This is a genomic window from Novipirellula rosea (assembly GCF_039541335.1).
GTDB classification, from domain to species: Bacteria; Planctomycetota; Planctomycetia; order Pirellulales; family Pirellulaceae; genus Novipirellula; species Novipirellula rosea.
The window spans coordinates 1-57,671 of sequence record NZ_BAABGA010000022.1; the positions used below are offsets into that span (position 1 = coordinate 1).

A 57,671-nucleotide genomic window follows, 5' to 3' on the forward strand; every position below is an offset into this window, starting at 1 on the left:
CGGTAATACACGACAATCAAGCCACAGCGATACCCTTACAGCCCTGGGCTTCCAGCCTGTCATGCAGTCATTAGCAGGCTAGTGCTTTGTCCAATTTGGAAGTTAGGGTTTGACCGTAGCGGAAGTCGTCAAGACTTTCGACAGTTCTCGCTTCCAAACGAAACTCTTGACGAGTTCCGCTACGCTAAGGACAAATCTGGACAAAGCACTGGCAGCCTAATTTACCATTTATGCGAACAGGTCGTGGGCGACGTTGCCAGCGACATCGGTCAGCCGGAAATCACGACCAGCATGACGATAGGTTAGCCGTTTGTGATCGAGTCCTAGCAGATGCAATATCGTGGCATGCAGGTCATGGATGTGTACTTTGTTCTCGGTGGCGTAGTAGCCGTATTCGTCGGTGGCACCGTATTGGATACCGGTTTTGACACCCGCCCCGGCCATCCACATGGTAAAGCCTTCGGGGTTGTGGTCGCGTCCGTCGTTTCCAGCACCTTGACACGTCGGAGTACGACCGAACTCGCCTCCCCACACCAGCAGTGTGTCCTTCAGCAATCCTCGCGACTTCAGATCTTTCAGCAGACCTGCGATCGGCAGGTCCACTTCGGCGGCATTTTGAGAATGTCCTTTGCGAAGATTGCCGTGTTGATCCCATTGGACTTCGGTATTGCTGTGCGTGATCTGCACAAACCGCACGCCACGCTCGACGAATCGTCGTGCCATCAAGCACTGGCGACCAAAATCGGCAGTCGTTTCATTGTCGATCCCGTACAACTTGTGTGTCGCCGCGGTTTCGGCAGCGAGATCCAACGCGTCCGGCATTTCGGTCTGCATACGAAACGCCAACTCGAACGATTTGATGCGGGCTTCGAGGGCCGAATCGGGGCCGGTGGTTTCCAGGAATTCTCGGTTCAGCGACTGAGTCAGATCGAGTTGCATCCGTTGTGCCTCGAGTGACATGCGTGCATTTTTGACGAACTTTACTCTCGCTTGGTCCGAAGGTTGGCTGGCGTTACCGATCGGGGTCCCTGCAACACTTGCGGGCAGAAACGCGGACCCCCAATTCTTGGTGCCACCGTGGGCAAGCGTGGGGCAAATCGTAATAAATCCTGGCAGATTCTCGTTTTCAGTGCCTAGCCCATAGGTGACCCAGGATCCCATGCTCGGACGCACAAAAACATCGCTGCCGGTATGCAGTTTCATGCTGGCGCCACCGTGCGCAGGGTTGGTGCCATGCAGCGAATTGATGATGCACAGGTCGTCGACACACTCGGCGACGTGGGGGAACAGTTCGCTGACGGCGATGCCGCTTTCACCGTAGCGTTTAAACTTCCACGGCGATCCCAACAGGTTGCTAGTCGGTGCAAATTGAACCCGCGGTTTTTCGAACGGCAACGGTTTGCCGTCGTCTTTTTGCAGTTGCGGTTTGTAGTCGAACGTATCCATGTGCGACGGGCCGCCTTTCATAAACAAAAAGATGACTCGTTTGGCTCGCGGCGGAAAATGGGGCAGTTGCAGATCGGATTGGCGAGGCGTGGCGTTGGACGCACGCGTTTCGTCGGCCAACAGAGATGCCAACGCGAGCGAACCGAATCCCGCCGCGGTCGTCTGCAAAAGGCGTCGTCGTGATAGGTGTGACATGGGGGATAGACTTCTAGCCTGTCATTCGAGTACGTAGCACAGGCTTCTAGCCTGTGAGCTAAAGTTTCGTCTGTCTTATGAGCCGACGGCGCTAGCCGCGGGCATTAATGTAGTGGAGCTTGCTAAAGCTCCCTGTTTCTTGGGCGTGGGGGGAACTTTAGCAAGATCCACTACCCAAAATCAAAGTTCATGACAGGCTGGAAGCCTATCCCACATTTAACGTAGGTAAACAAATTCGCTTGAGGAAACGATTGCTTGGCAGAGGGCTTGCCATGCGAGTCGCTCGGGATCGGTGTCGCTATCGGATTCTTGTTGGAAGGCCCGGAATTGGGTGAGGAAGTTTGTTGCATCGGACGATTCGGCGGCAGATGCGGTGCGGCCATACGTCTCGAGATATAAACGATCGATTCGCTGCTCGGTGTCGGGTTCATTTTCCAGCAAACGGTCTGCCAGCGCTAACGCAAGCTCGGCCACCAATTCCGAGTTCATCAAAAACAGGGCTTGCGGCGCGATCGTGCTGGTGTTGCGGTCGCCGGTGAGCACGCTTGCATCGTTGTAATCAAACAACTGGAACATGTCGTACAGATGATTGCGGATCACCGGCACGTAAATCGACCGTCGCGACGAGTCGTATTTCGATTTGTCTTCGGACGTATGGTTGAAAACGTACTCGCGATTTTTGTATTGCATGATGTTGCCACCGGTGGTGCGGTCCAGCGTTCCGCTGACCGCCAGCAGCCCGTCGCGAATCGCCTCGGCTTCGAGCCGGCGAAGGTTGTATCGCCAATACCACTGGTTGCCAGGATCCGCTTCGGCGTTTTCAGGAACAAAATCGCTGCTTCGTTGGTAGGTTTCGGACAGCATGATCAGCCGGTGCATCTCCTTGATCGACCAGCCCCGTTCGACAAATCGCACCGCAAGCCAATCGAGCAGTTCAGGATGCGTTGGCGGGCTGCCTTTGAGACCAAAGTTGTCTACGGTGCTGACCAAGCCTTTGCCAAAATGGCCTCGCCACAGACGATTGACCATCACACGGGCGGTCAGCGGATGCGTTCCGCTTGTTAACCAACGAGCAAATTCGAGCCGGCCACTATGATCCGTCGGAATCGCGGGTGGGGCATCGATCGCGAGGACTTCAGGGACACGGCGTGGCACCACGTCACCGAGTGTCAGGTGGCTGCCGCGAAGATGCACCGAGGTATCGGCGATTTTGCCTTCGGTTACTCCCATCGCGGTTGGTAATTCCGGAACCGCATCTTTGAGCTTTTTCAGTTCGTCGCGAAGCTGTTTGATCAATGCCTGGGTTTCGGCGGGAAATTGTTTCTCAATTTCTTCGGGTTTCGTTTCTGCAGCCGGCGGCGGATCAAGTTTCGCCGTGGCCTCGGCGACTCGCTCGGCGATCAACTTCTCTTGCGATGCGATTTGCTGTTGGTGTCGTTCGAGTTCAGCCGCTTGTTCAGGAGTTTCGATCGTGTTTTCGTGCCACTTCGCGACGGTCTTGTAGCTGTCCATCGTCTGCGTGCTTTTGAAAATTCCTGCCAACCCGTAGTAATCATGGTGGCTGATTGGATCAAATTTGTGCGTGTGACAACGGGCGCATCCAAGAGTCAGCCCCATGATGCTACGACCAACGGTATCCAGCTGCTCATCGATGATATCCATTTCCATTTTGGTCTGGTCTTGCTCTGCCAAAACTTTGGGACCCAACACCAGGAATCCGGTTGCGAGCAAACGTTCGTTGCGGAGTTTGAAGTCGTCTCCGGAATCGAGTAAGTCGCCTGCAAGTTGTTCGACGAGGAAATCGTCGTAGGGTTTGTCGTTGTTGAGCGAACGAACGACGTAGTCGCGGTAACGCCAAGCGTTGCCGTGAACCACGTTTTCATCGAGTCCATTGGAATCGGCATAGCGAGCGATGTCCAACCAATGTCGGCCCCATCGCTCGCCGTAATGCGGCGATGCAAGCAGCCGGTCGACGACATGAGCAAACGCATTGGCGGATTCGTCCGCCAGAAACGCGTCGATCTCTTCGGGCGTCGGTGGCAAACCAATCAAATCATAGGTCGCGCGGCGAAGCAGCGTTCGTTTGTCCGCGGGTGGATTGGGACGGAGTCCTTTGTCGTGCAGTTTCGCAACAATGAACGCGTCGATCGGATTGGGGGCGTCGTGGCGGAGTGGATCTTCGGAAGCTGCGACCGAAGTGTGCGGGATCGTAGGCGGGGTGGCTTTGACGGGCGGCTGAAACGCCCAATGCTTGCGGCCTTGTTCGATGTCGACGTCGCCGCGTTCAGCGATGGGACCGACATTGTCGGAATCGGGATGCGGTGCTCCCATTTCAACCCAGCGGATGAGGTCGGCGATCTGAATGTCGGACAATTTTTCGTCCGGGGGCATTTTTAGATCGTTGTCTTGGTAACGGACTGCGGTCACCAGCAGGCTGCGGGTTGGTTCGCCGGGAACAAGCGACGGTCCCGCAAGTCCGCCGGTCAACATGCCTGCGAGCGTATCGACGCGGAGTTCCGATTCCTGTTCGTCTTCGGCATGACACTCGTAGCAACGGTCGATCAACAATGGGCGAATCTTGGACTCGAAAAAATCAAGTTGATCGGGGCTCGGCTGGTTGGTTTTCTGCATTTCGCCGTCCTCCGACCAAACCACCGTTTGGCCCACCGGCAATACACAGATCACCAAGGCCAACCCGAGTAACGAGATCGGTTTGAGGATGGTCATGCCGCCGGCGCTGAACGATGGTTTTGCGCTGGATGGATGCATCGTTCGTCTCCTAAAGTTTGGGGTTACCGGCTTCGTAGATTTCCATAATTTCCGTTTCCTCAAGGGCGTCGCTGAGCATCAGAAACTCGTCCATTCGCCCATTGAAATTTCGGATCGCGTGCGAGTTTTTGTCGATGGGACGCCCCCAATTGCACAATTCGGCATCGCCGATGCGGATCGGACCGTCATAGTCGAGCGAGGCTTCGCAGGGCACGCGTTGGCCGTTGAAATAGTGCCGCACCGTCTTGTTGGAACCATCAAAAACCGAGGCGACATGGATCCATTGACCAAGCCGAGTCAAATCGACCAGCGGCTGCGTGTAACGCCACGCCACTCCGGTCGCTTGGCTGACCGAAAGTCCAAGTTGTCCTTGCCGATCAAATTGCCAGTGAACTTCGCCCGCGTCCCAGCCATCGGTTAACAGCAGCGAACTGAGTAGCCGATCGAGCCCATCGACGCGGACCCACGCGGCTAACGTGATCGATTCGTATTCCCCGGGAAGGTGGAATCGCACACGATCGCTCGGCCGTTTGAAATCAAGTGCAGACTTCTGAGGCCAACGCCCTTGGGTCCATGCACATCCGATGATTGAACCATCCGAATCGGTTCGATCCGCAGCGAGGTTTGGCAGTGTGGCTGGTGTCGACTGGGCAGCCGCAAAATCGTAATACATCAGCACACGGGGATCGTTGCGGAATTCGGCGCTCCATCGTTGCCACCGCTCGTACCGCATTTGCAGCTGCTTGTCTTGGCTACGCTGCAGCAGTGATGTGGATGGCATCTCGGTGACCTGGTTCGCGACGGGAAGCGAGCGGCCGTTGACGTCAACGCTGATCGATTGGCCAGTGACCAATTCATGCAGCGAATCCGCATCCTCAGCGGCCGACGGATCATAGAGTTCCACCAGCCCATCAAAGACATGGACTTCGGTCCGCTTGCCCGGCGTTGCCGACACGCCAAATTCGGTGCCGAGGTCGACGATTTTTGTTTCGGGTGTCAGCACGGTGAAACCCCGTGCCGGCACAGGGACTTTTGCCCAGGCGTTGCCTTCGTACAGCATCACGTGATCCTGGTCGCGAACCTCAAGTTTCGCGGGGCCTTCGAGTGTTAATATCGCACCGCGAAAGAACTGCAATTGCACCAAACCCGATTCCAGATGCAGTGTCGCATGAGAGGAAATCGAATCACCGACGTTAAACGCTGTATCGCCGACCCATTGGGCGTTGACCACTTGATTCAACAACGCGACGGAGTCATCGACTGGCTCGGAAGCGACGCTCGCCGGTGCGACCTGAGCCAACTTGGTCTTGGCAGATCCCGATTGTCGGCCTGTCCACATGCCTGCCCAAAACGCAATCAGCACACTGGCGGCAATCGCTGCGACGGCCAGCGGTGCCCAACGCCGCAATTGCTCACGAGCGACACGTAGACTGGATCGATCGAGCACGCTTTGCAGGAAATCGAATTTCTGTGACTCCGCATCGAGTCGCTGTTCCAATTGCTGCACAAACGGATCAGTGGATCGATCGTCACGGACGATCATCGCCAGACTTTCGTCCATTTCCACTTGATCGCGGTAACGGCGGTAGAGCGAATCGTCGTTCGCGAGAGTGCGAGCCAAGCGATCCATTTCTGGTTCACTGAGTTCGCCGTCGAGCAGGCGGTCAATCTGTTCGTCAAAATCACGTTCATTCATGTCGATCCCTCCGCTAAGCGTGTTTCCACGCACGTTCGTAGCAGACCGCGTAGTCGCGACAGTGCTTGGCGAACGGCGGCAGGCGTCATGTCAGTTTCGTTGGCGATTTGGGAAGCGTTCTGGCCACGTTTATAGCGGCCATCGACCAGGGCACGACCATGACCAGGAAGGTGTTCGACGCATTTCCGTAGCGCCGAGAACCAATCTTCGGACCACGGCGTGGTAGCCGGTTCGTCGGACATCGCCAGCATCGCTTCGCTGATCGACGCATTGACAACCCGTCGTCGGCGAGAGGATTTGCGTAGCTCGTTCCGAACCAAATTGCGAGCGATCGAACGTAGCCAGGGGCCGGCTTGGTCAAAATCATCGAGCGTATCAATCCGCTCGTAAGCGACCACAAACGCGTCCTGGGCGAGGTCGTCCACCGCGTCCGGCATCGCACCGAGCATCCGAATGAACATGCGAAGTCGAGCCTGGTGTTCGAGTACGAGTTTGGCAAATTCTCGTCGTTGCATCAGTCACTATCCCTTTCACGAATACCATGTCGACAGAACCGCCAGTGTGACACGGATCAGCGAAAATATTGAAAACATTCACGACCATGGACCTTTGAATCTTGTCAATCAGCCGACTGAAAAATGCAGAACGATCCCCCAAACCGTTCGCAGACTGCCCAAATTAGTGTCAATTAGTGAGTATTAGTGTTCTAAATCCCATTGCCGTTTGGAGCAAAACGATGTTTAAGCAAGAGGGCTACGATTTTATGGGTGCCGCATTCGAGGTTTATAACGAACAGGGTTACGGTATGGCTGAGGAAATTTACCAACAAAGTTTGGAAATCGAACTTGGATTGCGGAACATTCTTTTTGTCAGCAAAGCGGAACTGGATGTCTACTACAAAAACAATCTGCTCAACACCAAGTACCGCCCCGATTTGCTGGTGTTCAGTGAAATTGTTGTTGAACTGAAGTCGTTAAAGGAGCTTTGCTCAGACCATGAGGCCCAATTGTTCAATTACATGCGCATCTCTCGAAAACGTGTTGGCTACTTGGTTAATTACGGTTGTCGTGACGGGTTGCAATGGAAAAGGTTTATCTTGGACGATCTTCACCAAAAATGATCTTTGAGAACACTAATTGACGCTGATCGACACTAATCGAAATAGGTGAGCCCCCGCTTAAGACAGAGTCATCATGCTTCTGGACACCACGATGGTGAGCGATTTAAAACACTTGTGAACCTTAGTGGCAACTGCTGAGCCTGATCGCCCATCGGTTAATAACGCCAACGCTTCAGGTAGCTAATCAGGTTTCGCATCTGATCGACATTCATCACTCGTTGCATTCCCTCGGGCATCAGCGAGACGCTCGAGGCGCGGAAGATTTCGATTTCATCCCGTTCGAATCGCCGCGTCTGACCGCCGGGAAGTGTCAACGTGACCGCGTCACTGGACTCTCCGGCGAGCAATCCGCTGACCGCTTCGCCATCAACCGTTAAGATGCTGTAGCTTGCATACGAAGCATCAATGGCAGAGCTCGGATCGAGGATCGCCGCCAGCAGTGATTCGGGCGTCTTAGTGCGACTGTCGCTAATATCGGGCCCGACGACATGCCCGACATCATCGATGCGGTGGCAATTCGCACAGTGCTGAGCGAACAACTTTTTGCCTTCCGCTACATCCGCCGTTTCGATTTGTTTGGCTGCGGGTTCATATTCACGCATCACCTTCAGCACATCGCCTGCCGGTGCAAAGGTTTCACGCCCGAGCTTGGCAAGTTTCGCGTCAGAATGCCGGCGGAACCAATCCATCGACGAGGGGTCGACGAAGGTGCGTGGCAGGTTGCCTTGGCCGATTTCGTTCAGCAACCAAGTCGCGGTTTGGGTGCTGCTGCGGACCGCAGTGACTACGGCAACGCGGTCAGTCGGCGAAATCGAATCGGCGTGTTCGAGGACATGTTGCTTGGTCCACTCGGCGTCTCGCTGCATCAACGCCCGGTACGCCGCAGCACGAAGATTCGGGGCGACGTTGGGATCAACCAGATCTCGCAACTGCTCTGGAAACGCCGCCTGATTGCGGCACCACTCGATCGCATCCAAGCGTGTTCCCGCGGCGTGTTCGTCGTCGACCGCGATCGAGGCCGCTAATGTGTCCAGAGCGGCGATTTGATCCGAGGATTCCTTCGGCAATGATTTGAGGGACGCCTTTTTACCGCCTCCTTTGCTCCAGGCCGCGGCCATGTTCATCGCCAAAGCTTGTGTGGCTTGGTCGGCTTGGTCGCCGCCGGCGGGCATCGCGTTGCCCAGCCAATTCGCCAAGACTTCGGTGGCACGCTGAGGATCTTTGGCCGCCACGCGACGCATCCAGCCCTCGTAGATCGAAGTCGGAATTGTGGACATCTCAGGTTGAGACTTGGGCAGGGTGTCTAACATTCTGCTGGCGAACTCATAAGGAATCGCCGTCAGCAATTTTGAGATCCAAGGGGAATCGTGTTCGTTCACAGTCAGGTGAAACAGTCGCCCCAATAGTTCGTTATCGATCTCTGATGGGTTAGCAGACACAACAACTTGTTCGAGTGCGGCTTGGCGGACGATCAACGCAGCGTCATCGAGTGCTGACATCAGGTTGGGCATCGTGGCGACGGGGGTGCCGTCCAGAAGGTTGCGTTGACGCATTTTAACGGCAATTGCCCGCACGCGTTCATCCTTGTCTTGCAATAGTGAAGCGTGTTGTGACGAGGTCAGTAAACTCCAGCGGTTCAACAACAAGGCCATTCGCGACTTTGGTTCTGCCGCCACCGTCGAATCGGCCAATTGGCGACTAAGCGATTCGACCACGCCTGATGACGGCGGCACGTCGGCTGAATAGTGAGCGTGCAAATACTCTGACGCAAGCATCCTGTGCAAAAGATCGTCCGAAACGATCGCCGCGATGGCACCCGCATCATCGTCAACCGCGATTGAGCGGATTTGTTTGTTAGGAGCATGTACTTGCCAAATTCGGCCCAACGTATTGCCGTCCCAGGTATCGGGGCGATTTTTCAATTCGACGGGGGCCCATTGCGGATGCTCAATCACCGCACGTGCCATGTCGATGACCAGCACGCCGCCATCGACATCAGGCACGAGATCGACGGCGCGAAACCAATCATCCGAACTGGCTAACCACTCGGCCTCGTTCGCTTCACGCTCGCTATGCCATGCGCCATTGGCCCATTGCAACCGTTGACGCTGGACCAATGACCCTGTTGGTTCGCAAACTAGCAACCACTCAGACGATTCGTCGATTGACCAGCCGGGTGCGGTCACACCACAAGCGGCACTAAATTGACCGGCGTGTAGATTGCTGGTGGTCCAGGCGTTGCTGATCGGATGCACTTCGGATTCAAAACCCGATTTACCGACGTCGGTGGTCGCATCACCGGGCGTCAAGAATGGATCTCGATCAACCACATCGATCGAAAGCACCGACTCGATCGCGGGATTTCGATTGCTGCAACCAAAACGTCGATTGAAGCCATCGATGGTCAATCCATATTGGCTGTTTCCCGAAACGGTTCCCCAGTAACCGCCGTGCGGATCGAAAACAAAATCGCGACCGTGCAGTTTTAGAGGGGTGGCACGTCCTTCGAATCGCGGATCCACCGCCGTGATCGCACCTCCGCGAAGTCCATTGGCGACATAGACATAGCCATCCGGTGCAAGTTTTGGATGATTTGCTCGAAGTTGTTCATTATCGGTCGTGAAGCCCTTGAACCAAGTTTCGCGTGCATCCATGCGACCATCGCCGTCTTGGTCACGCAGAAATGCGATCTCGCCTGCCATCGTCACGATCGCGCCGTCACGCCATGGGAGGACTCCGGTGGCAAAGTCGAGTCCGTCGGCAAAGGTGACAGCCTTATTAAAACGGCCATTTGCGTCTCGTTCCGACAGCACGCGGATGCGGCCATGACGGTCGGTTTGGCCCGGTTTTGGCTGTGGATAGTCGCTCATTTCAACGACCCACAGCTTGCCATCGGTGCTCCAGGCCGCCGAGACGGGATCGACCACGTCGGGTTCGGCCACGGCCAAACGGACTTCGAGCCCCTGTCGCACTTTCAAATGCGATAGCGATGCTTCGGGTGAATGCGAGGTGATCGCGGGCCGATTGTTGGATGGCACAATCGAAGCCTCCGTCGGCTGCTCGGCGTGAACCGTCGAAACCAGCGACGCTGCGGTGATGGCAACGCCAGCGACGATGCGATTCAATTTCGGTTGACGCTTCATTTCTGACCTAGTTGATTGAGCAATGACAAGAGGACATCGGAGATTCGATCCGAAGCGTCGAGTTGGACTCGATTGGTGCCCAGCCACGTTTCGTAACCTCCCAATTTATGTTGCGCTGGCGTCGGCAAGTATCCGTAGCTGCCGTTGGCAAGTTCGATTGTAAACGTATCCGACATCGGGCTGCGTTTTTTCAAATCGAGCCCTGTTTCGGCGAACACTTCAAACGGAATCGCCACAATTCCCAAATCCCCGATTCGGAACGCTTGCAGCAACACCGAACTGGTTTCGGGCCCTTCGGCAATCTTGCGGAGACGGTTGCCGTAGATCGACGCCAATCGATGAACATTGGCGGGCGATTGACCCTCGTCTTGCAGACTCGCGAAATAGCGGAGCATCTCGGGATCGGGCTTCCGCATTTTTAGTTCAAGTTCTTGCGTCGCGGCGGACAACGAAACCCAATCGTGATGCTCCGTCGCCGCGTAGGCTTCGGCGACACGCCCGACGATCAAGTCGGAAACTTCATCGATTCGTTGATACGGTTCATGTTTACCGGCTTTTTCGCGAAAAGCATAATTGTTGATGTCACCGCTGGTGCCGTTGGTCATGATGCCAACGAAGGAATCGGAGCTGGAGTCGGCGCCAATTCGCTTGCCAATCTTTTCTGAAAATGCCCCAAAGTAGTCTGCGGAAACATCACCGCTAGGCACGCCGCCGACATAGTGCAGCGAATAGTTTGCCAGCAGTGCAATCGGTTTGCCGTCGAGGGATTGCACGCTCAGGAACGAGACTTCGGGATCAACCGGACCGGCGGGTTCGATCAGCTTGTCGCTGCCTCGGGGCGGATTCATGCGAACTTTGTCGACGCCACCGAATGGATTTGCAAGAAGTTTTTCGTCGTCGACGTACCAGCGGCGGTTATGAACTTCCGATGCTTCCTCGACGCCGCCCCAGCCGATTTTGGCGGGCTTCATTGCGGCGACGGCTGTGGCAACGCCTTCTGCGATGCGGCGAGCCACCAAGTTTTGGTAGCTGTCCAAGACGACCACTCCATCGACTTCGCGGTTGTTTCGAGCAGAGACAGCCGAGTGAGTGTGGGTGGCCGACATCAGCACGTTTGCCGGAGGTACGTCGGTCTGCGAATCAATTAATTTTCGGGCCGCATCAAACACATCGCGAGGGATGCCGACATTGTCGCAGATCGCGAACGCAATCGTTGTCGACCCATCGTTAAGCGCTAAACAGCGAACGTGCAGGTCATCGTGGATGTTCGTCGCCAGCGGCTTGCCCCAATTGCCGACAATCTCTAGGCCCAAGGGGGGCGTGATTTTGACTTTAGAGGCACCGGCGCGGAAGACCGCGTGCTCCGCGGCAGCGACCTGATTTTCGGTGCCGTTTGCTAAGCCAACGATCACGGCGATGAGCAAACCGAATTGGAATATCCGATTCGTGCATCGCTGGGGAATGCTTGTCGTTAAGCAATCACGCTGCATGAGAACACCTTCTTGTGGAGTGATCTGTGTTCGAACTGGAAAACCAGATCAAGGAACGCGATGGGCGGGGTGGTTGTTTGTCGTTGGCAAACTATTGGGGGCATGACGATTTTGGGGGGCGGGCGTCATTGTTGTTGCTGCTGGTTCGTAGCACGTCCAGGCTTGGGGGGGGGGGGCTGCCGTATTCTATAGGGTTTCAGAGTGGCTGTGGGGCGGGAGGTCAAAAAGGTTGGAAGGATCGGCATTTATCGTGCACCCGCTCGGCGGGGCGTTGTGACCGGTCCCTGATACCGTGTCGGTGCCCTCGAAAGTGTGACAAAAATCTTCTTACTGCATTTGGGCCGTGCTGTTCCCCCCGCGCGCGTTCAGCGTGGTAGCATAGAGAGCGTGCCAGCATCCGAAAGAAGTCCTCTTTGCAAAAGGGCCATTTTCCGAAAGGGGATCGCGTGGGCAATTTTCACGATCCAGAACTGATTGCAAAGTTTCGTTGGGCATCCCGCGTGGCAAGCGTGGTGGTGATCGCGATCAGTGTGGCTGTGTTGATCGGTTGGGCTCTGGATCTCGAGGCGTTGCGAGCGTTGTTGCCCGGCAAAGTGGCGATGAATCCCGGTGGGACGGCGATCGGATTCCTGCTGTGTGGCGCCGCGTTGTGGCTGTCGTTTCGCGAGTCCGACGAGCCGTGCGATTCCTGCTACGCAACGTTCTTGGCGATTGGATTGGCGTCGCTCGTGGTTGCGATGGCCGTCGTTCGCATCTTGGGATACGAGTTTGGCTTCGACGTTGGCCCCGATCGTTGGCTGTTTCCCGCAAAGCTGGATGCGTATGAAATCCCCAACCGAATGGCTCCCAACACGGCGCTGAATTTTTTGCTCACAGGCTTGGCGTTGGTGTTTGTCAATCTTCGTTGGCGATCGCGGTATCTGTTCAGCGAGACATTTACGTTGGCTGCGGCATTGGTGTCGTTGTTGGCGATCGTGGGTTATGCCTACAGCAGCGTCAATCTGATTGGGATGAAAGCGTATATCCCGATGGCACTGAACACCGCTGTCGGATTTGCGATTCTTTGTATCGGGATTTTGTGTTCGCGTCCGACCGAGGGTTTGATGCGAATCATTAGCGACCGCGGTGCCGGTGGCGTGATGGCGCGGCGGTTGTTGCCGGCCGCGATTTTGATCCCGGCGGTGATCGGTGGATTTCGCTGGTGGGCACAGCAAAATGGTATCTTTGACCCGGTGATGGGATTGTCGGTGTTTGTGTTGACCAACATCGTCGTGTTCAGCATTTTGATTTGGTGGAGTGCCGCGTCGCTGAATCGGACCGACGCGGCGCTGCAGCAATCGCGGATCGAAGCCGAGGCGGCGAACCGCGCCAAGAGTGAATTTCTGGCCAATATGAGTCACGAGATTCGCACACCCATGAACGGCATTATCGGGATGGCGGAACTGTTGTCCGACACGCCGCTTGGAAAGGATCAACAAGAATTTCTTGGGTTGATCCGCCAATCCGCAGATTCGTTGTTGCGATTGCTCAACGACATCTTGGACTTTTCCAAAATCGAAGCCGATCGACTGGAGCTCGAAGAGATCGATTTCGACTTGCGTGATTGCGTGGGCAAGGCGATGAGGTTGTTTGCACTCAAAGCGGATGAAAAGGGCTTGGAGCTGGCGGCTCGCATTGATCCATCGATCCCCAATCGTTTGGTGGGCGACCCCGGACGAATTCGTCAAATCATCGTGAATTTTGTTGGAAACGCGATCAAGTTTACCGAGTCGGGCGAGGTGGTGGTGGATGTCAACTCGCACGATGTGAATGACGATCAGGCGGTGCTGCACGTCAGCGTGCGAGACACAGGGATTGGAATTCCTGAGGAAAAACAAGAAAAGGTTTTCGAAGCGTTTTCACAAGTGGACACGTCGACGACGCGTCGTTTTGGAGGCACCGGGCTGGGGCTGACGATTTCAACGAAGTTAATTCAGATGATGGGAGGACGCGTTTGGTTGGAAAGTAAGCCGGGGGTGGGCACGCAATTTCATTTCTTGATTCACTTGCAGATCGCCGCGGATCAATCACCGCGTCGGCCCGCAGATCTCAAGCGTCTACGAGGCACTCGGGTGTTGGTGGTTGACGACAATTCGACCAATCGGCGAATCTTACAAGAGATGCTCGCGCAGTGGGGACTTGATGCCGAGTTGGCCTCGGATGGGTTGCAGGCGTTGGAGCAATTCGATGTTGCCGAACGTGATAAGTCGCCCTTTCGCTTGATTCTGCTGGACTATCACATGCCCGAGATTGATGGACTCGAGTTCGCCGAACGGCTAACAAGCCGCAACCCAAGATCGCCTTATACGATCGTGATGTTGTCGTCGTCGGTGGGCGGGTTGCAGCCGACGGTCATGCGTCGTGTGGGGATCGTTCGGTTTATGACAAAGCCGGTGATCGCGTCGGAGCTGCTTGATACAATTCTTGAGGTGCTAGGCATCACCAACCTGGACGACGCGGCAAGTGATGCTCATCCGTCGCAAACATCGGTGCAAGCGAGGAAAGTGCTGTTGGCCGAAGACGGGATTGTGAACCAGAAGGTGGCGATCGGTTTCTTGACAAAGTGGGGGCACAAGGTGGTGTTGGCGTCCAACGGACGCGAGGCCGTCGATGCGGTCGGTCGAGAAACATTCGATTTGATCTTGATGGATATTCAGATGCCCGAACTTAACGGGATCGAAGCGACCGCGGTGATCCGTGAAATGGAGGCCGAGCGGGGTGAGCATCAATTGATCGTCGCCATGACTGCAAATGCGATGAAGGGAGATCGCGAACGGTTTCTCGCCGCCGGCATGGACGACTACATCGCCAAGCCCTTCGATCCCATGGAATTGCAACGCGTGCTCGCTCAAGCACCCCACGGGGCGATACAGGCGTTGGCTGGCGATGAGTCGGCGGTGACACCGAAAACTCAGTCAAAGTGTGAAGCAACCGGGACCAATGGCAAGCCCCAGTTGAATTGGGACATGACGCTCGAGCAGACCTGTGGCAACGAGGAAATGGCTTGCGAGTTGGCGAAGGTCTACTTGGATGAATCGCAGCAGTTGCTTGGCAAAATTCAAGCGGCATTTGAATCAGGCGATGCGGTGGGACTCTCGCGAGCGGCTCATACGTTAAAAGGAGCGTCGGGATATTTTGGTGCCGTGGATGTGGTCAAGGCCGCGGAAACACTCGAGCACCAAGGCAACAAGGGCGACCTCCGCTGGGTCAAGCCGACCATGGAAAGATTGGTTGCTGCGTCCGAGCATTTGGCAAAAGAGCTAAACGCAAAGACCGGCGGCTAGCGGGCAATGCCACGGTTGTGTCACGCCCGCGGTTTCCTTCGAAACGGTTCGCAAAGCTGAAAATCAGGTTTGAACCTTAGTGGTTTTGCGTTTGGGCAATGTCCACATCAGCAAAACCATGCCGAGGACGGCACTGATCGCCGAGCCCACCATGATGCCTGTTTTCGCGGTATCGAGCCCCTCTTCGCCAAATGCCAATCCGTCAATAAACAATGCCATCGTAAAACCGATGCCGGTAAGAAAGCTGCCTGCAATCAAAATTCGCCAGCTCACACCGGAGGGCAGTCTTGCCCAGCCAATTTGCACTGCCAGCACGCAGAACAACAGCACGCCAAGCGGTTTCCCTACGACCAACCCGAGCGTGACGGCGATCGCAACGGGATCCTCGATGTTGGACAATTGCATTGCGACGCCCGCGTTGGCCATCGCAAAGATTGGGATGATGAAATAACTGCTCCACGGATGCAGTGTCGTCTCAAGATACTCAAGCGGAGAGACGGTTTCACGAGTTAATCGTTGTACCTCACGCACCTTTTGGGCTCGTTGATTTGCCGTGTGCCAAACTTCGCCACGAAACGACTCTCCGGTCTTAATCAAGTATTGATGAAAGTGGTCAGGAACAATCGTTGCCTTAGCTGGCGTCATCAAGCCGAGGATCACGCCAGTCAAGGTTGCATGGACTCCCGATTCGTGAAACGCCAGCCACGCCAGTAGTCCTGCGATGATATAAGGAGGGAAACGGCGAACACCGAGCCGCGAGAATAGATGGACGATCCCCACTCCGATTGCCGCCAGCATCAGGAAGCGACCATCCAGTTCGTGTGTGTATCCGATGGCAATCACGATGATCGCGCCGATGTCGTCGACGATCGCGAGCGACAGCAACAGCACGCGTAGATTATTAGGGACTCGCGAACCAAGTAACGCCAAAAAGCCGACGACAAACGCGATGTCGGTCGCCATCGGAATCCCCCAGCCGCGCGCTGCGGGTTGGTCATATTGAAGCGCAAGATAGATGCCGGCGGGCACGACCATACCGCCAACTGCGGCTGCGATCGGAAGAGTGGCACGACGCAGGTCCGAAAGGGCGCCATGCACCAATTCACGCTTGACCTCTAATCCGATCACAAAGAAAAAGATCGCCATCAACCCGTCGTTGATGATGTGCCGCAGCGAGTGTTGGAAATGCAGCGATCCGAAAGAAACGCCCGCCTCGGTTTTCCAGAAACTGAGATAGGAATCGGCCCAGGCAGAATTGGCCATGATGATGGCGAACGCTGTGCAAAGCATCAACAGCACGCCGCTGGCCGCTTCGATATGCAGAAAGCGAGCAACCGGGCGTACAAATCGATCGATCGGTTGTTCAGGTAGTGGAACCGTCACATTGGGATGGACTGGTTGAATGGGTTGATAACGAGGTTTGCTGGTCGTCGATGAAGACATTCATTCTCCGTGAATTGTAACACAATTGAAACTCCGTTTCACCGCAATGCGATCATTCGCCGTCAGCAACGCAATGCTACGTTGCCATCGCTTCGCGTTCGGGTTGATACAAGATGTCTGCGATCTGCATCTCGATGTTTCCACTGGGGACTTTCCAGTGGACGCAATCCCCGATCCGACAACCGAGGATCGCGGTTCCAATCGGCGCTAGCACTGACAATTTTCCCGTCGCAATATGAGCCTCTTCGGGATACACCAAGGTGTAGGTTCCCAGTTCGTCGGTGCGGCGGTCACGCAGTTGAATGACCGAATCCATCGTTACGACATCCGATGGAACGTTTTGCGAATCAACGATCTCGGCCACGTTCAGTTCACCACGTAACTCTCGTAGGTTTTTTCGGTCGTGGATCGCCTGGGTAAAGTTGCTCGACAGCAATTCATCAAGGCGTTGATAATCACTTTGAGTGATAACAATTTTTTTGTGGCTCACGAAGGAGGCTCCGAATCGAGAGGAGGCGTCTCAAATTTAGAATCCGATTATGAAACAGCGGTTTAATTTTGAGAGGCAGACAATGGGACGAGGGGAGTGTGTTATTGGGCAGGGACGCTGTTTGAGAGGCATGCCCTCTCGCCGCTGGACGCCGGTTTCGTCCTGCATTGCAACCGCTGCGCCAAAGAGTCCGGGAACGGGCAATTGGCGTGTCCAAAGGAGAAACAATGGTGGTTGGATCGAAACATCCGCCATCGTTGACCAGAAAACTGGCGAAAATTCCGCCACGCCGCCCAATATTTAGTCAGGACGATTTACGTCCGGACGCGCAACGCGGCGGCGAAAAGATTGCGGCATGCTGAATCCTCTTCGTTCCGGTGAAGCTTGATGTCCATGCGGGTCATTCAACCTAATGATCTAAGCCGACGGCGTTGGGCGCTTTCCATATTCGACCCGCCGAATGGATCATGAGACAAACCACGAGCGCAAAGCAATCGCTGCGGCGATCAACAGACACAGAATGATTTGGCCGCGTAGCAGGTGAAGCTCCGACGCATTTTCGTCCGACACGTCTCGGGCCGACACGACTCGGGCCGACACGTCTGGCGCCGGTGTGGCGGGGACTGATTCGATCGTTGCCGTGCGACGCGAGGCCGCGAAGTCAAAGTCGACATCCTGATCGACATCAAGATCATCGAGTGGATAATCGGGGTTGCGCATTAACATGTCGGGGCTCTCGTGCGAGAAAAGAATGAATCGTGTCACTCCCGTGGCGTCTGGTTGGCTCTAATGCAATCAAGATGCCGTATCGCATATGGGCGGTTTTTGCCCTGAAATGCCGTCAAAACGCCATTTTTAAGCCCAGTGGGCGTCACCCCAACGAGACAGCGTCCACCGCTGTTGACGGACGAGGGGTACGCACCCACGTGTCTAATTTTTGTCCAAGCTGTTCATTCAGCAATCAAGCCGCGGGTTTCCAAAACGTCACCGGAACTTCGGGATTCGCCTTTTTCTGGGGAAATGCGAGGAATTTAGGCGAAGGCGGCGTTGGCGGATGCCGGTCCGCTGGCTGCGGCACGCCACCTGCTTTGCTATCGACGAATCGAGAGTTGCACCATGCCGATACGCCAAATTTGATGAGAGAAACATGTCCGCTGCTGATTTGTTCGACCGATCGTCGTCCAGCTGGTTCCCGTTGTTCCATTCACGCAACACGCCGCATGTGCGTCATCGCGGCCACTTTGCGTCAGTAGCACCGATCAAATGGGCACTTCTTTTATGCAGCAGCATTGCGCTGGCTAGCAGCAGCTATCTGGCTTGGGTTTCGTTGACCTCGAGCAGCGTAGCGGGATGTAGTGGCAGTCTTTTCAACTGTGACCATGTCCTACATAGCCGCTGGGCAACCGTGATGTCGGTACCGGTCAGCATTCCTGCAATATTGACCCACGCTTCGATTCTGGGGCTTTTATTGATACGGCCCATGCCGCTTCGATGGGAGCGATACCGGTGGCCAATGATCAGTTTTGCCGCGATCACAGCGGGGGGGGCGGCGATTTGGTTCGTTGGGCTACAAGTCTTTTTGCTTGAACATCTGTGCCCCTACTGTTTGGTCGCTCACACAGCCGGAATAATCGCGGCGGGCGTTGTGCTGTGGCGACGACCACTTCGTAAATCGACGTTGGCGAAAGTCGGTGGAGCGGCGGTGGCGTCGGTGGCACTGCTAATTGCACTGCAAGTCAGTACGCCTGCGCCCGATACGTTTGAGGTGATCGAATACTCAAGTCCGCCAGCGGCAATTCCCGCTGACTCGTCGCTTCCGGCAGATTCGTCAACAACCCCCACCGACGATTCGATGCTGTTTGAAGCTCCCATCTCCTCAACCAGTTCGGCCAGTTCGGCAACGCCCGCGCCCAATGCGAGTATGACGGGAATCTCTTTAGCGATGGGATGGTTCAACCCCAGTCTGTTGTTGGCCGGGCAAGTCGGTCAGGCGGCGGGTGAGAATACGCAGGCAGCGCAGCCCGAGCGACGTACTGCCAGCATTTTAGGGGGGCTGAAACTCGATACACGCCAGTGGCCGTTGATCGGCAAGCCGGATGCGGAATTGGTATTTGTCGAGCTGTTCGATTACACCTGTCCTCATTGCCAACGAACGCACGCCGCGCTGTCGCAGGCGAAAGCTCGGTACGGCGATCGGTTGGCCGTGATCGTCTTGCCGGTGCCGCTCGACCGAGCGTGTAACCCAACGGTTCGTCAAACCGGCGTGGCTCATGGGGAAGCATGTGAATTGGCACGGCTGGCGATTTCGGTTTGGGTGGTCGATCCGAAGGCGTTCCCGAAATTCCACGATTACGTGTTTGAGTCCAAGCCAAACTATGCCGCGGCACTACAGCGTGCTTCGCAGATGGTCGATTCGGAAAAGCTTCGCGAAACGATGAGCGGACCGATCCCTAGCGATTACATCGCAAAGCACGTGGCGCTGTACAAACGCGCCGGCGAAGGAGCGATTCCCAAATTGATGTTTCCCACCAGTACCACCGTCGGCGAAGTTGCCTCCGGCGAGCGTTTGATTCAGTTGATCTCGCAACATCTCGAGCGAACAAGTCGCTAGATGAACGGGCGTTACCTGAATGACGCTGCGAAGGAACAATTCCGACAGTGCACGGTCACGATTTTCTAAGCCCGTTTCGCCTTCCGCTGAATCCGCCGTCGTGATTTGTCTCGATCGACAATGCAGCTTGGTTCGCGAATCAGAGCCGCAGAGCTTCCGAGGTTGCATCCAACGCCAAGTCGACCCGCTGGGTGTCGTTTCGGTCGTCATCGGTCGTGTTTGCCTTCGTTGTGATCAAATCGGGAATTGCGGCTACGGGTTGTGACGACGGCAAGCGACTGCTGCAGATGCGACGTATTGTCCGTCGCAGTTGACCATTCCGTTGACCGTGATGAACCCTTCTTTGCGGTGTGACGCTTTGATGCACACCCTGCTTTTGCTGCCGGATTGGTCGGCGCTGCACTGGGCTGGCGGTATTGGAGTTTGCACAATTGGACCGGCGGAACCCGTGGTGTGAAACTTGCCTTTGGGACATTCGCTCTCCTCTCTTTTTCTTCGGACGGGACTGCCCCATTGGATCGCTCTGCGCCGGTTGAGCTTTGCCCAAGCGATCCGCATCAAACTCAGGCAAATCATTGATAATGAGCGGGCAGCAGGTAACAACGGATGTAACCTGCGCGACTCAATGTTTGTGAGTGGATTCCGCCCCCCTCTGTGTTGACCGGTTGGAACTGGATTGATACATTGTGGAAATTGTGTCCTTAAGCCAGTGGATAACTGGCCGTTTGGGGCCGTTAATTGCCATTTTTTTAAATTCCACCGAGATCACTGGAGACTGGAAGCATGCGTCCATCGAATTCAAACCGACCTGCGTTTACGCTGGTCGAATTACTTGTAGTTATTGCGATCATCGGTGTCCTTGTCGGCCTGCTTTTACCGGCTGTGCAGTCGGCCCGCGAAGCGGCACGGCGAATGAGCTGCAGCAACAACTTGAAGCAGTTCGGATTGGCAATGCACAACTACCACGCCACTTTCAACGTTTTCCCAGCTGGTTACCGAAATCAATTCAATACCGTGCCCACCAACGGAACCCAATATTCTGCAGCCTTAGCGGCCGAATTTTCGTCTTGGGCGTGGAGTGCCGCGATCCTGCCTCAGATGGAGGCTTCAGCGAACTACGAAATATTGCAAGTTGGATCCGTACGTTTGGCGGACGCGTTGATTCCTGGAGGGCCGGTGAATCGGCTGGAGGCTTTGCAGACCCCTATCGCTGCCTATCGTTGCCCATCGGACATCAGCCCCGAAACGAATGATGGAAAACAGATCCAGGACCGAAACGGGACCTCACGCCCTGTCGCGACGTCGAACTACATGGGGGTGAATTCGAGCCGCAAATGGCACGGCTCCAATGGGGCTTGGATTACGGGGCCGGGCAGAGGCGAATTGAATCAATGGGGAGCCGGGCCCGGTGAAAACCACTATCCGAATGGTATTTTTTGGCGAGACTCGAAAGTGGGGTTCAAAGCGATCTTAGACGGAACGAGCAATACGTTGATGATTGGGGAACGCGCCTGGGAGCTGAACAATCCAGCTGGAACGACGTTCAATTGCCGAGCCGGGAATATTTATGGAGAAAGAATTAGTAACGAACAGAGTGAAGTCCACCGCACTCTTGGTTCGATGGCTGGCCCTCTCAATTTCGCGAATGGAAACTGCAATAAGGGATTTTCAAGCCTTCACGTCGGCGGCGTGCAATTTCTGTTGTGTGACGGCAGCGTCCGGTTTTTAACCGATAGCATCGACCACAATAGTCTGTTTAACGGCGGGACAAATGAGGTGGATAGTCTGCTAGAACAACTCTCCGCTCGTGACGACCGCCAAGTCATTAGCGACTTTGAGTAATCCTTTCGTATTTTTTGGTCACTTATTGGCAGCCAAGGTTCTACCTGGCTTCCAATAATCGCTTGCAGTAGATGCGAAGTGTTCAGCCAACAGCATCGGCTCACGCTTGTTTCTGCAATCCTCTTGTATTTCGTGTTTCACCCTTTTTGCATTGCGGTCCATGTATAAAATTCTGCTCCCCATCCTATCGTTCTGTCTTGTCTCAGTTGGTTGTACGCCGTCGGGACCGCCACTCGGTAAGGTATCCGGAAAGGTAACGATCGACGGAAAACCAGCTTCCAACGTGGATGTCATGTTCGCACCTGTTGACGGTGGTCGAAGTTCGACAGGAACGACCGACAGCAACGGACAATACGTCTTAGCCTTCAGTACGACAGATAGGGGCGCGTTGCTTGGGGCACACGAGGTCGTCATTCGAAACGCGACGCCAACGGACATGAACGACCCTGATGCACCCATGGTTTCGACGGGAATGGTCAGTAATGAAGTTGCCACCATCAAGAAAAAGGTGGAGGTCCAATCCGGTGACAATACGATCGACTTGTCGTACCCCTAGTATCGCTGGCCCCTAGTATCGCTGGTGGGTCTAGCATCTCTGGGTAAAGGGGGCCGACGCAATACTGTGCGATCCCGTCGAGCTTCGACGGATCGGTCGTTGGTACTTCCGTTGCAAATCACGCCGCAATTTGCTTCAGCGGTTCGGTGCAACGCTGTGAAGCATGTTGCCAAACCCGAATTTGTAAGCGAAGGACTTTTGAACCGGCGCCGGTCCCTCGCGTACGCTTTCGGGTGTGATGATCCGACGAAGCACGACTCCGAAATGCGACGCAGCGTTTGCCAATTCGGCTATCCTGCCGGACGACTCCTGTCTACCCGCGTAACAATAGGAAACTTGTTCGTAGGACACCTCTGAATTTCCAACGCGGCGACTGTTGTTTTTTATCAATCAATTTGGGCGTGAAGGAACAACTCCGACAGTGCGCGGTCACGATTTTCTAAGTCGGTTTCGCTTGGCGTCGAATCCGCTTTGGTGATCTGATCCAGAACACTCGCGGTCACGAACGATGAGACGGCTTGATTCGCGACATCGACACGCCGTTTTAGTTCGGAATCGATCAGAACCAAGTCAGCTTGATGCGGCTCGTTTCGATCGTCCGCGGTCGTGTTCGTCTTCGATGGGATTAGATCGGGAATGGCAGTTTCGGGTTGTGGCGACGGCAAGCGTTGTGTGGGTGGAATCGGCGACGGTTTGTTGATATCGAGAAAGTTGATCACATCGAGAGCGTCCGCTGCGGATGCAACGTATTGCCCAGCGTTATTGAGCATTCCGTTGACGTCGTAGTAGCGATTCGCTAGCGTCGAGGCATCGGTCGGCGTATTGAGGACGACGGCGCTTGCTCGGAATCGATCGAGCAGATTGATGATCAGCAAGGCATCAAACGCGGTCGTCGCACCACTGTGATCGACGTCGGTCGCAGCGAATGGATTCTGCCACGGTTTGGTGTTGACCGTTTCCACAGTGGCTTCGCCATTAGCCAAGACATGTCGCTGGCTACCATCGACGAAAATCGGCGGCATCACTTGCCAGCCCTCGCCAGCATAATTGACCGTGTCATCTTCATCGTGAACGACGACCAAAATATTGTCGTCGTCCGTCGCCGCCACGACACTCGGTCCGTCGAGGGTCAATTCATTGGGACTCGCGCCGATCACATCGATACGTTCTAGATTCAACGGTTTGTTTTGATTCGGATCGGTGAGGTCCAAATGATGACCGCTGCCGCCGAGAACGAGAGCGTCGTCGCCCAATCCTCCATCCAGTGTGGGCAATTGGTCCACCGGCAAGTCGAATGTAAACACATCGGATCCGCCACCGAGTTGCACGTGCGTCGTGCCGCTGGCCTGTTTGAAATCGATCACTTCGCTGTGGTCGCTGTCGATACGCAGCACGCTGTCATCCGCGTCGCTACCGGTGTCGAAGGCGACATTGTCATCGGTGTCGGCAAACACGAACTCGCGGTCAACCACGTCAAGCATATCTTCGATCGGTTCCAAGTCGATCGCTTTCAAAGCGTAGGCGGGGTCATCCGCATTGCGATCGGTGAAAAATGAGGTGACTAAGTTTGATTGCAGTTTGGTTTTTAGATAATCCAGCGGTGGATCGCTGGCGGATCGAGTTTCGAGTCTTAATGCGTCGTTGCCGCCAATCCCTCCGTCAAACACGAACGGTCCCATCGGAGGGACGCCGATGCCGCGAAAGATCAATAGGTCATCACTGTTGGGCGATCCGTTCAGCCGGAGGGTTGATGACGGATCCGTTGCAGGCCGAAAGAAAACGACGTTGCCAATTTGATCACGCACCGTCACTCCGTTATTGTCCACGTCCACCTCGTGTTGCGGACTGCCGGGATGGAGGTTGACCACCGACGCAATCGGTCGGTCGGCCACCACGACAGCAGATCCCAGAAAGCCGGGACCGAGTTCAATGGTATTGATGGTGCTGAGATCGTTGCCGTCAAAGACCTTTACGGTTGGTTCCACCGGATCGGCTAGGCCTGGACTCGTCACGATATCAGCGATGCCATCGCCGTTGACGTCGCCTGCGGCAACACGCACGCCGCCGGCAAATCCGGGGTCGTAGGCGAAGAAATGAGCAAGCAGTCTTGGGTCTGGGATTTGGATCGCGGCGTCAAGGTTCGGTAACAATGCGGAATCGATGACTTTCACGTGGCCGCCGTCATTGGAACCCGCTTGGTCGGCACCCACGACGATGTCGTCCAATCGGTCGCCGTTTAAATCTGCGGCGGCAACAAACACACCTCCGAGAAAGCCTTGGTCAAACGCAAAAAAGTCACTTAGGATTTGGTCGGCTGGGATCACGCCAGTGGGAGGCAATTGATTGGCGGTGTGCCCGTCAAAGACCCGCACGTGGGGGCCGCCGCCGGGACCGGCACCGACAATGATGTCGTCTTGCGCGTCGCCGTTGACGTCACCGGCCGCAACGCGAACTCCGCCAGCGAACTGCGGAGAGAACGCGAAAAAGCTAAGGATTTCATCACCCGTGCTGCCACTGAATACTTTGACATGCGGCCCTCCGCCGGGGCCAGCCCCGGTGATGACGTCGGCGATGCCGTCACCGGTCACATCACCGGTGCCCACGAAGACGCCACCGGTGAACTGGGGATCGTAGGCAAAGAAACTATGCAGCGTGGCTCCGTTTGTGCCGTCAAAGACTTTGACATGCGGCCCGCCGCCAGGACCGGCACCGGTGATAATGTCCGGCGTGCCATCGCCATTCACATCACCGCTGGCCACCCGCACTCCACCGGCGAACGTTGGCAAATAAGGAAAGAAGCTGAATGTTTCCGTTGCATCGGGTTCAAAGACTTGGACGACCGGTGGAGCACCGCTTTCGGATCCCACGACGATCGAACCAAAATGGATCGCCGGTGGTGAGAAGACGTTGAGATCAATGGCGTCGGTGCTGAGGTTGCCCGCCGTATCAAAGACCAGAATTTCGAAACGATGGAGGCCGGCAAAAAGATTGGGCAATTCAAATTCAAACACAAATGGATCAATGACTTTAAATCCAACAAGTTGCGAATCGATAAACAATCTCACCGATTCAACTTGGACATCATCCTCAGCGTCGATCGCGATTCGCAGCGGCGAACCCGCGATAACGCCTTGTCCGTCGATCGGCTGAGTGATGCTTACCGTGGGCGGTTGATCTTCGCGTAAGTTGATCGTGATCGGTTCCGAATCGGTTTGGTTGCCTGAGATGTCAATGGCTCGGGCAGTCAGTTGAACACTTGGCAAATCCAAAGGTAGCGTGATGTCGAAATCGAACGGAAGCGTGTCATCGGTCTGGATGAAATCGCCGTCCACACGCAATTCGACCGCTTTGATCTTGATGTCGTCGCTCGCGTTGACCACGATTGGAATGGTGCTGCCCTCGAAAAACGTTACTCCAGAAAAGGGTGATGTGATCTCGATTGTCGGTGGCGAGTCGTCCTCGATCACGTCGCTGCTCAATCCGATTGTGTACTCAAAACGACCGTCGTCAAAATCGTTCGTTTGGAATGTCAATTGACCTTCGAATGTTCCCAAAGAGGTTGCGGTGAAGTCGAATTCAACTTGCGTTCTGCTACCTGGCGGTAGCACATCGGCGCCTGCGTCGACGATCGAATATCCGTCGCCAGTGATCTGCAGATTACGCAAATCCAAGTTCGAGATGCCTGAGTTTTGGATCGTAATGCGGTTCTGGAGCGTGGCGTCTGCGGTATCCGAATCGATTGCGGTCTGGCCCAGGTTCCATGTGCCGCCATTGGGAATCTCGTCACCCAAAGCATCCAACACCGTTATCTTCGCCGCGGGTTCAATGCGGATCGCATCGGCCAACATCAATCCGGCATCGCTCGTCAATTCGCCGCGAATACCGACGCCGCTGATCACATCGATCACGCCGAGTCGGTGCCAATTGATACCCGCTTCGCTGAAGTCGCGTGGCGGTAGGAACTGATTGACATTGGTGGTGAACGATTCATCGCCACTGGTCACAGTGAACGTCACTTCGGGGGCCGCTCCGAACGTCAGAGCAGGCCAAGTCGCGGAAACCAGATAGCGACCATCGGGCAGCGTTTCACTGCATTCGCCCAAAGTGCAATCCCATACACCGCCCGACGTGTCGGTGAGTGCTTGTGTGGTATGCAAGTCACCAAAGGCACCAATTCCAACGATTTGATCACCTGGCGACGAGAATTCAGCGTCACCGTTATCGATGATCCGCGTTGACGAAACCGGTTCGATACGAACCGCATCAGCAATGACAAACGAATTAGGATCGTCGTCGCCCAAATCCGCATCCGCATCAAATAATTCAACCGTAAGCATGTTGCCGTTGATGGGGACCACCGCAAGGTTTTGGAAGAAGATACCTTCGGAATCAAACTCGCTGGGCGCGATCTCTTGATTGACACGAACGTCGGCCAGGATCGGTCCGTTGGAGTCACCTTCATGCACGACATATCGCGCGTTCTCACTGCGATCGGGAGCGCTGGTCCAAGTCGCGGAAACTGCAAAGGCACCTGGTGCGATGTCGGTAAACGTCCAAGTCGCCACGTTGCCTGCGTTGGCCGCACTGAATTCAATGTCGCCGTTGACTCCTTGAGGAAACAGCGGATCGAATTGTCTTGTGAAACCATCGGCCAGATAACCTGGGTCGCCATCGTCGATCGTATTGGGAGCTGCGTTGATAACACGAATCTGCTCGAAACGTTGATACGAAACATCCGCCAACGCTGTGCCAGGGAACGAAAACTTGGTCCCATCGTTGACGACAATGGCGCCGCCTGCGTCCAAGATCAAGCGGTCGATTCCGTCGCCTCCGTCAATCAATCGGGGAACATCGAGCGGTTTGACATGAACAGTGGAGTCGTCGTCAAAGGGCGTGCCGACGAAATTTTCCCACTGGCCAATCAAGCGAATTGTGTTGCCAGCGGAATCCACAGTCTGCACCGCGGTCGAATCCAAATCGATCGTGATTGGAAGCGAGGCGAGTGAGAAGTCCAACGTGTCATCGCCTCCGGTATCGATAAAGACATCCGCGCCACCGGGAGTCGCAAAGACGGTGTCATCGCCGATGCCGACATCGACCGTATCATCCCCAGGCCCATCAAAAATAGTATCGGGTCCGGGACCGCCGATCAGCGTATCGGGACCGTCGCCGCCATCGATGGTGTCCGCATCCTCGCCGCCATCAATTCGGTCACCCCCGGGGCCTCCAAACAACATGTCGTCGCCCCCTTCGCCGCGAAGATTATCGCTGCCGTCCCCGCCAAAGACCACTTCGATTAAATCGCTGCCGATCACCGTGTCGTTGCCACCGTGCGCACGAAGATGAACTTCCAAACCTTCGTCGAGATCGTATGAGACGATGCTTGGGGTCCCAATGCCGGTGATTCCATAGCTAAGACTTACGGACGGGCCAACGACCTCGACGGTGAATGTTTCGTCGCGGGCGATGCCATGTGCAAACACCGGGGTGCCCGGCAATTGATAACTTCCTCGCAGCGTCCGCGTGTTGTCTTCGTTAAATGGATCGCCATCAAATTCGGGCACGACGTCCAAGTGATCCGCGACGGTCAAGATGAAATAGTCGTCGATCGGGTCCGCTTCGCCATCGATTCCTGGAAACGGCACACTGCCCGCATCGACGCCAATGGTGGTCAATACAATCCGGTTTCCATCAACCGCAAGATCGTCAGGATCGGTGATCGCTGTCACGCCTAGCAGTTCGTCGCTGGCATCGAGGCGATCGTCAAGCGATCGGTAGTAGCCCAATTCAAACTCCGAGGCATCTTCATTCGCAACCCGAAAGGACTGAAAGAAATCACTGAAGCCCGTTGCGAAATTGCGCCCCATCAGGATGTCCGTATCTGGCGTTCCCGCAAACAGGTCGACTTCACCGAACGGGACAGGTGAACCGCTCGGTGGATCGGTCACTGTCGGATCCAAATCGCTCGCGTCTCTGTCGCTTTGGAAGGCGACGCGAGATCCATCTCGGCTTGCCGCCAGAAATCGCGTTCCCGGAATACCGCTGGGCCCCACTCCGGTTCCGCTTGTCGTCTTGCTGATCATGGATGTAACGCCGGTCCACAGATCACGCACATAAACGTGTCCTCCGGGAAATAGGGTTCCGCCGGGAATCAAGTCTCGTGCCGTGCTGGCGAATGTTACATAGCGACCATTGCTACTAATCGATGGTCCCGTCGACCCCGCGGTTCCGATACCAACATCGGTATGAACGCCGACGGCGGTGCCGGCCGCATTCACACTGACTAGGATCATCTCCGTTGCAGCGGGCTCATCAAAAATCCCATCGACGTCGGAATCACGATCAAGCACAAAGATGTCCGAAAATGCATCACCATCGGTGACACCCAGTGACGGATCAAGAAGATCCCCGGCAAGGCTCCGAAAGGCGACGAAGCGACCATCATCACTCATCACGGGCCCCGCACTCACATCGCTGTCGAGCAGCGGAGAAGGAGGGGTAGGGCCGTCTGCGGCGACCAGGCCAGCGACCTCGCGACTGCGGCTAACCAACGTAGTGATGCCTGTTTTAAGATCGCGAACGAACAAGTCTTCGGCAAAATTCTCGTCGCTAACTCCGTCTACCAAATCGGTCGCACGACTGAAGAAAGCGACGTGTCGACCGTTGCGACTGAGCAGTGGTTCTCGTGAGTTATCGTTTCCGGAGTTCTTTCCAGCACTGTTGATCGAAACCAACTCGACCGGTGAATTGCCGCCGCCCACGAAGACATCGAAGCCGCCTGTGTCGTCGACGCTGCCCGTCGCGTCACTGACGAGTCCGTTGTTGGACGTTACGAATGCAACCAAGCCGCCGCTGAGGTTGGTTGAAAAATCAAACGTTGTGCCGCTGGTAAATCCCGTGCCTGATCCTGTGCCATCGACGTTGATCCGAGTCACCGGGCCGTCATCGACACTGGCCCGATACAAATCGCCACCAAAACCATTGGTGTCGATGATTGCGGGGTCGTCGACCAACATGTCGACCGCAAAGCTAGTGAAGATCACAAATTTGCCGTCACCACTGATCACCGGTCGGTTCGAAGGACCCTCCACCACGCCCGCCGCCGTTAAGTCCGTGCCGATGCTCAACAGCGTCGTTGAGGTCTCGCCGGCACCACTCTCGTCAAAGATTCCGTCCCCATCGGCGTCCCGATCACGAACATACACGTTGGGGACCACATCGATGACGGTACCTTTGACAAGGTCGGTCGAGTTGCTGACGAAAGCGACATAGCGTCCATCATCACTGATCGCGGGATCGAACGAGCCTGATGGGCTGCAACCGACACTCGCTTCGCAAATGCTGCTGTCGGTGCCCTCCGCGTTAACACTGATCAGTGTCGTTGTCCCTAGCAATAGATCACGCAGGAAAACATCTTGGCGATCGTTGGTGTCGGTAGGGACCAAGTCCGATGCATAGCTTTGAAACGCGATGAAGCGGCCATTTGCATTGATCACCGGGTTACTTGAAAAGTCATTCGCTGCGACCGGTGAACTAGGCGGAGGCGTGACGCTAACTAAATCGACCGCCAGTAGACGCCGGTCTTCGAGTTGTTCAAGACAAGGCAGGAATCGCCGATGCAAATCACGACGGAGCTTACACGCTCGCAACTGCCTGTATGTTCGGTTGGAATGGACACGTGAGAGGTCGAGCTGCGTAGTCATGATCGGTGCTCCCCGATGCATCAACATGCGAGAGGACTGCCGAGTCATGGAAGCCGAAGACGCGATGCCGATTTTGTTTCGGAACCTCGCGCGATGGTGAAGCGAATCTCACCGCGTGGAATCAGTTACTGTCTGTTTCGATTGAATCCTTGCTAAAGATGTTTCTTGGTTGGGTTGCGAGAGGACATTGGGGATTGGGTATTGGCTGTCGCGATCCCCCCCGATGGTTCCCGCTGTGTTCATTCTCGGGCCACCACGAGTGAAATGCAACGAAGAAATTTATTTCGCAATCATCGGTGGCGCCGTGGATCGCGGAACCGTATGGAGGGTTCCGCCGAATGAAAGACGAGCCTTTAGAGGATTTGGCCGGAGATTTACGGGGTCTGGGCGGCTTCAGCATGATTCCGCTGTCGAGCATTTGGGGAGAGACAGGTTTCGCGTGTAAAGGGGCAAAAATGAACCGTGTTTTCCCCACCATTGCGGTGGCTGCATTAAGATTGTCAGCACGACACACGGGAATCTAGTTTTTTGTTTATCGGGAGTGCTCCACTTTGTTTCGATCGGTTTTGTTTTGCGTTGTGATCTTGGGATGGGCACTGAGCGGCGTGAGTTCAGCGGTTCACGCGGCTGATAAACCGCTAAACGCGTTGTTTATTGCGATTGATGATTTGCGACCAGAACTTGGCTGTTACGGCGTCTCGGATGCTCAATCGCCATGCTTGGATGACTTTGCTGCGACATCAGTGCGGTTCAACAACCATTTTGTGCAAGTACCGACCTGTGGTGCGTCTCGGTATGCATTGTTGACCGGACGTAGTCCGCTTCGTTCCGGCGTCACGTCCAACAATGCCGCCCTCTATCAAGGCAAGGCCAAACTGAGCGACGTCCCACAGAGCGGTGCCCAATCGATGCCCGAGTTGTTTCGTCGCAGTGGTTATCAAACGGTGTGCATTGGCAAAATTTCACATACTGCCGACGGCCGCGTCTACGAATACAACGGCAAAGGCGATGGCCGCGATGAAGTGCCTTTGGCCTGGGATAAATTGGCGACGCCGCTGGGGGCATGGCAGCGAGGGTGGGGCGTGTTCTTTGCCTATCCCAACGGAGTTCATCGCGAAGACGGTCAGGGACACCAGGATTTAATGGATTTCACGGTGACCAAGGACACCGATCTTCCCGATGGGTTGATGGCCCAATCGGCAATCGAGTTTCTTAAACAGCAAAGTGATGACGACGCCCCCTTTTTTCTTGGGCTGGGGTTCTTCAAACCACATTTGCCGTTTGTTGCACCCAAGCAGGACTGGGATGCGTTCGAAAACAGCGATATTGAAATTGCCGAGGACCAACAGAAACCCGAGACGGCATATTGGCATCGCAGTGGCGAGTTTTACAGATACGACGCTCCTTTCGAAAAACAGCATCCGTTGTCGGTCGATGCCCAGCGTGATGCGCGTCGCGGCTATCTAGCGTGCGTGCGATACGCCGATCGGCAAGTAGGCAAGGTGCTCGATACGCTGCAGCAAACCGGGTTGGCCGACAACACGGTGGTCGTGGTTTGGGGGGACCATGGTTGGCATTTGGGTGACCAGCAGATCTGGGGCAAACATTCGCCGCTGGAACGGGCGTTACGCAGCGTGTTGATGATCCGTGTTCCCGGTGTCTCGAAACCTGGTTTGGTTTCGCACGCCTTGGTCGAAACGCTCGACCTGTATCCAACGCTAATCGATGTTTGCAATCCAAGCTTCCAGCAAACGCATCTTCCCTTGGATGGAAAAATTTTGACCTCGGTTATCCGTGGCGACACCGACTCGGTGCGGGACGCATCGCTCAGTTATTGGAACAACGCGATTTCGGTACGGACATTGGACCGTCGTTTGATTGCCAAACAGGTGGCAGGCGAGTTTGGATCGATCGAGCTGTATCCAACCGACCGCGACGTGTTGGGACCAAATTTGGCGGACGACCAACCCGGCAAAGTCAAAGAAATGTTAGAACTGTTTGAACGTCAATCCGAAAAGAAGTAAACGCGGGTCGGAGCGAACGTGCTGGGCTGATGCGTTCTGGGCCGATGCGTCTTGGGCCGATGCGTTCTGGGGCTCAGTCGGATGGAAGCGGCATCGATTGTCGGCTAAGATTGAGGCGTTGGTCTCCAACAGATCGATATTCCGATCGAGACGCGATGCATTTTCGTCGCAAGTCGACGGGAGAGCCCGAGCGGCAGATCTCGGTCGTTTTCGGTTATTGTTCAAGCAAGCATTGGTCTAATCAAGATCGTTTCAATCGCAAAGGATGTCATGACGCGGGAAGCCTATCATACCTCTCGTCGTCTACGGGAAAACATCGAACAGGTCGTGTTCGGTAAATCCGAAGTGGTGCAAATGTTGGTGGTCGCATTGTTGGCCGGCGAACATATCCTGCTCGAAGACGTTCCGGGTGTCGGCAAAACATTGGCGGCAAAAGCATTGGCGCATTCGATCGACGGAAAATTCAATCGACTGCAATTCACCCCCGATTTGTTGCCTAGTGACATCACCGGCAGCATGGTGTATCGCAGTGACCGTCGTGAATTCGAGTTTCACCCTGGACCGATTTTCGCCAACGTCGTTTTGGCAGACGAAATCAATCGTGCTCCGCCGCGAACCCAATCCGCACTGCTCGAAGCGATGAGCGAAGGCAGCGTGTCGATCGATGGGGTGACGCACCCCTTGCCGCAACCGTTCATTGTCGTGGCAACGCAAAACCCATTCGAATTCGAAGGCACTTATGCGTTGCCCGAGAGCCAGCTCGACCGCTTTCTGTTGCGAACGTCGATCGGATATGCCGACCGTCACTGGGAACGCGAAGTTTTGGTCACCCATCGCAGTGGTGAACCGGTCAATCAACTGCAATCCGTTGCAACGTTGCAGGCGATTCGCGATGCTCAGGCCGAAGTCCGCGAAGTGGTCTTTGAAGAGTCGCTTGTCAATTACTTGTTGGACATCGTCGAAGCCACACGGTCGCATTCTGAATTCGAGTACGGCGTCAGCACTCGAGGAGCGCTTAGTTTTTATCGAGGATGCCAAGCTCGGGCGCTCTCGGAATTGCGTGACTTTGTCACTCCCGATGATATCAAAGCACTCGCAGTCGCGACCCTGTCGCACCGAGTGGTTCACGACAGCGTGTTCCAGGGGCCGACTCGACATTTGGTCGAAGAGCAAATTGCGTCGATCTTGGAACAGGTCGAGGTGCCCGTGTAGTGTCCCGGCGGTTGGCGTAAACTTTTTGATGGTTCCAACTCGGTTTTCTTAATGCAGCTTCGCAACGAATCACTGAATTCACCGTACTACACTCGCAAAGTACGGTTGACGCGATTGGGACTGCATTTTTTGTTCGTCAGTACGTTTGCGATGCTCGGCGGTGCGCTTCGCGGATTCAATCTGTTGCTGGTGGTCGCCGGCCTGTTGGTGGGGGCTTTGTTCATCCAGTGGCGTTGGTCACGCGGGGCCGTGATGGCACTTTCGCTTCGCCGACGATTGCCCTCCGAAGCGTATGTGGGCATACCTTTCGCGGTCGATTTCGAGGTCACCAACCATAGTCGCTGGATGACGTTGTGGTTGTTGCGTGTCGAGGACCGTGTCGAGTCGCATTCGTTTTCGTCGGGGCGACAAGCCGACGGCGATACACGGATCGTGACGCTCCGGCAAATTGGTCCAGGCAGCAGTGAATCATGTACCACCTATGGGGTGCCGCAAAACCGTGGCACGCTGACCTTGGGACCGCTGCGTGTGGTCAGCTCGTTTCCACTGGATTTATTAACCGCTCGCGTGGTCAATACCGAACCGGCGACGTTGGATGTCTATCCCAAATTGTTGACGCTCAATCGAGGTTGGCAGCGGGTCGTGTCGGGGCGAAACGATGGCGTTTCGGGTTCGACCGATCGGACGGGGCCCAACGAGGGCGAATTTTATGGGCTGCGGCCTTACCGCGATGGCGACACGCTACGTAAGATTCACTGGCGGACCTCCGCACGATTGGATCACCCCGTCGTTGCTCAGTACGAGCAATCACGCCGCTACGAGTTGTGTTTGATGGTCGACGCTTTTCTAGAATCGTCGTCGGCGGCGAACGACTTGGTGGAACAGGCGATTAGTGCCACCGCGACGATCGCGTTGCAGTTGGCCGGAAACAACGCGAGTCGAATTGTGGTCGCTGCCGCAGGGGACGAAGCGATGGCGACCTTGGCCAGCGGATCGCCGGATAACAAACGCAAGGTGTTGTCGTTGTTGTCGCGAGTCAAATTGAGTCAATCGCCTGATCTGTTGGGAGCGTTTGAACAGTCCGCCTCGCTTAGCGGTCGTGCTCAAGATGTCGTGATGCTAAGCCCACGCTCGATGCAGGAGGCGATCCAGGGCGTGGACCCGAAACTACGCAAACGCTTGGACGATTCAGTACGACGGGGCCGGTTACGATGGCTGGATTTGTCATCACCGGCAGGAAGCCATTGGTTCGAAACCGCGGAGTGAGCCGGCTGGTTTGCTAAACACACCGTAAAACTTGCTAGACAGTACAATGATGGGAAACCATCGCTTCGATCGGCAAGCGAAAATTGAGTTGGGCGAAGATTTATGACATCGGTAATTTCTGCGATTACGAAAGAGAGTGAGACGGAGGTCGATGGCCGCGTGAAGCTGTGCTTTGCGATTCTCTCCTGTCTGGGGGGGATGACGCTTGCGGGCGATCCCGATTCGCAAACGTTTGCCTTGATCGCGATTTTCTTCGCAATCTTTGGCTATGTGTTCGTCGATTGGTTAGCCTTTTTTTCGCTTCCATCGCTGATTGCTTACTTGGCGATGGTCGCGGCGGCGATTTATTGCGTGGCCGATTTTGTCGTCTACGACCCCAACACGCGGACGCGGTTTTCGTTCGATTTGTATCAAGCCGGAGATCGGCATCTCGTTGCGGTATCGCAGTTGTTGGTGTTGGTTCAATCCATCTTGATGTTGCAAGTCAAAACGCGGCGGGTGTGCGAGCAGTTGTGTGTGTTTTGTTTGCTTGAATTGATCGTGGCTGCGGTCTTTAACAATGCGATCACGTTTGGTTTGTTGTTGGTGCCGATTGGGTTTGTGGCCGCTTACGGACTAGCGCTGTTGTCGGGCGTTTCACCGCTTGACGCCACCCCGTTCGGTGCGAGTTCCCGCGCTGTCGGCGCTGGGGGAATGGGGGCTGGGGGTAGGGACACGCTGCCGCATGACGATTCACGATCGCGGCACCGCGATCACGCGGCACCCTCGAATGCCAAGAGCATGTATCGCACGATTCTGGTGCTTGTCGTTCCCGCCGTACTGATCGTCGGAGCGACTTTCTTTTATGCGATTCCACGGACAACCGAATCAGCCAAGATGGGGCACAATGGCCGCACGTTGGTCGGCTTTAGCGAGACGGTGCGGTTGAAGCAGTTTGGCCAGATGCTAAAGAGCAATGAAATCGCGCTGCGGGTATGGATGACCGATCGAGCCACGGCCAAACCGTATCATGCGATCGGCGGGTTGTATCTGCGAGGCCGTACGCTCGAGCGTTACCATACCCACGATGACGACGGCGAGTTGATTGCCGATTGGTCGGCATTGCCAGGTGGGGTAATTAGCAATTCGCAATTGTTGCCGATGGAATTCTTTCCAGAGCGAAGTAGTGATCGCAATTTCTATGATGCAGTCAACGTGCAGGTAGATTGCAAATCGATGTACAGCGATTCATTGTTTGCCATCGCCCCTTATTACCGCATCGACACGAAGAAAGAGGTGGTGCATCAGGTCGAGCGTTGGACGCTGCGGCGTCGTGAGGCGAGTGAGTGGAACCGTCCTCCGATTCAATATTCGTTTGGCACCAATTCGCTTCGAGACGGGGTGCAATCGGAATTGATCGCTCGTTTTGCTCCGGGCGAAGTCGCGTTGGTCTCGAAGATTGCCGAAGTCCGCAACAACGGGCCTGCGATGCGTCCGAACGAGAAAAAGAACAATCCGGAGCGTGAATTTCGCCAAGACTATCGCCGTGAACTGCTGCGGTTTAACGAGCGACGAATGCCAACGATCAAGTTGATGGCCGATGCGCTCGCTAGCAGTATCCCTGAGAAAGAGCGGGGGCCGATGGCGTTGGCGAGGCTTTACGAAGAATTTCTGCATTCGCGCGGCGGGTTCCAGTACACCTTAAATCTGGATGCGGTGAAATCTTACAACGTTGATCCAATCGAAAAATTTGTCGCCAAAGATCGTCGAGGTCATTGCCAATATTTTGCTTCGGCACTCGCGATGATGCTGCGTAGTCAAGGCATTCCCGCTCGCTTGGTTGTTGGTTACCGGACCGACGATCTGAACGAGCTCGGACACTATTACGTGGCCCGTCAATCACATGCCCATGCTTGGGTGGAAGCCTTGATCGACGAGCAAGATCTTGATCACGTGGTCTATGGACAACCCAAAGCGAATCAATATTGGATGCGTTTAGATCCGACCCCGGGCGGAACGAATTCCGAGGGGAACACTCAAGGCGTCGGCAGCGTCATCGATTTGGCCCAGACGCTGTGGAAAGGTTACGTCGTCGACGTGAACTCTAGTGACAATACGAATTCGAGCGGCGGATCGTCAGCGATCACTCCCATTGCTCAATCGAGAACGTTGTTGGCGACTTGGCTGAAAAACATCATGGACCAAGTCCAAGCAGGACAGCTTGGGGGTGGAGCACTTTCGGCACACCGAGATTTTTCGTGGATTGCCGCGGTGTTCGGAGTGATCGTTACGTTGGGGATATTCGGATCGATCCGTATTTTCTCTGAACTGCTGCAGCGGGCGAAAACGGATTCGACGCCTTCGCGGACGCGGCCGACGGTTGCGTTTTATGCCGAGACGCTTGATTGTTTGACGCGTTGTGGACTCCATCGAGACAACGCTCAAACACCTGCGGAATTTGCGGTGATTGCTGAAAATGAGTTGAATTCGCCGAGGCTTCGAGCCGATTTCTCAGCGACTTCGCCGCCCCGTTCCCCCCTGCGTATCTTGACGGATGCATTCTATCGACTACGTTTCGGGCCAAACACGGCAAGAGTCCCCGGTGAAGCCGATGTGGATCCGCAAACGATCCAGCACGCGTTGGACGAACTCAAGCTGCAAGTGCAGGCTCGGATGTCGAATCCTACCGTTGGCAAACCTGCCCCACCTCATTCGACCGAAACGAAAGTGAACGCATCGTGATCGTAGCCATCGATGGCCCAGCTGGAGCTGGAAAAAGTAGTATTGCCCGCCAAGTTGCCCAGGAATTGAAGTTCGATTTTCTCGATACCGGTGCTCTGTATCGAGCGGTGACGCTCGCCACGATCCGGGCTCAGGTGGATTTCGACGACACGCCGGCGCTGGTGCAAGTCGCTCGCGAAGTCGATTTGCAGTGGGATGGCGATACCATCTTGCTCAATGGGGACGACGTTTCCAGCGAAATTCGTTCTCCCACCGTCACCGACGCGATTCGCTACTTGGCGGATGAACCACAGATTCGTCGACAATTGTCGGCCCAACAGCAGCGTATCGCCGCGGGCCGCAACATCGTTACCGAAGGACGTGATCAAGGCGCGGAAGTGTTCCCCGAGGCGGAATGTAAGTTCTTTTTGACCGCGTCGCCCGAGGAGCGAGCGAGACGTCGCGTCGAGCAACTGAAAAGCGAAGGCCGGCATATGTCGTTCGAACAAGTGCTGGCGGCACAAAATAAGCGTGACCTCGAGGACGAGTCTCGCCCTGTGGGACGTCTGCGAGCCGCCGATGATGCGATTGTGCTAAACACCGACGGCATGACCCCCGAAGAGGTATTAGCGTGGGTGCTGCAACGCATTCGCGAGAAGATGGAAAAAAGCCAACCGCAGTGATCCCCAACGCCATCTACTTTGGTAGCACTCGCGGCGTTTCGCTAGGATTGACACCTCCCGCTGCGTGAAACTTTGTTTCACAGCATTTCTATTGACTTTGAAATGCGTGCCACGGTATCAGAGCGTTCATGAACCTCTCCGAAGCGATCACCGTGCGTCGTCTCCAGCGATGGGACAAGCCAATGGATGCGTCGATGAATGACGCCGATGTGGCTTGGTTGCGCTCGCGCGATCCGTTTGCCTCGATGGATCCGAAGTCGTTCCCGCGAACCACCCCGCTGGAGGGTATTCTACGCAACGATTGCCGCTTGATTCGTTGCGAAGCGGGTGAGGTCTTGGTCCGCGAAGGTGACTACGGCAACAGCGCGTTTTTGGTGCTTGCCGGCAGCGTCAGCGTGATGGTCGATTCGCTCTCACCCGAGCAGCTTGGACGCACCCCCAAAGAAAAACTAAGTTGGCCCGAGGCACTTCGGCGATTCCTGTTCCGCAGTCCGGTGCCCGAAGCACGCGAACCATCGCAAGTGGTTCCGCTGCGAACCAATTCATCCGGAACGATTCGCACGTTGGATGATCGACAAGCGATCTTCTTGCAAGACTTTGACTTGGTGATGCGTGATTATGAGCACGTCTCACTCGGCCCCGGCGAACTGTTTGGCGAAGTCGCTGCGATGTATCGTTCGCCACGCACGGCGACAGTGATTGCGGAAAACGAAGCGACGCTACTGGAGATTCGTTGGCAAGGTTTGCGGATGTTTCGCCGCGATCAAGTCTTTGCTGATACGCTCGACGCGCACTATCGCGAGCAATGGTTGCCGGTTCATTTGCGAGAAATTCCGCTGCTTCGCTATCTGCCCGAAGCCAATCTGCAGCGTGTCGTTGATGCGACGGGGCTGCATTCCTATGGCCGGATGGAATGGGACAACGACTACAAACGGCAACGGAAATTGCCGCTGGCGGAACAGATCGGGGCGGAACCGGTGGTGGCCGAAGAAGGGCGTTTGCCAACCGATTTGATTGTCGTTCGCAGTGGTTTTGGACGGTTGTCGCAGCATTACGGGGCTTCGCATCGCACGACCGCGTATTTGGGCAAAGGGCATCTGTTTGGTTTTGAAGAGCTCGCCTACAACTCGCTGCGTGATGAAAATTTGCCGCCCAAAACGCTGCAGCATTCGCTTCGCGCCGTTGGGTTTCTCGACACGCTGTCGATTCCAGCGGAGGTGTTTGCCGAAGCCGTTTTGCCGCATGTACGTCGCAGTGAATTGCCGGACGAAATTGCGAAACTGGTCACACGCCGCGACCAAGCTGCTACGGCGGATGAAAATGCTGAACGACGAACGCAAGCACGTTTGCCTCAATCCAAACGTGACGGAGGCAGCGATCTGCCGATCGTCACGGGAACAGGTTTCCAGCAAACCGAATTGCTCGAGTTCGTCGTTCAGAATCGATTGAATAACGGCCAACAAGCGATGGTCATCGATCTGAATCGCTGTACCCGATGTGACGATTGTGTCAAAGCATGCGCCAGCGTAAACGATGGCAACCCACGTTTCGCCCGGCAAGGTTTAATCCATGACCGTTTGCAGTTTGTGCAAGCGTGTATGCATTGTGAGGACCCGGTTTGCATGATCGGGTGCCCCACCGGATCGATCGCACGTGACGTGGATACGGGGGTGGTGATGATCCATGAACCAATTTGCATTGGCTGTGGCACTTGTGCCAACGCATGCCCTTATCAAAACATCCACATGGCAAGTATTCGCGATCGCAGCGGAAAACCGTACTGCGATTCTGCGAGCGGCAAACCGATCACTAAGGCGACAAAATGTGATTTGTGTAGCACGCAGCCCAATGGGCCCGCGTGTGCCTCGGCATGTCCGCATGACGCCTTAGTGCGAATCAATTTGACCGAGTCGGCACCGCTGTCACAGTGGCTCGATCGCCGGAGTTAGCACGTATGAAACCGATTCATTTTCGCACACGACGACGGCTTTCTGTGCTGGTCACATTGATCGCGATCGCGATCGTTGTGATGGTCAGCCGTTGGCAACAGGACCGGCTTGGGCACGCCAGCTACTTTACGGGATTCACGCTGCTGGCGACACTTTGTCTGTTGATGCTGTTGGGCGTCCGCCGGCGATTGCCGGTATTGCCGCTGGGTAACGTGAGCACGTGGACTCAGATCCATCTGTATAGCGGAATTTTCGCTGCGGGGGTGTATGCCGTCCATGTTCCCGCACTCATCGCCGGAGGCCAATTTGAATGCACATTGTCGATTCTGTTTTTGCTGGTGTCAGGGAGTGGTTTTTACGGCCTGTACGCAAGTCGTACGGTGCCGCGTCGATTGACCGCGGTGCCGGGCGAATTTCGTTTCGAACAGATCCCATGGCACCGCAACGAGATTGCGGCGGCCGCAGGTCGGTTGCTCGATGGGGCCAGCGAAGAGGCAGCGATGGCGGTGCTGAATGCGTTTTATCGCAAGGTGCTGAATCCCTTTTTTGCTTCGTCGCCAACGTTTGCTTATGTGATGATTCCGACCGGACACCGGCGACGTCGATTGTTGTCGGGTTTGCAAGAGCTCGATCGTTACTTGGAACAAGAATCACGATCGACCGCTGGTCAATTCGCCGCGCTCGTTCGCAAACGCGATGATTTGGATTATCAGTACGCGTTACAGTTCCGTTTGCGTTTGTGGGTAGTGGTGCACAGCGTGCTTTCGTTGCTGTTGTTTGGCGGTGCAATCATTCACGCCGCAGTGGCGTTGCGGTTTACGATGTAACCGAGCGCCGCCCCCCCGATTCCCAGTCGGCGTGTTGATGTGATTGATCACCCCTGTTCGCCCGACGATTCACCCCGCTCACGACGTTCCCCACGATGCCTCGCGAAAACGTTCACCTGCCGCCGCCGCCCGCAATCGACCGTCCTGGGGATCGATGGGTCTGTGGCGTTCATGCATCGGGAAAAAAATGTGCTGCGGGACCCACCGGACTGGGGACGTGCCCGTTGTCTGAACCGTGTTGTCCACGCCGCACGTGGTTGGGACGCCGCAAGGCGGTTGGGTTAGTGGTGATGGGGATCGCCGTTGCGGCGTTGTTTCTGTACAGCCGCGAAGGCTACGTGTCGCAGTTTTTTAAACCAGGCGAATTGACGACGCCGCATGCCCAGATCTTGGCTGGCACGCTAAACGAAAAACGCTGCGCCGCCTGTCATACCGAAGCGTCGATGTCGCCACAATCGTGGTTCGCACGCGGCGGTGTCGGACACGATCATGTTTCGCAAACTGATCGCTGTTTGGATTGCCATCACAGCACGATTGATCGTCAATCGGCTCGCTTGGCTCACAACTTGCCCCGCGAAGCGCGGCAACAAATTCGATCTCTTGCGCTGCAATCCGCTTCGCAGACCCCGTCCAGTCTGGTTCGACATTCCGTCGCCACCCCCGGCGTGGATCCGGAACACGTACAGTGTGCTGCGTGTCATCGCGAGCATCGCGGCGCCGATGCGAATTTAATGATCATGACCGACGCCCAGTGCCAAACCTGTCACAGTCAGCAAATAGGCAGTTTCGCCGACTCGCATCCGCAATGGAGTGATTGGCCGTACGGACGAGGCGGCAGGATTGCATTTAACCATTCCTCGCATGCAATGAAGCACTTTCCGGCGACCCGCAATGGGGATGTCGCGACCGAGTTTCGTTGTTTGGATTGTCACGTCAAAGACGAGAATCACGAATTGAGTCGTGTGGTGCGATACGAGTTCGCGTGCCAATCGTGTCATGACGATGCGTTGCGTTTGGAATCGGATCATGGAATCGAGCTGTTTGCGCTGCCCACGATCCCCGAACCGCAAACGCATGAAATGGAATCATGGCCAGTTGCCGCTACGGGGTTTTATGACGGCACCGTCGCTCCGTTGTCGGAGCTGTTTCTGCGTCACGATTCCGAGGTCGCTGCGGCGCTGCGAAAGATCGAATCACGAGACTTTAGCCGCGTTAACGCCAACTCGCGTGATCAGCCGGCTGCGGCCACCACGATTGCGGCGGCACATCGTCGTTTGCTTGCCGATGTGGCTCGGAAAGGACAGGCTGCGATGATTGAGCGTGCCGAGGCCTCTGCGGTCTCGTCTACGGCACTGACAAACGTGATCCGCTCGATCCCACCGCAAATGTTGTCCGACACTTATCGCATGTGGTTTTTGAACCGCGTGGACCCATTGGCAAATTCGATCCCCCGTCAGCGAGCAAAACAGGTGTTCCGGACGGTCGCCGCACAACACCAACGCCCTCAGGGCGATCGGTTAGCCGGCAACCCCGCATCCTCGCCCGGCGACGATCTGTTGCTTGCAGACGAATCGGGGAGCGATGGCTCGCTGCTCGGAGGTGACGACTTGTTGGAAGACGACTTGCTCGGTGGGGATTTGCTCGGTGCAGGTGATGATGATCTGCTTGGTGAGGACCCTCTTGCCAAGGATCCTTTAGCGGTCGATGCGGATACGCCCAGTCGAGGTTCTCAGGAGGGTGGCGATCGTTTTGATCCCGACCGCATGTTGATCGCAGGCGGGTGGTACCGCGACGAGTTAAAGATGGCGATTGTGTACCGCGGCAGCGGGCATGCTGATCCCGTGGTGCGTTCGGCCATCGAATCGCTGGCGACGCTACCTGCAAACGATCCGATTCGCCAACGGATGCTTGCCAATCGCACGGTGGCCGCATGTATCGGCTGTCATCCGGCGGCCTCCGACGGCGTCGGGAATTGGACCAGTCCACCGCTGGTGGGCCAGGGGCGGACGTTTACCAAGTTCTCGCACCGACCGCACATGAACATCGCCGGATTGACCGACTGTGTGCACTGTCACCGCGTGGGGCAGGATGACCACGATTTCGAACCGCTCAAGCTCGAGTCCTGTGCAACGTGTCATACCAGCCACGGTGCAGGCGAATCGTGCACGAAATGCCACCGCTACCACGTCGATTCGTTCTAGCGATCGTGGGATAGGCTTCTAGCCTGTCATCAAGAGCAATCGTCTTCCGTAGCGAAAGTCGCGAAGACTTTTGTCCGTACTCGCGAAGGCCGGATCAAGCCGCAGTAGCGGCGTCGATCCGGCATGAGTCGCTCGGGATGGTGAATACGTTGCCCGAAACCTGCTCCGCTTCGTTCCCAGTCTACGGTTCATCACGCGTGAATCGAATTCGATCCATCACAGGATGGCAGTCTGTGCTACGCAGGGTAAAGCTCGTTGATCGGACCACCATGGTCGGCGATATCGGTTTCCGCTAAGAATAATTGGCCTGCATTAGGACACTTTGCCTTGGCTTCGGGAGCCATGTTCTCGACCGCGGTCGTGATCACCAATTGGATCTTGCCATCGTGCCGCACCAGTGCGGGACAAGTGTTTTGCGGTGACCCCGGAGTTTGCCACTCACAAATAAGGTCGCCCGAGGCGAGGTCGTACATACGAGTTGTTCCAAAATCGGCGACGTCCGGCAAGAACATCGAAACGATCACGTGTTTGCCATCAGGCGTCAGAATCGCTCCGTCTGGGACCGCGGGATCGTCGGTCAAGTCGATGACAACGGTCGGCTCGCCGAGCGTCGCAGCGTCAATGTCCAAGCTGTAGCGAACGATTTGGCGAGTCGGTGAATCGATGTCATACAGATGGAGTGTGCCGTCGTCGCTTTTGACAATCGATTTACCGTTACTGCAAATTTGGTCGTCTCGCAACCGAATCAATTTCGAATCGCGGCCTCGATACAGATACAAGCCTGCTTTTTTGGTGGCAAATTCGAGGTCTTTGGTTCCAAACACCAAGTTGTTTTCATAAAAAGTGCCGTCATTGATGATCGTGTTGGTCACGTCACCGTCAATCCCTTCTTGAAACGCTTCGAACGTGCCGGTCGCGGTGTCAAAGAAACCGAGCGAACGCTCGCAACCGACCAGGAATCGGTTCGCGGTCGTACAGGGAAACGCAAACCCCGGTCGTCCCGGTAGATCAAACGATTGGTTGGTTTGCGTCGCCAGATCGTACAGATTCAGCGATCCCTGCGTCGCATCGGCACCGTGTTGAATTCCGACCCACGAGAATCGACTGTCGCGCAGCGCGAATGGGCCTTCGGGCAAAAATCGCAATGCATCGGTCGTCGGAACGCTCAGTGCGGTAGCTTGGCGAGTTTCAGGCATGATGGATGACTTGGGGTTTGCGGTGGATGATGGATTCAGCGCGGATCGTTCCATGATCCGGTTGATCGCATAGTGTGCCATTTTCTTGCTGGCGAAGAAACCAGGCCGATTCGCGAGAATGGTGACATACTCTATGATGCCTCAAGTAGAAGACACCCCTATTGCAATTCATCCTGTTGCGAACCGCGGCACGGATTCGGTATCGATTCGAGGAAGACATGACGATGTCATTGAGCATCATGCGGCGATTTACGTTCTGTGCCGGCCACCGCTTGGTCGGTCACGAAGGCAAATGCCAAAACCTGCACGGACACAACTATGTGGTCGAAATCTATGTCACCGGTCACGAGCAGGATTCCGTCGGCCGTATCCTCGATTTCAAACTGCTCAAAGAGCGATGCAAAGGATGGTTGGACGAAAATTGGGACCATTCATTCATTCTGTGGGACCAGGACGAGAATGGGCTCGCCGCGATCCGCTCGTCCGAACCGCATCGCATTTATGAGTTGGCGTCCAACCCGACTGCCGAAAATATGGCGCTGCACCTATTGAACGAAGTCTGCCCCAAAATCCTGGCGGGGACTGGCGCCTCGGCCTTCAAAGTCCGCTTGTGGGAAAGTGAAGAAACGTGTGCCGAAGTGGAATTGGACGCTTAGAAAAAAAATACGGCTAATCCCGCCGAGTGGACTCTTGGGAATTAGCCGCTGAGTGAACTGATCTCGTCATGAAGTAGCCGGATCGTCAGAAGGCGTTGACGTTGCTGGTCACCCCTTTGCGAGTACTCACCGTCTTAGGCTTAAAGTCTGCCTGTGAGGGGATATCCCCTTGGTTTTTCAGCGTGCTGAAGACTGTGTGATTACCATCTTTCAAATTCTTGAATTCCGTTGACTCGCCAGGATTCAAAATGCGTCCGCCTAGTTTGACAAATTTGTCTGGGGTTGCATTTTTCAGAGCGTCGCTCGGGTCGACTGTCACGTACGCGATCTGACCGCTGCCGTTATGGAAACGGATTTTTCCGAGCTCTTTACTTCCACCGCCGCCAGCGGTTGCAACCGAGGGGACAGCGAAAGCGATCAACGCAGCAAGGCATAGCTTATACATTTGTGAACTCTTTGTTGTTTTGTGAACCATGGATGGAAACTAGCAGTAAACACGATGAGGGGCACCAAGGTTGCGTTGTGAATTTGTTTGCTCGACTTTGTTGCTAGGGGTGTCAAAACACAGTGTTAACGAACTTGAGTAGCGGTTAACAAAACTCACGCGGCATCGATGGTGGTACAGAATTCAGGCCGGTGCAAACTCCTTTCAAAACGGTCGGGGGTGGGGAGGATGGGAGAGGTCGGTTGGAAGGGGCGAGGTGAAGGGCGGAATCGCGTCTGAACGTCCAAACATTAATGTCCAAATACTTCATTGACGGGTTCGTGTCCGTAGCGAGAACACAAGGCGCCGATTAAATTTGCATCGGTTGACTCGGTCAAAAATTTGACGGCTCCGTCGGAAAACGCGACCTGTGCTCCGCCCGGGTGAAAGCTAAAGATCTCGCCGCTGTTGTCGATATTGATGCCACCGTTGTCGTGCGAGATTGTGTTGCGTCCATCTGCCCACAAACCGTACGCCTCGGGAAGCCGGTCGACGACTTCGCCCAAGAAGATCGTGTAACTTGTGCCGTCGATAATTTCGGGTAGCGAGACGGGATTCAAACGCTTGGGCGTCGAGGAGATCAAAACTCCGTTGTTCAAGTCGATACCCGGCTGAGCTCGCTCGGACGCTAGTGCACTGCCCATCACTGCGGCGTAATCGGTATCGCCCGGATTGTCGACGATCGACGAGGGGCAGCGAAATGTGGGAATAATCGTGGCGGCAAGTTCTGCATTCCGCGGGTAGGCATCCCAGACAAGTTTGCGATCGTACGACACGGCAATCGCCGATTGTTCGATGTGAGGCAAAATCGCGGAACACCACGACTGATTGCGCTGCTGTAAGCGATCATTTCCAAGTGGCAGCGTGTTGAACGTTGCATGGAATTGGTGCAACCCGAGCGCCTGTTGATGCAAATGATTCGAGCACTGTGTACGCCGGGCCGCCTCGCGTGCTGCTTGAACACCGGACATGCTGAGCGATAAAAGGACACCTATAATGCTGATCACGACCAGCAGCTCGACCAGGGTAAATCCAGCCCGACAGCGCGTCGCAACGACGCGGTATCCGCTTGGATTGTCCCGCGTATTGGGTGACGAAAAGTTGGACGTTCTGGGTGCCATGCTTGCTAGACGCGTGCTGCGTCTCTCCGTGCGTTGTCCCCGATCGGTCCCCCGCTGGCGTGCCGGTGGGGGTGACGTTGTACCTCTGTAAGTTGTATCGTGGGTGTTCGAGATGGCAAGTCAACGATCGCACAAATTTCTATTGTTCGAAGCAAACGGCCTAAGAATTTGCGGTTCTGCTCAAGTGTGGAGATCCGCGAACGGGGGCGCATGATTTGCTACGATCATTTGCTAGTAAACGAGGGGGGCCGAACCGGGGCGGGGTAACGCAAATACCGTGTTCGACACTCTCAAACATCGTTTTGCCCACTGCAAGGGATCATCGTGTGCTGGGCTTTCTCGAGGACGCGAGAGAGTAACGAAATGGCGATTGCACCGCCCAATTTTTGTCGCGATTCGCATTCGTTTCGCAAATCCGTACAATGCATGTTCAAAATTCACCGCCGAGCTCGATAGGATCGAATGACTTCTCACGCCCCCAAAACGAGTCTTGAGTTTCGAGGTTCGCCACTGATCATTGGCGAAGTGCTGCTCGATCATTTCCCCGACGGACGCAGTATCCTTGGCGGGGCTCCCTTTAATGTGGCATGGAATCTGCAGGGGTTGGGCCGCAAACCGACGTTTGTTTCGTCGGTGGGCGATGATCCTGAGGGAAAACAGATCCGCGAGCGGATGGCAGATTGGGGAATGAAATTGGATGGATTGCAGACCAACCCGCAACATCAAACGGGAGCCGTCCAGGTCACGCTCGAAAATGGCCAACCGTCATACGACATTGTTTACCCACGCGCTTACGACTTTATTGAGCCTCCGCAGGTGAGTTCAGCAAACGCTGGCACCGGCAGGCAAGAAGCGGGGGCATCGTTATCGATCGATGATGCACATTCCATTTTCTATCACGGCACATTGGCGTGGCGAGCGCCTCAGACACGTGACACGCTGAAGTACTGGATCGCAAACTCGACCGCATCGCGGTTCGTGGATATCAATATTCGCGAGCCTTGGTTTGATTCGAAGTGGTTGCCGGAACTGCTGAGCGGTGCGGATTTCATCAAGCTGAATGATGAAGAGTTGGCGGGGATTTCCGGCTTGCCGTGTTCGTCGGAAGACGAAGTTCGCCGCGCGGTCGAGAAAATCTCAGGTCAATACGGTAGTTCGGCGGTTTACTTTATTACCTGTGGATCTCGGGGGGCATACGCGATCACGCATGACTGTGCGTTTTTTGCAGCGGCGCCAAAACCGGAATCGATGGTCGATACCGTCGGGGCGGGCGATGGATTTGCGGCCGCCACGATCGATGGCATTTTGGCTGGGATCTCTTACCAACAAGTGATTGAACGTGCGGTACGTTTTGCGGCCCGTATCTGCGGTCTCCGCGGCGCCACGACCACCGATGAATCGGTTTACGAGCTCGATCAATGAGCCACGTGGCCCGGCGGTTAGCAACCGAAATCAAACATCAAAACCAACCGAGCGGCTCACGCCGCTTCGCGACGAAAAAATAATCCCCAACGACATCATCGCCCCTTTTTTTAAGTTGTTCATTTCACTCCAACAGAAACGTCAAGGTTATGCCTGAAACGAAGACTGAAGAGCCTAGCGAAACTGCGAGTTCACGATCCCGCCGACTACTCGATCGAGAAAACGGACTCAAGATCACATTGATCAGCTTACATGGATTGATTCGTGCTCACGAACCCGAGCTTGGATGTGACGCGGACACCGGAGGTCAAGTCATTTACGTCCTCGAACTCGCTCGCGAGCTTGCTTCGCAACCGCAGGTTCGCGAAGTGGAATTGTTAACGCGGCAAATTATTGACCCCAAAGTTTCGGATGATTATGCACAACTGGAAGAAGAGATCAGCGAAAATGCCAAACTGATCCGCATCCCGTTTGGGCCGCGACGCTATCTCAAGAAGGAAGCACTTTGGCCGTACGTGGACCATTTTGTGGACCAGACTTTGGTGCATTTTCGTCGCACCGGAATTCCGGACATCATTCACGGTCATTACGCTGACGCTGGACTCGCCGGAGCTCAATTGTCGCGGTTGCTGCATGTGCCATATATCTTCACCGGCCACTCGCTGGGGCGGGTCAAGCGGCAGCGATTGTCGTTGAACAAAGATAACCTCGAATCACTGGATCGGCGTTACAAGTTCTCGCTGCGGACCGAGGCAGAAGAGATTGCGTTGGAGACTGCGTCGATGGTCGTCACCAGTACGACGCAAGAGGTTCAGCAGCAATACGAGTTGTACGATCACTACGTCCCATCGCGGATGGAGGTCATTCCACCAGGCGTTGATCTGTCTCGCTTTGCGCCCCCCGCGGCCGATTGGCCGCGGCCTGCGATCGCTGATTCGCTGGACCATTTTTTGCGAGATCCGAACAAGCCCATGATTCTGACCATGGCGCGGCCGGACGAGCGTAAAAATCTAACCAAGCTGGTCGATGTGTATGGACAAAGCGAGCAGTTGCAAAAGCTCGCCAATCTCGTGCTGATCATGGGCTCGCGTGACGACATGTTGGACCTGCCCAAGGCTCAGCGTCGCGTGCTCGATAGTGTGCTGCACCGGATCGACAAACACGATCTGTATGGACGGGTAGCCTATCCGAAAACACACTCGCCAAGCGATGTGCCGGAACTGTATCGATTTGCGGCCCAGGGCAAAGGGGTGTTTATCAACCCCGCGTTGACGGAGCCGTTTGGTTTGACGTTGTTAGAGGCTGGCGCGACAGGGTTACCGATTGTGGCGACCAACGATGGCGGGCCTCGCGATATCATCGCGAATTGCAGTAATGGATTGCTGATTGACCCGCTCGACGACGAGATGATCGAAAAAGCGTTGCTGCGAACGTTGACCGAGCCGGATCAGTGGGAGGCTTGGTCCAAGGCGGGAATCGAAGGTACGCGTAAGCATTATTCGTGGAGCAATCACGCGCACCGCTACCTGCGTGATTTGGACGATATTCTCGAGCATTCCTCGGTGCCCGCGCTGGTCAGCGCCCCACGGGCGCGTCGTTTGCCTGAATTTGACCGGTTGATCGTTACCGATTTGGACAATACGTTGTCGGGTGATAACGAGGCGCTTGCCGAATTTGCGGCGATGCTTGAGCAAAATGACCACATTGGGTTTGCCATCGCCACCGGCCGGCGGCTCGACAGTGCGATGGAATTGATCGAGCAGCTCGGGCTGCCACGTCCCGACGTGATCGATACTGACGCCGGAACGCAGTTGCACTACGGCAAAAAGTTGACTCCCGATCGCAGTTGGCGAAAGCAGATCGATTACGCCTGGAAGCCGGACGAAATTCGCAAGGTGTTGGATGAAATCCCAGGTTTATTTCGACAGGACGACTCGCATCAGTCCGAGTTCAAAATAAGCTACGAGATGGACACCAAGGTGGCGCCATCGACGATGCAGATCAAGAAACATCTGCGGTCCGCTGGATTACGTGCTAAGGTTCTGTTGTCATTGGGCATGTATCTTGACATTATCCCCGTCCGTGGCGGCAGCGAGATGACGATCCGCCATTTGATGTGGAAATGGGGCTTTTCGGCCGAGCATGTGTTGGTCGCTGGCGACAGCGGAAACGATGCTGGCATGCTGCAAGGCCGCAGTCTGGGGGTTGTTGTCGCCAATTACAGTCCTGAATTGAACCGACTTCGCAACCATCCTCGAATTTATTTTGCCGAACACTCGCACGCGCGAGGCATCATCGAAGGCATCGAGTATTACAACTTTTTAGAGAATATCGTAATTCCCAATGATCAGATCGAATCCTAAAGGAATCCGCAACGGCAGCATCGTGTCGCACGCCAGCGGACTCTCTTACGAAGCCGATCTCTCGTTACGACGCTTGTCGCCTCGGTTGCAAGCGTTTTGGGATAGCCGGGATGCCGATGAAGAGCTGCGTCACGAATTCGGACTGCGGCTGGTCGACAATTGGGAAGAACTCTTTGCGCTGTTGTATCAGCTGTATGGCACACGGTACGACTTCTTCTATCATCTCGAACAGATTCTGATCACGGCGGCCGAGGCTTGGTTGGACCGTCCGGCCGAGCTGCGCGAACTGGATCGCCACCGCATTAATGAACCCGATTGGTTTGTTTCGGAAAAGATCGTGGGGGGTGCGTTGTATGTCGATTTGTTCAGCGAGAATCTTGGCAAGCTCGCCGATTCGATTGACTATTTCAAAGAGCTTGGGCTGACTTATCTGCACCTGATGCCGTTGTTCGCGGTTCGCCCCGGCGATAACGACGGCGGTTATGCGATTAGTAATTATCGCAGTGTCGATCCGCGGCTTGGCACCATCGATGACTTGCGTAACTTGGCGACCGAGCTTCGCAAGGCTGGCATTGTCTTGGTGCTGGATTTTGTTTTCAACCACACCTCGGATGACCACGATTGGGCCAAACATGCGCAATCAGGTGACCCCGAGTATCAAAACTTTTATTACATCTTTCCTGATCGCACGCTGCCCGACCAATACGAGCGGACGCTTCGCGAGATCTTTCCCACCGTTCGTCGCGGTAATTTTACCTGGCACGATGGGATGCAAAGTTGGGTGTGGACCACATTCAACAGTTTCCAGTGGGATTTGAACTACAGCAATCCGTCGGTGTTCCGTGCGATGCTGGAAGAAATGTTCTTTATCTCGAGCACCGGCATCGACATTTTGCGGCTCGACGCCGTGGCGTTTGTTTGGAAACAAATGGGCACCAGTTGTGAGAATCTGCCCGAAGCTCACACGCTGATTCAAGCCTTTAGCCGACTCGCCCGCATTGCGACACCCAGTTTGTTGTTCAAATCCGAAGCGATTGTGCATCCCGATGACGTGGTGAAATACATCAGTCCCGAAGAGTGCCAAATTTCGTACAACCCCACGCTGATGGCGTTGTTATGGGAGTCGCTCGCCACGCACGAAACCCGTTTGTTGACGCGATCGCTGAGCCATCGCCACAAATTGCCCAAGCACACCGCGTGGGTTAACTATCTGCGTTGTCACGACGACATCGGGTGGACGTTTGACGACGCCGATGCTGCGGCTTTGGGGATCAATGCCTACGACCATCGCCAATTTCTGAACCAGTTTTACACCGGCCAATTCAAAGGCTCATTCGCCCGCGGCGTTCCTTTTCAAGAGAACCTCGAAACCGGCGATATGCGAATCGCTGGCACGCTCGCCTCATTAGCGGGACTCGAGCATGCGATCGAAGAAGGCGACGAGAACGAAAAAGAGATGTCGATTCGCCGGATGCTGTTGCTGCAAGGGATCACGCTCAGCATCGGTGGCATCCCGCTGCTGTATTTGGGCGAAGAATGGGGGATGTTGAACGATTACGATTTCGTCAAAGACCCTGCCAAGGCCGGCGATACCCGCTGGGTGCATCGGCCGCGAATGCAGTGGGAATTCTTGCACGAACTGAATGACACGATCGCTTCGGGCAGCGGTTCGATTCGCAAACGCATCTTTCGATCCCTGCAAAAATTGATCGCAACGCGAAAGGCGTTGCCCGCGTTGGCGGGGCAGCAAATGGAATTGGTGGCGACCGGCAACGTTCATCTGCTTAGCTTTATCCGCATCAACGAGAGTTATCGATTGATCGTGATCGCGAACTTTACCGATCAACCTCAGTCGGTCGATGGCAACCGATTACGAACGGTTGGTCTCGGACGCTTCTTCAAAGACGCGTTGACCGATCGTGAATTCGGAACCAGCGAGGATATCGTGTTGGATGCTTATGAAACTTTGTGGTTGATGCGAGTGTAAATAAAAAATGGATTTGAAAGTACTGGCAACCGACTTGGACGGCACCTTCATTCCGCTGGAGGATCACGACGATAATCGACGCGATCTGAGCGAAGTCCAGCGGTTTTTGAGCGAGCACGCGATGGAGTTGCTGTTCGTTACCGGACGCCATTTTGCATCGGTCCAAGACGCCATTGCCGAGCACGCGTTGCCGTCACCCGAGTGGATCATTTGTGACGTCGGAACGACGATCATGCGCCGCGTTGATACTGGGGCCCAGGTCGATAATGGGGCCCAGGTCGATACGGGATCATTGCCTGGCGAATCGATGCAGCGGGTCCAGGCGTATCACGACGATTTGGCGGCGATTGTCGGCCCGATCGCGACAACGGATCTAATCAAAGAGTTTTCTGGGATCGCGGGGACGCGGGTTCAAGAGCCTGAGAAACAGGGGCCGTTTAAGCTCAGTTATTATGCCGACGCGTCGCATTTGGAATCGATCGTCGACGGGTTTCAGCAGAAATTGGAACGAATCTCGGCGCCTTATTCGATTATCGCCAGTGTCGATCCCTTTAACGGTGACGGATTGATCGATCTGTTGCCGCGGGGTGTTTCGAAAGCCTACGCACTGCGTTGGTGGGCCGAACACATGACGCTGCGTCCCGAGGCGATTGTATTCGCCGGAGATTCCGGTAACGATTTAGCCGCGTTGACGGCTGGATACCGAGCGATTGTGGTCCACAACGCATCGGACGAATTGAAGCAGAATGTCAGCGAGGCACATCGGCGCGCCAACACCGCCGACTACGTCTTTCTCGCCAATCAAAAAGCGACCAGCGGCGTGATGGAAGGTCTAAAGCACCACGTCACAAAGGTCCGTTAGTCTCTTCCCGTCGTCGTGAAAGTCGCGAAGACTTTTCGGTTGTATGACGTCGATCCCGGTTGCAGCCTATCCCACTTCGGTGATCCGGTGGGTTGGGACGGGACGGCCGGGACGGAAGGCTTGCGTTTGACGTACTTCTGTTTTTGCACCGTGGCGTTCACACGCTTGCTCGACAGCCGATTCGACCAATGTTTGCAATTGTGCCGGATCGATAGCCACGCGCGCGTTGACGACCAATTCCGCAGCCTTCGTTTTGTGTTCCGAAGGGAGCGACAACTCTGCACTCGTATCACTGCTGACCAGATTCGCGACTGCGTGTGCGCCATCGGATAATCCGATCGCTTTTAAATGTGCCGTTTCTGCAGTCGCGTTGGCCAGTGACGTCTGCAGCCGATTGACAATGTCGAGCACCAACGCGTCCAGGTCAAATTCGGACTCACCCGTCGCCGTCAAACTCATGTTCAACCACCCGAGTTCTGCTTCGCCCTCGGCGTACACGTCATAGTCCATCTCCAAAATACGGCGACCAAACTCGCCGCGTTGATCCAACAACTCTAAGAACGCGTCAAATCCGTCACCCGTTTTGGCTGATATTCGCAGCAGAGGGACGTTCGGCGCCTCGCTCGCTACCAAGCGGGTCAGCTCATCCAATTCTTGTTCGGACAACTCATCGGCCCGATTGATCAAGACAAAATCGGCTTCTTCCAATTGCTTTTTGAAGATGTATGCCGCTTTCGGAGAGAAGCCCGCTTTCGGATCCCCCTTTAAAATCCGCCGACCATGACTCGGTTTTAAAATCACTCCGTACGGCGCCACATCAAAACGATCACCAAACAATTGCATCAGCGGCCGCACGACTGTGGCGACAAGGTCGGTACAGCTGCCGACCGGTTCGGCCAAGATCACATCAGGCTTGTCATCACATTGCAGTTGATCAGTCGTGTTGGTTAGCTCGTTGAAATTACAGCAGAAACAGGCCCCGGCGACCTCTCCGACTTGGAACCCTTGGCTTCGCAGCGTATGGGTGTCGACCAAATCGGTAGCCTGGTCGTTCGTCACGATGCCGACCTTCAAGCCTTGCTGTTGATAAGCACGAGCGAGCCGTGCGATCGTTGTCGTCTTTCCCGCACCGAGAAAACCGCCAACCATGATGAACCGAATCGATGACATCGTATTGCTCTTGAGGAGGAAGAAAGAAGAGGGGAAAAAAAAGGGGGAAGCAGTGGGTGTGTGTGTCAGCTGCGGGGGTGACACGTGAACGGTCACCACTTTCCGGCCGGATGCTTAGGGTTGGTTCAAATCACGCGAATGATCGGTGACACCGGTGTCGTCAGTGACGGAGGCCACCGCGGGGCCGAGGACGCGTTGATACAGTCCGATCCCCAACACCGATCCGGCGATCGGCGAAATGATGTAAACCGTCAAAAATCCGGTAGGGGTGGGGCCCGGTAACGCGATCGATCCCCAGCCAGCATAATACGCGAAGAGTCGAGGCCCAAAATCGCGAGCCGGATTGAAACAAGCTTGCGTCAATGGTGCGATCACACAGATTAACGCGGCCACCGTCAGTCCAATGAACACGGGAGCCAAGTTTTTCGGGCCTTCGACGTTTCGTGGATCGGTGACCGCCACGACGACCAAGCCAAGAATCGCGGTCCCAATGACTTCGGCTAAACAAGCGACAGATTCCGAGACACGTGTGTTGTAATCTCGGTGCATCTGACTGTTGTAAAGCTCATCCCCGCCCGCCATCCAGCCTGGATTGGGAAAGTACTCGCCGTAACACATTGCCGTTATTTCGCTGCCCGGTCCGCCACGCACGACTTGCTTCTGAGCTTCTTTTTCGACCAAATAGGGTTGGAACAATGTGTACAGAGTCACCGCGGCAATCATCGCTCCGGCCAATTGCGACACGATATAGGGTGCCACGCGTGACCAGGGAAACAATCGCCATGTCGCCAAGCCGAGCGTGATCGCAGGATTGATATGCGATCCACTAATTGGGCCAACGACGTAGATCGACACCATGATCGAAATGCCCCACACGATGCCTACCTGCCACAAACCTTGCAGGTCACCGGTCAACACGGCGACGTGCACCGCGCCACAACCAAACAAGATCAACAGGAACGTGCCGATGACCTCGGCGACACAGCACGAGAATAACGAACGAGAGTTCATGGATATGGATGACGAATCTAATCTTGGAGCGAGAATCAGACAGCACCCCCGATCGATGGTATCACGATCGATGGCATCACGTTCGACTACATCACGTAGGGAGGCGGCGATGACAGGGACGGCAACGAGTATACCACCGCTTTGCCACCGCATTGTGCCACAATCAAACCGCTTCCATGATACTTCGATCGCCCACTTTTCCGCTTTTCCTCTTGCCGTTTGTCCTGTGCGCCCCGCAATTAGACATCAGCGTAAACTGAAGTCAACCAGTCTGTGCAGGGTCTGCAAGCGGTTAGCGTGAACGCGTCTTGGTTCCGTCGGGATTGCGGCCGCTCGTCCCCGTGTACGTGAAATCGGTCGCGTTGTACGATTGAGGAAACCAGCCGCACCCGCCAATACCCCAATCCGCCAAAGTTTCGTCGAACGCGGCGGCGGAATGATTCGCTGGTCTCGTCGTTGATTGCGGTAAGGATCAACGCTGTTCTCTGAAATCCATTTCACGCTGTGGTCGCCAATCCGTTGTTAAAGCATCTCTATTTGACTGGCTATCGAGGTACGGGAAAAACATCCGTGGCGACGCGGTTGGCCGACGCGCTTGGTTGTCCCGTGGTCGATCTGGACGTCCGAATTCAAAGTCATGCGGGGTGCAGTATTCGCGATATCTTCGCCGACTCGGGGGAACAAGGCTTTCGAGATCTCGAATCCGAGATGTTGAACATCGTTGCGGCGGAACCGCCATCGATCGTGGCTCTTGGTGGTGGTGCGATTTTGCGAGAGTCCAACCGCCAAAAGATCCGATCGAGCGGTCATTGCATTTGGCTGGTCGCGACCGCAGAAACGCTTGCGACTCGAATCGCGGGTGACGCCGGTACCGCCGCGAATCGGCCAGCCCTGACCCAGCTTGGCCAACTCGACGAGATTCGCGAACTGCTGGCATTCCGCGAGCCGCTGTACAGTGATGCGGCCGATGTGCAGATCGATACTTCGGGTAAAACGCTCGAGCAAGTCAGTGCGGAAGCATTGACGCTTTGCCGCGAGAACCGTTGGTGCTAATACAACGGGCGACATTGTCCCCGCAAACATGGTTTTGCTGTAGAATACTCTGCGTACGCCGTCGCCATTTGGTTTTTGGGATCAACTCGTAATTCGAGCCCGCGGAAATTCGGCAAATAAATGCCGCGACCGAGGCGTTTGATCGGTTTTGGCGCGGACCCCCAAAATTTGTACGTCCACGAACTGCTCGCCCCCCAGGAGTCTTGGATTTCATGTTTTCGCGTCATCAGTGGACGATTGTCGTATTGTTTTTGGCGCTCGGCGTTTTTACGGCGAACACGTTCGACAGCTGGACATCGCTTGTCGTCATTTCGGTCGTTGCGTCTGCAGCGGCGTGGATTCAGCGATTGTTAGAACAGCACTATCGCACGTCGGACGGTTCGTTGAGACGGTCTTGGTGGCGATCGCGTCCCTTCGCCTTGTTCACAGGACTGCTCTGTCTGACGACGATTTTTGTGGCGCACGCGGTGCCCTATTTGACCATGAAATCGATCAACCCCTTTGGGATGGGGGCCGAGTTGTTGTCCCATACCGCATTGGCATGGATCGCGTACTTGTGGGTGATGCGGCGTGCCGATGGACATGGCTTGATGTTGGTGTTGGGATTGATCATCGTCTTACTGAGTGTGGCGGCGGGGGGCGTGAGCAAGAGTAACGCGGGGCAAACCACCATCGCGTTCTGCATCTGTCTGGGGTACGCGATAGCGTCACAGAACATTCTCGGGCGAGGTGCGTTCTGGAAAGCCTCGGCGGTATCACGATTGGGTTCCGCAACGACGTCGCGTCGAATCTCGAGCTTGGATGGCTCGGAGACAGCGGTTGTTGGAAATCCTAACCGCACCGCAACGGTGCTCTCGGCGTTGACGTTGTCGGTGATTGTGATTGTGACCGGCGCGATCGCTCAAACCACCAACTCGGCTTTGCCGCGAGTGCAATCGACGATCCAGTCCACGTTAAAGAGTTCGCTGGATAGCACGTTCAGCAACATTGCGGTCTCCGGAACTCGCTATGTCTACGGATCGACGATTGGTTCGATCCGTCACGGCAAAACGGCCAGCCCCGATGAAGTCGCTCTGTGTGTTTTCTCATCCGATTCGCCTGGCTATTTGCGAGGCACTGCGTTTGACTACTACGAGAACCGTCATTGGCACGTTGCCACCCCACAAGTGGTTGACGAATTTGCCTACCAGACCTCGCTGATGAACCGCACCGTGACTGCCGCGGGGCCGGGGACAACCGTATTGAAGAGTAGTCGTGCATCCAAGCTGCAGCGGTTCGACTTGACTTCGCAAACCGACGAAGATGCCGGTACCGATCCGGTGCGAACGATCGAAGTACGAAACATTCCCTTCAAAGGAACCACGGTGTTCATGCCGCTGGGCAGCCGCTGGATCGAAGCACACAGTGGCAGCGTGGTGGTGACTCACCATGGTTTGATCGATCATGGTATTGATGTTACCAGCCCTTACGTCATCGCGACTGCGACCCAGCCGCCCGAAGACGAATTGGATCTGATTCGATTGCAATTGTTGACTCATGTCCCGAACCGATTGAATCGGATTCTAAAACCGCTGGCCTACGAAATCTGTGGCGATGAAGTGGATGTGCGAAAGAAGGCTGACAAAGTGGTCCAGTTCTTTCTCCGTAACTTCGACTA

35 protein-coding genes (1 of these 35 running past the window's edge) are annotated in these 57,671 nt (G+C 55.3%); 20 read left to right on the plus strand and 15 right to left on the minus strand.

Annotated features, from left to right (window positions below; translation table 11 throughout):
- Window positions 1-228: 228 nt before the first annotated feature.
- The 4 genes from ABD971_RS08390 to ABD971_RS08405 form a co-directional block, all read right to left on the minus strand.
- Window positions 229-1,641: a DUF1501 domain-containing protein gene (locus tag ABD971_RS08390; RefSeq protein WP_345321134.1), complete on the minus strand. Its 1,413-nt coding sequence runs from the start codon at window positions 1,639-1,641 to the stop codon at window positions 229-231.
- A 216-nt stretch (window positions 1,642-1,857) separates the two neighbouring features.
- On the minus strand, window positions 1,858-4,410 hold the full coding sequence (locus ABD971_RS08395) for a PSD1 and planctomycete cytochrome C domain-containing protein (RefSeq protein WP_345321137.1): 2,553 nt from the start codon (window positions 4,408-4,410) through the stop codon (window positions 1,858-1,860).
- 10 nt (window positions 4,411-4,420) lie between these two features.
- The gene (locus tag ABD971_RS08400) at window positions 4,421-6,106 is read right to left on the minus strand and encodes a LamG-like jellyroll fold domain-containing protein (protein WP_345321139.1); all 1,686 of its coding nucleotides are present in this window, start codon (window positions 6,104-6,106) and stop codon (window positions 4,421-4,423) included.
- On the minus strand, window positions 6,103-6,621 hold the full coding sequence (locus ABD971_RS08405; RefSeq protein ID WP_345321141.1) for a sigma-70 family RNA polymerase sigma factor: 519 nt from the start codon (window positions 6,619-6,621) through the stop codon (window positions 6,103-6,105). Before ABD971_RS08405 ends, ABD971_RS08400 begins: the two co-directional genes overlap by 4 nt.
- Before the next feature lie 221 nt (window positions 6,622-6,842).
- Between ABD971_RS08405 and ABD971_RS08410 the strand changes: the two genes are divergently transcribed.
- Window positions 6,843-7,226: a GxxExxY protein gene (locus ABD971_RS08410; protein WP_345321143.1), complete on the plus strand. Its 384-nt coding sequence runs from the start codon at window positions 6,843-6,845 to the stop codon at window positions 7,224-7,226.
- Between the two features lie 155 nt (window positions 7,227-7,381).
- Here ABD971_RS08410 and ABD971_RS08415 read toward each other — a convergent pair whose 3' ends face one another.
- Both ABD971_RS08415 and ABD971_RS08420 read right to left on the minus strand, forming a co-directional pair.
- On the minus strand, window positions 7,382-10,369 hold the full coding sequence (locus ABD971_RS08415) for a PVC-type heme-binding CxxCH protein (RefSeq protein WP_345321145.1): 2,988 nt from the start codon (window positions 10,367-10,369) through the stop codon (window positions 7,382-7,384).
- Window positions 10,366-11,859 (minus strand): hypothetical protein, encoded by a 1,494-nt coding sequence (locus ABD971_RS08420; RefSeq protein WP_345321147.1) that lies wholly within the window; start codon window positions 11,857-11,859, stop codon window positions 10,366-10,368. The genes ABD971_RS08415 and ABD971_RS08420 overlap by 4 nt, the downstream gene beginning before the upstream one ends.
- Window positions 11,860-12,305: 446 nt before the next feature.
- Here ABD971_RS08420 and ABD971_RS08425 point away from each other — a divergent pair, with 446 nt between their 5' ends.
- The gene (locus ABD971_RS08425) at window positions 12,306-15,182 is read left to right on the plus strand and encodes a response regulator (protein ID WP_345321149.1); all 2,877 of its coding nucleotides are present in this window, start codon (window positions 12,306-12,308) and stop codon (window positions 15,180-15,182) included.
- A 63-nt stretch (window positions 15,183-15,245) separates the two neighbouring features.
- Here the strand turns inward: ABD971_RS08425 and nhaA are convergent, their stop codons facing one another.
- From nhaA to ABD971_RS08440, 3 genes are all read right to left on the minus strand, one after another.
- Window positions 15,246-16,625, minus strand: coding sequence for a Na+/H+ antiporter NhaA (gene nhaA, locus ABD971_RS08430; RefSeq protein ID WP_345321151.1), 1,380 nt, complete (start codon window positions 16,623-16,625; stop codon window positions 15,246-15,248).
- A gap of 76 nt (window positions 16,626-16,701) precedes the next feature.
- Entirely contained in the window at window positions 16,702-17,115 is a 414-nt protein-coding gene (rnk, locus tag ABD971_RS08435; RefSeq protein ID WP_339942025.1) for a nucleoside diphosphate kinase regulator, read from the minus strand.
- Between the two features lie 465 nt (window positions 17,116-17,580).
- Complete coding sequence (locus ABD971_RS08440; RefSeq protein ID WP_345321154.1) at window positions 17,581-17,841, minus strand: hypothetical protein; 261 nt, start codon at window positions 17,839-17,841, stop codon at window positions 17,581-17,583.
- A 421-nt stretch (window positions 17,842-18,262) separates the two neighbouring features.
- Between ABD971_RS08440 and ABD971_RS08445 the strand changes: the two genes are divergently transcribed.
- The 3 genes from ABD971_RS08445 to ABD971_RS08455 all read left to right on the plus strand — a co-directional run bounded on the left by ABD971_RS08445 (window position 18,263) and on the right by ABD971_RS08455 (window position 22,124).
- On the plus strand, window positions 18,263-19,726 hold the full coding sequence (locus tag ABD971_RS08445; protein WP_345321156.1) for a vitamin K epoxide reductase family protein: 1,464 nt from the start codon (window positions 18,263-18,265) through the stop codon (window positions 19,724-19,726).
- 783 nt (window positions 19,727-20,509) lie between these two features.
- A complete protein-coding gene (locus tag ABD971_RS08450) occupies window positions 20,510-21,568 on the plus strand; it encodes a DUF1559 family PulG-like putative transporter (protein WP_339942021.1) in 1,059 nt (352 codons plus the stop codon).
- 292 nt (window positions 21,569-21,860) lie between these two features.
- Entirely contained in the window at window positions 21,861-22,124 is a 264-nt protein-coding gene (locus ABD971_RS08455; protein ID WP_345321158.1) for a hypothetical protein, read from the plus strand.
- Window positions 22,125-22,510: 386 nt separating this feature from the next.
- Here the strand turns inward: ABD971_RS08455 and ABD971_RS08460 are convergent, their stop codons facing one another.
- Complete coding sequence (locus tag ABD971_RS08460) at window positions 22,511-29,827, minus strand: Ig-like domain-containing protein (protein WP_345321160.1); 7,317 nt, start codon at window positions 29,825-29,827, stop codon at window positions 22,511-22,513.
- A gap of 551 nt (window positions 29,828-30,378) precedes the next feature.
- Between ABD971_RS08460 and ABD971_RS08465 the strand changes: the two genes are divergently transcribed.
- From ABD971_RS08465 to ABD971_RS08500, 8 genes are all read left to right on the plus strand, one after another.
- A complete protein-coding gene (locus ABD971_RS08465; RefSeq protein WP_345321162.1) occupies window positions 30,379-31,851 on the plus strand; it encodes a sulfatase in 1,473 nt (490 codons plus the stop codon).
- A gap of 315 nt (window positions 31,852-32,166) precedes the next feature.
- Window positions 32,167-33,063, plus strand: coding sequence for an AAA family ATPase (locus ABD971_RS08470; protein WP_339942040.1), 897 nt, complete (start codon window positions 32,167-32,169; stop codon window positions 33,061-33,063).
- Window positions 33,064-33,114: 51 nt separating this feature from the next.
- Entirely contained in the window at window positions 33,115-34,329 is a 1,215-nt protein-coding gene (locus ABD971_RS08475; RefSeq protein WP_345321164.1) for a DUF58 domain-containing protein, read from the plus strand.
- 102 nt (window positions 34,330-34,431) lie between these two features.
- On the plus strand, window positions 34,432-37,050 hold the full coding sequence (locus ABD971_RS08480; RefSeq protein ID WP_339942016.1) for a transglutaminase TgpA family protein: 2,619 nt from the start codon (window positions 34,432-34,434) through the stop codon (window positions 37,048-37,050).
- Window positions 37,047-37,712, plus strand: coding sequence for a (d)CMP kinase (gene cmk / locus ABD971_RS08485; protein WP_339942015.1), 666 nt, complete (start codon window positions 37,047-37,049; stop codon window positions 37,710-37,712). Before ABD971_RS08480 ends, cmk begins: the two co-directional genes overlap by 4 nt.
- A 128-nt stretch (window positions 37,713-37,840) precedes the next feature.
- Entirely contained in the window at window positions 37,841-39,661 is a 1,821-nt protein-coding gene (locus ABD971_RS08490) for a cyclic nucleotide-binding domain-containing protein (protein ID WP_345321167.1), read from the plus strand.
- Window positions 39,662-39,666: 5 nt separating this feature from the next.
- Window positions 39,667-40,488, plus strand: a complete 822-nt coding sequence (locus ABD971_RS08495) for a hypothetical protein (RefSeq protein ID WP_345321169.1) — start codon at window positions 39,667-39,669, stop codon at window positions 40,486-40,488.
- A 95-nt stretch (window positions 40,489-40,583) separates the two neighbouring features.
- Complete coding sequence (locus ABD971_RS08500; protein ID WP_345321171.1) at window positions 40,584-42,689, plus strand: cytochrome c3 family protein; 2,106 nt, start codon at window positions 40,584-40,586, stop codon at window positions 42,687-42,689.
- A 236-nt stretch (window positions 42,690-42,925) separates the two neighbouring features.
- Here ABD971_RS08500 and ABD971_RS08505 read toward each other — a convergent pair whose 3' ends face one another.
- On the minus strand, window positions 42,926-43,885 hold the full coding sequence (locus ABD971_RS08505) for an SMP-30/gluconolactonase/LRE family protein (RefSeq protein WP_345321173.1): 960 nt from the start codon (window positions 43,883-43,885) through the stop codon (window positions 42,926-42,928).
- A gap of 224 nt (window positions 43,886-44,109) precedes the next feature.
- On the opposite strand from ABD971_RS08505, the gene ABD971_RS08510 reads away from it, so the two are divergent.
- Window positions 44,110-44,541, plus strand: coding sequence for a 6-pyruvoyl trahydropterin synthase family protein (locus ABD971_RS08510; RefSeq protein WP_345321175.1), 432 nt, complete (start codon window positions 44,110-44,112; stop codon window positions 44,539-44,541).
- A gap of 85 nt (window positions 44,542-44,626) precedes the next feature.
- Here the strand turns inward: ABD971_RS08510 and ABD971_RS08515 are convergent, their stop codons facing one another.
- Both ABD971_RS08515 and ABD971_RS08520 read right to left on the minus strand, forming a co-directional pair.
- Window positions 44,627-44,986 carry a hypothetical protein gene (locus tag ABD971_RS08515; RefSeq protein ID WP_339942009.1) on the minus strand — a complete coding sequence of 120 codons (360 nt, stop codon included), beginning with the start codon at window positions 44,984-44,986 and terminating at the stop codon, window positions 44,627-44,629.
- Window positions 44,987-45,276: 290 nt separating this feature from the next.
- Entirely contained in the window at window positions 45,277-46,146 is an 870-nt protein-coding gene (locus ABD971_RS08520; RefSeq protein ID WP_345321177.1) for a DUF1559 family PulG-like putative transporter, read from the minus strand.
- 462 nt (window positions 46,147-46,608) lie between these two features.
- On the opposite strand from ABD971_RS08520, the gene ABD971_RS08525 reads away from it, so the two are divergent.
- The 4 genes from ABD971_RS08525 (at window position 46,609) to ABD971_RS08540 (ending at window position 52,780) form a co-directional block, all read left to right on the plus strand.
- Window positions 46,609-47,568, plus strand: coding sequence for a PfkB family carbohydrate kinase (locus tag ABD971_RS08525; protein ID WP_345321179.1), 960 nt, complete (start codon window positions 46,609-46,611; stop codon window positions 47,566-47,568).
- Window positions 47,569-47,717: 149 nt separating this feature from the next.
- Complete coding sequence (locus ABD971_RS08530; protein WP_339942006.1) at window positions 47,718-49,931, plus strand: HAD-IIB family hydrolase; 2,214 nt, start codon at window positions 47,718-47,720, stop codon at window positions 49,929-49,931.
- On the plus strand, window positions 49,912-51,918 hold the full coding sequence (locus ABD971_RS08535; RefSeq protein ID WP_339942005.1) for an amylosucrase: 2,007 nt from the start codon (window positions 49,912-49,914) through the stop codon (window positions 51,916-51,918). The genes ABD971_RS08530 and ABD971_RS08535 overlap by 20 nt, the downstream gene beginning before the upstream one ends.
- A 7-nt stretch (window positions 51,919-51,925) precedes the next feature.
- Window positions 51,926-52,780, plus strand: a complete 855-nt coding sequence (locus ABD971_RS08540; protein WP_345321182.1) for an HAD-IIB family hydrolase — start codon at window positions 51,926-51,928, stop codon at window positions 52,778-52,780.
- Between the two features lie 66 nt (window positions 52,781-52,846).
- Here the strand turns inward: ABD971_RS08540 and ABD971_RS08545 are convergent, their stop codons facing one another.
- Together ABD971_RS08545 and ABD971_RS08550 are read right to left on the minus strand one after the other, a co-directional pair.
- Window positions 52,847-53,950: a GTP-binding protein gene (locus tag ABD971_RS08545; protein WP_345321184.1), complete on the minus strand. Its 1,104-nt coding sequence runs from the start codon at window positions 53,948-53,950 to the stop codon at window positions 52,847-52,849.
- Between the two features lie 114 nt (window positions 53,951-54,064).
- The gene (locus tag ABD971_RS08550) at window positions 54,065-54,961 is read right to left on the minus strand and encodes an MIP/aquaporin family protein (protein WP_345321186.1); all 897 of its coding nucleotides are present in this window, start codon (window positions 54,959-54,961) and stop codon (window positions 54,065-54,067) included.
- A gap of 504 nt (window positions 54,962-55,465) precedes the next feature.
- Here ABD971_RS08550 and ABD971_RS08555 point away from each other — a divergent pair.
- Window positions 55,466-56,014 carry a shikimate kinase gene (locus ABD971_RS08555; RefSeq protein ID WP_339942001.1) on the plus strand — a complete coding sequence of 183 codons (549 nt, stop codon included), beginning with the start codon at window positions 55,466-55,468 and terminating at the stop codon, window positions 56,012-56,014.
- A gap of 212 nt (window positions 56,015-56,226) precedes the next feature.
- Window positions 56,227-57,671, plus strand: the 5' portion of a protein-coding gene (locus ABD971_RS08560) for a transglutaminase-like domain-containing protein (RefSeq protein WP_345321188.1). The gene runs 757 nt beyond the window's last position; 1,445 of the gene's 2,202 nt are visible here — the first part of the coding sequence; the start codon lies at window positions 56,227-56,229; its stop codon lies beyond the right edge, outside the window.

Coding starts and splice junctions, on each gene's coding strand:
- ABD971_RS08540 (WP_345321182.1), top strand. CDS start 51,926: ATGGATTTGAAAGTACTGGCAACCGACTTGGACGGCACCTTCATTCCG.
- ABD971_RS08420 (WP_345321147.1), bottom strand. CDS start 11,859: ATGCAGCGTGATTGCTTAACGACAAGCATTCCCCAGCGATGCACGAAT.
- ABD971_RS08495 (WP_345321169.1), top strand. CDS start 39,667: ATGAAACCGATTCATTTTCGCACACGACGACGGCTTTCTGTGCTGGTC.
- ABD971_RS08525 (WP_345321179.1), top strand. CDS start 46,609: ATGACTTCTCACGCCCCCAAAACGAGTCTTGAGTTTCGAGGTTCGCCA.
- ABD971_RS08390 (WP_345321134.1), bottom strand. CDS start 1,641: ATGTCACACCTATCACGACGACGCCTTTTGCAGACGACCGCGGCGGGA.
- ABD971_RS08490 (WP_345321167.1), top strand. CDS start 37,841: ATGAACCTCTCCGAAGCGATCACCGTGCGTCGTCTCCAGCGATGGGAC.
- ABD971_RS08450 (WP_339942021.1), top strand. CDS start 20,510: ATGCGTCCATCGAATTCAAACCGACCTGCGTTTACGCTGGTCGAATTA.
- ABD971_RS08505 (WP_345321173.1), bottom strand. CDS start 43,885: ATGCCTGAAACTCGCCAAGCTACCGCACTGAGCGTTCCGACGACCGAT.
- ABD971_RS08480 (WP_339942016.1), top strand. CDS start 34,432: ATGACATCGGTAATTTCTGCGATTACGAAAGAGAGTGAGACGGAGGTC.
- ABD971_RS08475 (WP_345321164.1), top strand. CDS start 33,115: ATGCAGCTTCGCAACGAATCACTGAATTCACCGTACTACACTCGCAAA.
- ABD971_RS08445 (WP_345321156.1), top strand. CDS start 18,263: ATGTCCGCTGCTGATTTGTTCGACCGATCGTCGTCCAGCTGGTTCCCG.
- ABD971_RS08515 (WP_339942009.1), bottom strand. CDS start 44,986: ATGTATAAGCTATGCCTTGCTGCGTTGATCGCTTTCGCTGTCCCCTCG.
- ABD971_RS08410 (WP_345321143.1), top strand. CDS start 6,843: ATGTTTAAGCAAGAGGGCTACGATTTTATGGGTGCCGCATTCGAGGTT.
- ABD971_RS08455 (WP_345321158.1), top strand. CDS start 21,861: ATGTTCGCACCTGTTGACGGTGGTCGAAGTTCGACAGGAACGACCGAC.
- ABD971_RS08440 (WP_345321154.1), bottom strand. CDS start 17,841: ATGTTAATGCGCAACCCCGATTATCCACTCGATGATCTTGATGTCGAT.
- ABD971_RS08520 (WP_345321177.1), bottom strand. CDS start 46,146: ATGGCACCCAGAACGTCCAACTTTTCGTCACCCAATACGCGGGACAAT.
- ABD971_RS08545 (WP_345321184.1), bottom strand. CDS start 53,950: ATGTCATCGATTCGGTTCATCATGGTTGGCGGTTTTCTCGGTGCGGGA.
- ABD971_RS08395 (WP_345321137.1), bottom strand. CDS start 4,410: ATGCATCCATCCAGCGCAAAACCATCGTTCAGCGCCGGCGGCATGACC.
- ABD971_RS08400 (WP_345321139.1), bottom strand. CDS start 6,106: ATGAATGAACGTGATTTTGACGAACAGATTGACCGCCTGCTCGACGGC.
- ABD971_RS08510 (WP_345321175.1), top strand. CDS start 44,110: ATGTCATTGAGCATCATGCGGCGATTTACGTTCTGTGCCGGCCACCGC.
- ABD971_RS08460 (WP_345321160.1), bottom strand. CDS start 29,827: ATGACTACGCAGCTCGACCTCTCACGTGTCCATTCCAACCGAACATAC.
- ABD971_RS08415 (WP_345321145.1), bottom strand. CDS start 10,369: ATGAAGCGTCAACCGAAATTGAATCGCATCGTCGCTGGCGTTGCCATC.
- ABD971_RS08550 (WP_345321186.1), bottom strand. CDS start 54,961: ATGAACTCTCGTTCGTTATTCTCGTGCTGTGTCGCCGAGGTCATCGGC.
- ABD971_RS08530 (WP_339942006.1), top strand. CDS start 47,718: ATGCCTGAAACGAAGACTGAAGAGCCTAGCGAAACTGCGAGTTCACGA.
- ABD971_RS08405 (WP_345321141.1), bottom strand. CDS start 6,621: ATGCAACGACGAGAATTTGCCAAACTCGTACTCGAACACCAGGCTCGA.
- nhaA (WP_345321151.1), bottom strand. CDS start 16,625: ATGTCTTCATCGACGACCAGCAAACCTCGTTATCAACCCATTCAACCA.
- ABD971_RS08500 (WP_345321171.1), top strand. CDS start 40,584: ATGCCTCGCGAAAACGTTCACCTGCCGCCGCCGCCCGCAATCGACCGT.
- ABD971_RS08535 (WP_339942005.1), top strand. CDS start 49,912: ATGATCAGATCGAATCCTAAAGGAATCCGCAACGGCAGCATCGTGTCG.